Genomic DNA, 46,011 nt, shown 5'->3' with positions numbered 1-46,011 from the left:
AATTAAATCAAATATTCAACTACAAATTAGAGATATTTAACCCAAAAAAGAACACAGAAAAGATTAAAAAACTATTAAAAAGACTAAAAAACGAATTTTTAGAAAAAATAAACAATTGGGAAAAATATAAACCAATAAGGGGTAAAATAGAAGACTTCTTCAAATTATGCAAAGATGGACTCAACATGAGAGAATATACACAAATATACACATGATTCAGTAAAAAGAACCGTATATTTAAATGTATTTTTAGCAGGGCTCATCACATTACAAGGCTACACTACAAAAACAGCCCTACAAAAGCTTGCAGAAATGTAAAAAATCTAGGACCCTAAATTGTTTATGATTTAAAAAAAGTAAAAAATGTATAAAAAAAATAATTAAAAATAAAAATAGAAAAAAGTTTTATAAAGTTTTATAAAACTTATCTAAAACAAAGGATCTTTAACCATAGCAATACGGAATGAATTCAATATAACTACTAAAGTTAATCCTAAGTCACCTATACCAACTGCCATCATCAAAGTAATTAAGCCTAATACTGCAAGGATTACAAAGAAAAGCTTAATGAAAAGTGAAATTGAAATATTTTCTTTAATTATATTCATTGTCTTTTGGCTTAAACTAAATAGGTAAGGCAACTTACTGATATCATCTTGCATTAATGCTATATCAGCAGTTTCAATAGCTACATCTGAACCTGCTGCACCCATAGCAATACCTATATTAGCACGAGCTAATGCTGGTGCATCGTTAATACCATCACCAACCATAGCTACATCACCAAATTTATTCCTAATTGTATCTAAGATATTTAATTTATCTTCAGGTAAAAGGTTAGAGTAAACATAATCCAATCCTATTTCCTGTGCTACTTTATTTGCAGCTATTTTATTATCCCCAGTTAACATTATAGTTTTTACACCTTGCTTTTTTAAGTCAGCTACAACTTCTTGAGCATTATCACGTATTTTATCAACTACAGTTAAACTTGCAATAACAGAATCTTCATCACCAATGAATATTAAGGTTTTACCTTCTGCCGAATAATTATTAATTTCCTCTCTTGAGATATTGAATTCACTACCTTCAATTAAAGGCTCATTAGCAGCGTAATATTGTTTTCCATCAACAGTAGCAATGATTCCTTTTCCAGGAACATTTTTAAAGTCTTCAACTTCACCAAATCCAATATCATTAAGACTAGCATATCTAGTAATTGCCATTGCAATAGGATGAGATGAATTATTCTCTAAAGAATTAGCTATTTTAATTACTTCTTCTTCACTATAGTTCTCATTTAAAATATTTACATCACTTAATTCAAGTTTACCTTCAGTTAAAGTTCCTGTTTTATCAAAGATAACAGCTTTTATCTTACGCATTTCTTCAACATAAGAACTTCCTTTAATAAGTACACCTTTTCTTGTAGCTGATGTAATAGATGATACCATACCAATTGGAGTAGAGATTAAAAATGCACAAGGGCAACTAATTACCATAATTGAAAGTGCCTTATAAACCCAACTTAGTAAATCTTGACCAAATAAAAATGGAGGTATAACTGCTACACAAGATGCAATAACAATCATTATAGGAGTATAATATTTAGCAATACGTTCTACCAATGTTTCAGTTTTAGATCTATGTAATTGAGACATTTTAACTAAAGCTACAATTTTAGAAATTACAGTATCATTAGCTTTTTTAGTTACAAGAATTTCTAAATAACCATCTTCATTTACAGTTCCTGAAAATAATTCATCACCTAAAGCTTTTCTAACTGGAATACTTTCACCAGTAATGGAAGCTTGATTAACAGTTGAAACACCAGATTTGACATTTCCATCTAATGGAATTTTATCTCCAGGCCTTACTACAACAATTTCACCTATTTTAACATCATCAATTTTTCGAACTTCTTCATCATCTCCCACTTTAACTCTTGCAGTTTCAGGAGCAATTTCTACTAAGGATTTAATGGAATGTTTAGCTCTATGTTCAGCATAATCCTCTAAGAATTCAGCAATATAATATAGGAAAGCAACTGCTGCACCTTCTTCAGGATGACCAATAATAAATGAAGCTATAGAAGCTATTACCATAAGTAAGGCTGGACCAATTGTATGACGTTTAATAATGGATTTATAAGCAAGAATTGCGATTTCATGACCTGCTATAATAGCTGCAAGCATGAAAATTATATTTACAGTTGTTGGATTAAAGGATAAATATTCAAGAATATGTCCCATTATAAATAATATACCGCTACTTACCATGATTTGAATAGGTCTATTTGATAGAAGTGGTTTACCTTCTGCGATTAGTTCTTTTTCCTCATCCCCCTCATCATCATCTGCACAATCAGGACAGCCACAAATAGATATATTTACATCATCATCTTTCTCAACACAAACATCATGAACACTATCTAAAGTGCCACAAATAGATATATTTACATCATCATGCTCATGGTCATGACAATCATCCTCATCACAACCACAACTCTCATCATGATGCTCATGCTCATGCTCCTGATGATGCTCATGCTCATGCTCCTGATGATGCTCATGATTATGATCGTGATCATGGTCATCTGCACAATCTGGAGAGCCGCAAATTTTTATATCAACATCTTTACTATAATCAATTTCCTCTCTGTGATCATATACGCTTAAATCATTTTCCTCTTGAAATTTTCTTAATAAGTTTTTATCATAATGGTCTTGATTTAAACATTTAATATCGCTACAGTTAGGATTGAAACAGATATAATTATAATGTTCAGGATTGAAACAATTTTCATCATTACAATCTGGATTGTAACATTTATTTGTCATTTAAACACCTTATTAATGAAATTAATTAAATTTAGAAATTATAAAATAAATTATTCATTTATATGTTCTAAACCCATTTTATAAATCATTTCTACATGAAGGTCAGTTAATGAATATCTTGCTAATTTCCCTTCTTTTTCATATTTAACAATATTATGTACACGTAATATTCTTAATTGATTAGAGACTGCAGTTTGATTTAAACCTAATGATTCACAAATATCACAAACACATAAATCTTCAAAACTTAATAAAGAAATTATTTTAAGCCTTGTAGGATTACCAAATATCTTAAAGAACTCTGATAAATCAGCGTATTCTTCTTCAGCTAAAGTATGCTTTTTAGCTCTCTCTATGGAATCTTCATGAGGATGAAATACCTCACATACATCATCATTAAGATTATTATTTGAGTTTTCTTCTTGCATAATAAACACCTTCACATAATTATATTATGATATCTTAATATATTTAAATGTTTTCATATCATGATATTATGATATGTTTATAGAATAATGAAATTTATATAAAAATAAAATTGTTTAATTTATGAGGATTCTGTATATCCTCTTAGAATACCATTTCTGAATCATTAGGATTAAAGGAAAAAAGTGGAGTATTCTATTACCAAGGAAAAGATTCAAATACAGGCTAAAAATTAGAAAAAGAGTTAAAATAAAAAATAAAGTATTAATAAAAAATTAATAAAAAACTAATTTATACAAATAACGGTAAAACAAAGAATGGGCCAATAGCTGCAAGAAGGAAAAAGATTATGCCTAAAGCAGTTATATGTTTTTGTTCATCCATTATTCCATTGATGATTAATAAAATACTGAAAAACCCTATAATTAAAGGGAGAATATGAGAAAATACAATAATAAATCCACTAGCCATTTTATCACATTAAAATATTTTAAATATCTATTAAATTTATAGAATTATAAATTAAAATTAAACTTATAGAATTATAGGTTAAAATTATAATTTTTAAACCGAATTTTTTTAAAACTATACTAATTATAATTTTATATAACTTTATATTTAAATATTAACATAAAAAACTAAATTTAAAGTAAAATAAAAAAAGAAATAGAAGAATATTTAACGAATTAGTAGAAATAAAACTACTAATTTATCAAATAAATAAAGTAAATTCAAATGTTTAGTGTATAACATCCAAAAATCAATTCAATTAATTAAAATATAAGGATTTCAACAGAGCCATTTTTAATATATGCTTTTTAATATTGAATATAATAAGATTTCAACAAAGTGTAAAAAAAAATTAAAAAAATTAAAGAAAAATAAAGAAAATTAAAGAAAAATAAAGAAAATTAAAAATAACTAAAGAAAATTAAAGAAAAATGAAGATAATTGATTAGCTATACTTTTCAATATACTTTTTATTTTTCTTTTTCTCAGCCTTAGTCATTTTACGATAAGTAATCTTTGATTTATATGGTGTATAGCCTTTAATTTTCTTTTTATAAAGTAATCTATATTGGTATGTCTTTTTTGAATAAAGGGTTTTTGTAATTACTTTACCTTTTTTATTTTTAAAATAAATTTTAGCCTTTGTTAATCTATATGTATGTGGCCCATAATCTGCTCTATTTTTGCTGTAATATAGTGCATATACATAGGTTCCTTTTGGGTATTTAGCATCATTTTTTTGATAGAAAGTTCCAACATAATCGCCATGTCCAACATGTTTTGCCTTTTCCATTTTCACTGTAACTGTTTTAGCAGAAATTGCACCCATTGAAAAACCAATAACTGCAATAGATAAAACTATTAAAGCAATAATTTTCCTTTTGTCCATTTTTTTTACCTCCATTGTAAGGTAATAATTAATATATAACTAATAATAAATAAACATTCCTATAATTTTAAATTATAATTCGAATAATATTACTGATTAATAGAAAATTCTTTAATATACTATTAAATATATTATATAATATTGAATATTTAATATTATTTAATTATCATGTTAATAATTTGAAAATAATTTAATGGTGTGGATATTGGGGAAGCTATTGCTATTCTTTTTAAAATTAAAGAAGATTTATTAGAAAAAAGTGATGATTATTCTGATGATGGAATTAATGTTGCTAATAATAAAAAATTTGAATTAGAAGAAAAATTAGATAAAATATAAGAAAATATTAGAAAAAGAATAAGAAAATAATTAAAATACTTAAAAAAACTAATAAAAATATAAGAAATAAAAAAATTAGAAATTGTGTATCTTTATTTCACCTTTATGTAAAGCAGTCCCTACTAAAGCTTTCTTAATACCTAAATTAGATAATACTTCAATCTCATCTTTAGTAATACCACCACCTAAAATTATTTTATCCCTAAATTCTTCAAAACTTTCAAGTAGTTCTTTATTGTAACCACCTTCAGTTCCTACAGATGAAATATCAAGTAAAATAATTTCATTCGGATCTATTTTCCTTAAAACTTCTTTAAAATCTTCTAAGTTTAAATCCATATTTTTTGTATATAACTCATTGTTTTTAACATCTACACTAATGATAATTCTTTCTTTTGGATATTTATCAAAAATCTTTTCTAGTTCTTCAATTGAATCAAGTGTTTCAGTAGCTACAATGATTTTATATGCAAAATCCAATAAAAATTCAAAGGTTTCTAAATTATCTACACCAACATCTAAAATCACAGGTAAAATAGTATTAATTTCCTTAATTTTATAAATATTATGATTTCCATTTCTTTCAATTAAATCTAAATCAGCTATATATATTTCCTTTGCATTAGCTCTTTTTAATGAGGCTGCTATTTCTAAAGGATCTGGAGAATTTGCATAAATAGATTGAAGTGGAGCATAATTTTCTCTATCACCAGATTTCCCAAAAACAGCTACAGAATTCATTAAATCCATAACAGGAATTATTTCCAACATATAATCACCTATTAATACTGTTTTTAAAATATATTTTTAAAATATACCTTTAAAATATACTTTAAAATATAATTAAAAATATAATTTAAAATATACCTTTAAAATATACTTTTAAAATATACTTTAAAATATAATTTAAAATATAGTTAATTATAAATTTATTAATACATTACTATTAAAATTATTCATTTACTTTAATAAAAATTTCACTAGCTAATTCTTTATCTACAGCTAATTGAGTATTACCTAACTTAAAAACATAATTTGGGAATTTTTGAATTAAACAAATCTTAGAACCTGGAATAAGCCCTAAATTCATAATCTTTCTTAATTTACGAGCATCTTCTGTTTTGATATGAGATACTTCACCTGAATTGCCACTATGACAATTTATTAAAGGTATAGAATGTTCACTATCTAAGTCTTTAGAACGATTCCCTTCTGGAATAGGTTTATTATGAGGGCAATTTTCTGGATTTCCCAGGATTCTGCAAATATTATCTTCAACTTCTTCACTCATTACATGCTCAATTTGGTCAGCTAATTCTTCCATTTCATTCATATCAGCTAAAAATAAATCAGCAACGACCTTTTCAGCAATCCTATGTTTCCTAACTAAAGATCTTCCTAAAGCCTCTCCGGTTTCAGTTAAACTAATCAAATCATCATTTATATCAATATATTCTTTTTTAGATAAAATATCAATATCTTCAGAGTTAAAATCATTTACTAATAATTTTTCCTCTTTCTCATACTCTCTAACCCATATTTGACGTAAATAATCCTCAATATCTTTTTTATCCATTCTAATACTCCTTTTTAATAATTAAAAATATTATTTTTATTATAGAAACTATTATAATTTTTTTATTTTTTAATTTTATCTTAATAAACAGCTTTTAATTTAAATTTATTTAAATAATCTGCTTTTAATTTTTTTAAATTTATTTAAATAATCTGCTTTTAATTTTTTAAATTTATTTTCTAAGAAATTATAAGATTTAGATTCAGGTAATATTTCATATCCACAATTAGGACATTTAATAGTTTTACAATTAATTGGACATGAATCACAGCTTACTCCATCACATTTTTGAAATCTGAAACCACAGAATTCACATTTAATAATATTATCCTGTGGTTGCTTAGTATTTTCTAAATTTTCAATCATATTAACATCCTAATTTAATAATTTTTCTAATTAAGCCTAAGGTTTAATCTAAAATTTAATCTAAAGCTTAATCTAAAGTTTAATATATAGTTAAATATATAATCAATCTCAAAATTTTAAAGTACAACATTAAAAGCATGTAACAAAAGATTTACAATAAAACCCATAGTAAATGCAAGAACTATACTTAATATTGCAATGAAGGTAGCTAGTTTTAGACCTCTTTCCTTAATCATAATCATTAACTGAGCTACACATGGTAAAAACAATGTTAAAGTAATAGATGCAACAAGTAGTTGAACACCAGTTAATTGACTTTGAATTGTCATTAATCCTGCAGCACCAAAGTCTCTTCTAAAGAATCCAAGAACAAATGAAGAACTTGTTGAACTTGGAAGGCCAATAGCATTAACAAAAGGACTTATACAATATATAATCCATTGGAAAATACCACATAAATCAAGTGCCCAAATAATTACACTGATCAATACAAATATGGGAATTAATTCTTTAATATACATTACAAGACGTGTCCAAGTCTTTTTAGCAATATTTGATAATTTAGGCAATCGAAGAGGAGGTAACTCCATAAAAAAACTTGGTTGTGATCCTGGAACAAATCTTTTTGCAAGATAACCAATTAAAACAAAGTCAAATATAATTACAGCAAGCCAAATCCAAATAGACTTTGGACGGGCAGAAAGTAAAGCCATAATAACTCCAAGCTGTGCTGAACAAGGAATTGTTAAAGCCATAAGCATTGTAGCAATATTACGTTCTCTTTTTGTTTCTAATGTTCTTGTAACCATTGTTGCCATACTTCCACAACCAACAGCTAGAACAAATGGAATAACACTTCTTCCACTTAAACCAATCTTTTTAAATCCATTATCAACCAAAAGAGCTAGTCTTGGTAGGTATCCACTATCTTCAAGTATTGAAAATACAATAAAGAAGAGAGATACAATTGGCAAAATAATACCAAATCCATAGGTTAAACCAAGGGTTACAATACCGTATTCACCAACAAATAGGTTTTGAATTGGTACCCAAGGAATATATTGGAGAATTATATCAGTTAGTGCAGGGTTAATGTACTCTCCAAAGATAGTATTTTCTAAAAAGTCTACAAGTATACCTGCACCTAATACTCCAACGATTAAATAAAGACCGAAATATAATACACAAGCAAGTATAATTAGTCCGTAAACTGGATGAATCATAATTCTGCTTAATTTCTCAGCAAAACTATCAGAATCATGAGTATTTACACTATCAATCGTAGTGTAATTTGATTTGATATATTTAGCATAATCTGCTAATCTTAGCTTTGTTAAATATTTTAGAGGCTTATCAAATTTAGCCCTTTCATCATTAATTATTTGGGATAATTGTGTATAATCTTCAGTTTCTTTTACTAAATTTTCACTGTCTGCATCACCTTCAAGTAAAGAAACTGCTAAGTATCTTTTAGAAACAGGATATTTACCTTTAATATTATTTTTAATTTCAGAAATAGATCTTTCAATTGAGCTTCCGTAATCTACATCGAGTAAAGTATCAGAATTTTTTAATATATCATCTTCTATAGAATCATAATTAACTATAGTGTGCTTTAAATTATCCAATCCATTATTTTCTGCTGCAGAAGTTAAAACAATAGGAATTCCAAGTTCATGGGATAAAGCTTCTGCATCTATAGACGCTCCCATCTTTTCAAGCTCATCCATCATGTTTAAAACTAAAATAACTTCTTTTCCTGCATCAATTAATTGCAATGTAAGGTCAATTGATTTTTCTATATTTTTAGCATCTACAATATGAACCATCAGGTCAAATTCTTCATCTAAAACTAATAATTTAGCTACTCTTTCTTCTTCAGTTATTGTATTTAAATCATAAAGTCCAGGAGGGTCTGTTATATGAACTGTTTTATTGTTATATGTAAAATTCCCTTCATCAATATCTACTGTGGTTCCAGGATAATTAGAAACCATTGCAGTCATACCAGTTAATTTATTAAATGTTAAGCTTTTTCCAACATTAGGACTTCCTATTAAAAGAATATTCTTATAGTATGACTTATCTTTTTTATTGAGATTTTTAGTTTCTGAATTAATCTTAGAATTTATCTTAGTCATAATTATCTTCTCAAAAATTAAATAAAAAACACAATATTTCGAAATTTTTATTTACCTAAAAATTAATATTTAAATAAAATAATAAAATATATCAATCAAATTTTAATTTACTAATATATAAATGTATATCTATAAAAAATAATACTATATAAAACTTAATTAAACTATTAGGCAAGCCTAAATAATTATTGTTTTATAAATTATATAAACATTTCTATAAAAATCAGACTTTTAAAATAGGATAAATAAAAAAATAGTTATTTAAAAAGATTTTAAAAAAAGTAATGGCTTAAAAAATATTTAAAGAGAATCATATTAAAAAGATAATAAAAAATAATAAAAAATAGGGGAGGAAAGAAAAGAGAGTTCATCTCTTTTCTTATCCATATTGTGTTTAAAAATACTAGCTAAGATTAAAAATCAAGAGAATGAACCTTTAAACTTATTTTATATCTTATAGTATATAAAGTTTACTTGAAAAATTATAAATTTTAGTTGATTCAAATGAAAATTAAAAGAACAGACTAATTAAAAAAATTAAAAAATATTTTTAGGGACTTGAATTTTTCATTTTAAATTTAATTTGAAGCAGAGACATTACCTGATGATTCTCCAACTTTTACTTCTTTTAATGTTCCATTATATTCAACCCAAATCGTTCCATTTTCATCTGAATTATTGATAATATGGGATATGGAATCATTTATAACTATATCATTAGTTCCATCATTTGAAACCGTGCTATTAGTGCTAGGATTATCTGTATTTATATATACTCCTAAAGCGATTGAAATACAGATTATCACTAAAAATATTATTAATAGTTTTTTTATTATAGACATTTTTTCACCGAAAATTATTTTTAAATAGCTTATTGCGAAATTTTATTTTTTTAATAAAATACATTACAACATATTTTATGAGAAGTTATTTTTTTCATATAAAAATCATAAAATATTGTTTAGCTTATCATAATATGATTTTAAATAGCTTTCTAAACTTTAGTGCAAGGCGTGGAGATAATTTGAAAAATACTTTAACAAAATCACTTAAAGACATATTCTTTAAATCAAGCCCTATAAATGCATTAACAATTTGATTTAAGTCATTATCATCTAGCGAAAGATATACATCACGAGCAACTGCTAATTTAGGAATTGCTCCTTGAGTATATTCATCATATAAAACTTCATATTCTTTTAATCTGCTAGCAGAATAATCTTTATCTTTAATAGCTTTAGCAGCCACTTTACCTGCAGCCATTCCACCAAGCATTCCTAAAATTATCCCTCCGCCTGTAACTGGATCTACTTGACCTGCAGCATCTCCACAAACTAATAAATTATCATCATAAATTTGTCCAATTAATCCTCCAATCGGATTTCCTCCAACATTCAGTTCAACAGCTTTAGCATTGTTTAATGGAGGATATTTTTTAATAAATTCATCTAAGTATTCAATAGCTGGTTTTTTACTTGCTGAAGATACACCAATTCCTACATTAGCTATATCATCACCTTTAGGAAAAACCCAAGCATAACCTCCATCTGCAAAAGCACCTAAATGAAGCTCAATTAAATCCATTCGCTCACAATTTACTCCAACCATTTCATATTGAACTCCAGATATCATATCTTGTGGTTTAGTTGTAGAATTAATACCTAAGGCTTTAGCAATACGAGATTCAGGACCATCTGCAGCAATTATTATTTTTGTTTTAATATCAATTGATTCATCCATCTGTTGACAAGTTACACTAAAGAAATCCTCTCCTTTTTCTCTTTTAATTGTTTTTGCTAAAGTCTTTACCATAACTTCAGCACCAGCTCTTGCTGCATCCATAGCCATATATTTATCAAAGACCTTTCTTTCAATGATATATCCTTTTTCAGGTAAAACCCTTTCATCAAGAGTTAATCTTGTCATATCAGGTGCAATTATAGTTCCTCCATTAATTCTTTGAACGGCCCACTGAGGATTTGCTTCTATATTTAACCATTTAAGCCCATGATCATAAATACCTTCTGCACATCTTTTAGGAGTTCCTATTTCTGATTTTTTATCTATTAGTATAACATTTGCTCCTCCTAAAGCAGCATGTTTACTAGCAGCAGACCCTGCAGGACCAGCACCGATTACTAAAACATCAGTTTCTATCATATTATCATCTTAAATTATATAACTATATGTATATATTATATATTTCCTATAAAATGTCTATCCATATAGCTTAAAATAACTTAATCTACTTATGTTTAAAAAGTTTTAAATTATATAATAATTAAGAAACTATAATATTTAAAGTTTAAGAAATAAAATTGCTAAAACAATATAGTTTATTTAAAAATACTTCTTTTTCCCAGACATCAAAATCAGCTAAGTTTTTAAGTAAATCTGTACTTTCCATATAAACTACATAACTTTTAATACATTCTCTCAAATTAGGATTATCTTTATAATTTAGATCTAATATCTTTTTAATATCCCAACTACAAATTCAATAATTATATTATTTCTTCCATCCTATCCCTTTTTTACTTTTTATTACTTTTTAGTTTTCATGAACTTTTTAGTTTTCATGATATTATTTAATTTATTTTTTCCATCTCAAACTAGTAATGTTTTATATATGTATTATCAATATATTTATGTATGAATGAAAAGCTCTATGAATTATTTGATCTTGTCTTACAATCTAATTTTTCAATTAAAAAAGAAAATGATAAAAGAACAATTGAATTAGGTGATGATGGAGAACATGGAAAAATGGAAACTTATTCAATATTTCCTGGAATTATTCTTTCTTATATGGACTTAAATATTGAAACAATGGATGATGTTTTCATAGAAGAAAAAATAGACTCTCGCCTACTTGAAATTAATCATTGCCGTGATGGCAGATATGCATATACTATCAACGATGATAAAATAATATATTTTGGACAGGGAGATTTATGTATCAGTATTTATGAAATAACAAAAACACTTTCTGAATTTCCCCTAGAGTATTATAGGGGATTAGAGATTTTTATTGATGTTGATATAGCTAACGATTATGTTAAAAATTATATTCCTGATTTTGATTTAATTGAATTTTATGAAGATTTAAAAAGAAATAAAGGTTTTGTATTAATAAGGTCTAATGAAAAAATAGACCATGTTATTGGAGAGTTGTATAATGTTGATGAAAGGATAAAAAATCCATATCATAAATTAAAAACCTTAGAATTGTTGTTATTCTTTTCTATAACAAATTTTAATAGAAATAAATCTATTTCTCTTTCTAAAGAACAGGTGGAAATTATTGATAATGTTAAAAATGAGTTGCTTAATGATTTAGAAAGCAAAATTACTATTGATCAACTTGCAAATAAATATGATATAAGTAAAACCTCTTTAAAAAATTGTTTTAAAGAAATTTATGGAAAACCTATTTACAAATGGCGGAAAGAATATAAACTAGACTATGCCTGTAAACTACTTAATCAAGGAGATTATACAATTTCTGAAATATCAAAAATGGTAGGTTATACCTCACCTTCAAAGTTTACAGAAGCATTTAAGGACTATAAGGGTTGTACACCCTCTGAATACAAAAAAATAAAATTCAACATATAATTTAATACTATTTTTTATATTTAATCTTTTAATTTAATTTTTTATAGCTAATTTTTTAGTTTAATTTTTTATAGCTAATTTTTTAAGTTAATTTTTTATAGTTAATTTTTTAATTTAATTTTTTATAGCTAATTTTTTAAGTTAGTTTTTTATAGTTAGTTTTTTATACTTAGAAAATATAAAAATATATTTACCTAAATAATAATATAAATAAAAAAATAATTTTGTCTTTTTGGTATAGTTTATGACTTTTTAGTTCAAAAATATTTATATACTAATTTAAAACATATTTGATATTGAAAATAGGTTTATTTTAATTTTTTTTAAAAAAATAATTTAAATTAGCTCTTTTTTTGTTTATTAAGATATTTTTAAAGTATTGTCTTTTTTGACTAATTTAAATTTTTAGGTAAACCTAAATTCAATTATAAGGAGTTAAATATGTCAAATAATAAAAATAAAAACAAATTTATACGATTGCTTAATTATTCTGGAAATTACAAATATTTAACCATTATCGGTTGTGTTTTTTCAGCTTTAAGTACTATTTGTCTACTAGTTCCATTTATTTACATATGGAATGTTGTTAATGCTCTATTAATGGTTGCTCCAGATTTTGCAAAAGCACAAAATATAGAAACATATGCATTTAATGCATTTTTATTTGCTGCATTAGCTATTCTCTTAAACTTCATTGGATTGATGGGTACTCACCTATCAGCATTTAAAAATGAAAAAAATATGAAAGATGCCGCTATAAAACATTTATTAAAGCTACCACAAGGATATTTTTCAAATCATACAAGTGGTGGTCTTAGAAAGATAATTGATTTCAGTACAGGAAGAACTGAAGGATTCTTAGCACATCAAATCTTTGATTTAACAGGAGCTATTGTAACTCCAATTGCATTTCTAATAATATTATTTAGCTTTGATTACTTACTTGGTTTAATCTGTCTTATTCCAATAATATTATGTTTTGTATTTATGTATCCGATGTTTTCTAAAGAATCACAAAATATTATGGAACAATACCAAATATATTTAGAAAGAATGAATGCAGAAGCTGTAGAATATGTAAGAGGAATTCCTGTTACAAAAGCATTCCAACAAAGTGTTTTTTCATTTAAAAACTTTATGATAGCTATTAAAAACTATGGAAAATTCTCTGCTAATTACTCCCTATCAACCCAGCTTCCAATGACTGCATTTACAGTATCAATAAATGGATTTTTCGCACTATTAATTCCAGCAGGAATATTACTTGCAGGATCTCTTGTAGATATTAAATTCCTATCTAATTTCATTTTCTATGTGATTTTCACACCAATCTGTGCTGTAATGATGAACAGAGTTATGATGGTTTCACAAGATTGGATGATGGCAAGTCATGCTTTAGATAGTATTGAAGCAATATTAAATGAAAAACCATTAGTTGAAGCAAGTAATCCTCAAAAACCTAAAAATCATTCAATCGAATTTGAAGGAGTATACTTTGACTATGAAACTACTGATTCAAATAAGGCAAATAATGAAAGTGCCGATTCAGATGAATATATATTAAATGATATTAATTTAAAAATCAATGAAAATGAATCTGTTGCACTTGTTGGCCCATCAGGAAGTGGAAAAACTACAATAGCTTCTTTGATTCCAAGATTTTGGGATGTGAAGAAAGGTAGTATCAAAGTAGGAGATGTTGATGTGAGAGATATTTCAACAAAGGAATTGATGGATAATGTTTCATTCGTACTCCAAAATACTACTTTATTTAAAGATTCAATTTATAAAAATGTAGCTATTGGTCGCAAAGGTGCCTCAAGAGAAGAAGTGCAAAAAGCACTCAGTCTTGCTCAATGTGATGATATCATCGATGAATTACCAGATGGAATTGATACAGTTATTGGTAGTGAAGGTACATATCTTTCAGGAGGTCAACAGCAAAGAATATCTCTTGCAAGAGCAATCCTTAAAGATGCACCAATTATTATATTAGATGAAGCTACAGCATTAGCAGACCCTGAAAATGAATATATGATCCAAAAAGCAATTTCAGAAATTACAAAAGAAAAAACAGTCATTATGATTGCCCATAGATTATCTACTGTTAAAAATGTTGATAAGATTTATGTTATCGATAATGGAAGAATTGTAGAAGAAGGAAATCATGATTCATTAGTTGAAAGTGAAGGACCTTATTCAAAAATGTGGATTGAGTTTAATCAAGCAATTCAATGGAAAGTCAAAAGTGGGGGAAAATAATGATATTTGAATATTTTGCTAAAAGTGAGGAGATATTATGATATTCGAGTATTTTGCTAAAAGTGAGGAGATATTATGATATCTGAATATTTTGTCGAAAGATTTGGACTTACAAAAGATGGTGCAGATAATTTAATTAAAGGAATTTTATATACAGCACTTCAAAACATCTCTTTTATTTTTCCAGTTGGTTTATATACACTTTTACTCTATATTTGGCTTGAGCCATTAATGGGTGGAGAAATAATTGATCCAAATTTAGCTATGTTTATTGTATTAATATTAATTGTTTTAGGGATTATCTTTGCATTTTCATGGAAACAATATCATTTTTTATATAATACCACATATGTTGAAAGTGAAAATAGGAGAATTAACTTAGGTGAAAATTTAAGAAAATTACCATTATCGTTTTTCGAAAATAGAGATCTAGCAGACTTAACATCAACAATTATGAATGACTGTACTGATTTAGAGCATCTTTTCTCCCATGCAGTTCCACAATTACTTGGTTCAATTCTTTCATTAATAATTATAGCTGTTGGAATGATAATCTTTGATTGGAGATTAGGAATTGCTCTTTTATGGGTTGTTCCAGTAGCATTTATTATCTTATACATTACAAAAATTTACATTCGCAAAGGCAGTAAACTGGTAATGAATGATTTACTTAGATGTGGAGATTCAATGCAAGAATGTATAGAATCTATTCGTGAATTAAAATCATACCATTATGAAGATGAATATTTCTCCAAATTAAGTGGATTAACTTCAACAATTGAAAAATCAAGAATTAAAGCAGAATTGATGGCATCAGCAGGAGTAATTGTGGGTAAATTATTTTTAAATCTTGGAATGGTTTCTGTAATATTATTAGGTTCCTATTTAATTATAAATGGAGAAATAAGCATATTTACATTTTTAATATTCTTAATAGCTTCAGCTACAATTTATAATCCAATTGAAAATGGATTGATGTTTTTAGCTGAAATACTGATGATGGATATAAAAATCGATAGAGCAAAAGAAATTGAAAGTTTAGTAATTGAAGGTGGTTTAACTGACTATTCATTAGATGGCTATGATATAGAATTTAAAGATGTTAATTTCAACTATGATGATTTAAAAGATGTTCTAACTGATATTAATTTTCTTGCAAAACAGGGTGAAGTTACTGCACTTGTTGGACCATCAGGTGGAGGTAAAAGTACTGTTTCAAAACTTGCTGCAAGATTTTGGGATCCTGTAGATGGACAGGTAAGTCTTGGTGGAGAAAATCTTGCAGAACTCGACTGCGAAAAACTTCTTGAAAACTTCTCAATAGTATTCCAAGATGTTATTTTATTTAATAATTCTATTTTAGAAAATATTCGTGTTGGAAGAAAAGGTGCAAGTGATGAAGAAGTTATTGAAGCAGCACGTCTTGCAGAATGTGAAGAATTTGTAGAGAAGCTTCCAAATGGTTATGATACAATTATTGGTGAAAATGGTGAGCTATTATCTGGTGGCCAAAGACAAAGGATTTCAATTGCAAGAGCACTTCTTAAAAATGCAAATGTCATTCTTTTAGATGAAGCTACTTCATTTCTAGATGTTGAAAATGAATCTAAAATTCAAAAAGCTCTATCTGCCTTAATCAAAAAGAAAACAGTGATTATTATTGCTCATAGAATGCGTACAATAGCAAATGCAGACAAAATTGTTGTTTTAAATGAAGGAAGAATAGCAGAACAAGGTTCACCTGAAGAGTTAATTGAAAAAGATGGATTATTCAAAAAGATGGTTGATTTGCAAAATTTAAGTGGTGAATGGAAAATTTAATATAAAAATAGCTAAGAGAATTTAGCTAAAAAAAGCTAAGAGACTTAATTAAAAAAAGCTAAGAAAATTTAGCTAAAAAAAAGCTAAGAAAATTAATTAAAAAAAACTAAGAAAATTTAGCTAAAAAAAAGCTAAGAAAATTAATTAAAAAAAACTAAGAAAATTTAGCTAAAAAAAAGCTAAGAAAGTTAATTAAAAAACTAAGAAAATTTAGTTAAAAAATATTGGGAAATATTATCCCAATATTTATTCTCATTATTTTCAATAAATAAGGAGGTAAATATAATGAGTGAAATATTAAATGTAAAAGATTTAATCACCGTTGGCATATTCTCAGTGATTATAATAGTCTTAATATTCATATTTGGAATGTTAGGTTATATACCAATTTTAATGATAGCACTTCCTATCCTTGGAGCATTGATATGTGGAATCCCATATATGCTATTTTTAACCAGAGTTAGTAAATTTGGAATGGTAACTTTAATGGGTTTAATTTTAGGAATTATAATGTTTTTATCAGGTCACACTTGGGTACCTATATTAGTATTTACCCTATGTGCATTTATAGCAGATTGTATATTAAGAATGGGAGGTTACTCTTCATTAAAAAATTCAATAATTAGTTATGGAATTTTTATATTAGGTATAATGGGTAATATGATACCATTTTTTATTCTAAGAGATTATTATATTAGTAATATACGTGCTTCAATGGGAAATGATTATGTGAATGTTATTGCTCCATTTATTAATAATGAAATTTTAATAATTATAATTATTTTAACTTTCATCACTGGTTTAATAAGTGCATATATCGGAAGAATTGTATTAAAAAAACATTTTGAAAGAGCAGGAATTGCTTAGGTGGTTTAATGGAATTAAAACTTGATAATCAAAATAGATTTAATATCGATCCAAGAACAAAAATAATCATCTTGATTATTTTAAGTTTCATGGTTTTTAATGATGCACCACTATATATCAGTGGCATTTTAGTTTTAATTCCATTTTTTTGTTTATTTTTTTCAAAGCATGAAAAATCAGCTTTAATTTATATCATCATCTATTTAATTGCCAAATACCTTCAAATTTATTTACTTCCAAGCTCTAAAGGTATTAGTTCAATATTGATAGTGAGTTTTACTTATAGTGCAACAAGAATGTTACCTATTCTTATGATGGGTTACTATACTATATCTACAACAAAGGTAAGTGAATTTATAGCATCAATGGAGAAAAGCAATATTCCAAAAGATATTAATATACCTATTTCTGTTATTTTTAGATATATTCCATCTGTTTGTGAAGAAATTAAATCCATAACCAATGCTATGAAAATGAGAGGATTTGGTTTAACTTTTAAATCACTGCAAAATCCTTTAAAATTAATTGAATTTTATATGATTCCTATTTTAATCAGTGCAGTTAAGACAAGCGATGAATTATCTGCAGCTTCTTTAACTAGAGGACTTAGTAATCCTAAAAAAAGAACTCATTTAGTTTCTGTTAAATTCAATAAACTTGATTATTTATTAATAGCAATTACAGTTATTGGATTTATAGTTTACATATTTTATTTTATAGGAGGCCATTAATTTGATAAACATCAATAATATCTCATTTTCATACAATGATAATATGAACCTTGAAAATATTAACTTAAATATTAAAGAGGGTGAAGTTATTTTATTGTGTGGGGAATCCGGCTGTGGAAAAACAACATTAACTCGTTTTTTAAATGGCCTTATCCCAAACTTCTTTGATGGAAAAAGAAAGGGAGAAGTTTATTTAAATGATGATTCAGTTATCCAAATGCCTATATATGAAATATCTGAACAAATTGGCTCTGTTTTTCAAAACCCGAAAACCCAATTTTTTAATGTTGATACTACAAGTGAAATAGTCTTTGGGTGTGAAAATTTAGGAATCGCTGAAGATGAAATTAAAAGAAGGCTAAAGGAAGTAGTTAATGATTTCAATTTAAAAAATTTACTTGATAAAAATATTTTTAAACTATCAGGTGGTGAAAAGCAAAAAATAGCATGTGCTTCCATATCAGCAGTACATCCTAAAATATTAGTGCTAGATGAACCATCATCTAATTTAGATTCAATCTCAAGTTGGCATTTGGAAGAAATAATAAAAAAATGGAAATCACAGGGAAAAACTGTTATCATTGCAGAGCATAAATTATTCTATTTAGAAAATGTCTTAGATAGAGTTATATTCATAAAAAATGGAAAGATAAATGAAGAATGGTCTATTTCAGACTTTAAAAATATTGATTTAAGGGATTTAGGTTTAAGACAGTTAAATTTAGATAATTTAAATGCAAAACACAAAGAATACTATTCAAATGGCCAAAAATTACTTGAACTTAAAAATTTCAAATTCAAATATGATAAAACACCAGTTTTAGATATTGATAGGGTTAAAATACCTAAAAATGAAATTATTGCAATTATAGGCAAAAATGGAGCTGGAAAATCTACATTTGCCAATTGTTTATGTGGTCTTAAAAGGTCATGTAAAGGTGAGTTAATTTTCGATGAAAAAGCCTTAAAAAGAAAAGATAGGCTGAAAAAAACTTATATGGTAATGCAGGATGTCAATCATCAATTATTTACTGAAAGTGTCCTTGATGAGATATTATTAAGTATGGATGAAGGGGATATAGAGCTTGCAGAGGATATTTTAACAAATCTAAATTTAATTCATTTAAAAGATTCACATCCAATGGCATTATCTGGTGGAGAAAAACAAAGAGTAGCTATAGCATCAGCTATTGCATCTAAAAAAGAAATTTTAATCTTTGATGAGCCAACAAGCGGACTTGATTTGAAAAATATGATGAAAGTAAGTGAAAACCTAAGATATCTTCAAAATTTAGGTATTACATCATTTATTATAACTCATGACTTTGAATTAATTATGGAAACTTGTTCCCATATTTTACATTTTGAGGATGGAAAAATCATAGATAATTATAAAATAGATGAAGAAAAATTAAAGGATTTCTTTTTAAATAGTTAATAAATTAAAGGATTTCTTTTTAAATAGTTAATTAAATTCTTTTAAAAATAAATTACTTTAAAAGTAATTTGAATAAAATGTGATTATTAAAGACTTTTTACCATATTATTTAACACATTTTACCCTTAGCTAGTTACAAAATCTTTAAAAATAATTATAAAAAAATATATGATTAGGTGATATTATGGTTGAAGTTACAGGAGAAACAAAATACATGGATTTATTAAATGAATATCCCTTACTAAAAACAGACCTTGTTCGTTTAAACCCTAAATTTACATTCTTAGTAACTCAAATGGGAAAAATATCTTTATGGGAAGCTAATCTTAAGGAAGTAAGTGAAAAAGCTAAAATGAATGTTGATGATACTGTTAATTTATTTAAAGACTTAATAGACTCATATTAAGCTCTAAGTATAATTAAAAAAGCATCAAACAAAAACCAAACAAACACTAATCATCATTTAAAAAAAAAAAAAGTATCAAACAAAAACCAAACAAGCTCTAAGCATCATTAAAAAAGCATAAAATAAAAATAAAAAAATAAAAATAAAAAAATAAAAAAAAATAAAAATAAAAAGATTGAATCTAGAAATAGAATTCAGGCTCTTTTCTTTCTGCATTTGCACTTTCAAATGCAGGTTTTTTAGCCTTAAATGCTTCCCCAGTAAAAGCTCTTGCATTCTCCGGACATATATTAATACATGAAGTACATCTTGAACATAAATCCAGGTCTACATCTGCAGGATCATCATCTGGAATAGCTTTCTCAGGACAGACAGAAACACATTCAAGGCAGAATACACATTTATTAACATCACAACTTACAATAAATGGAAGTTGTTTATAATCTATGTAAGGCCTATTTCCTGGAATGGAAGATTCTAAAGAACCTCCATTTTCTATTTTTTCGATTGCATTTTGTGCAAACTCATTTATTTTTGCAATATCTTCATCATCTGGTCTTCCAATAGCTACACCATCAAAGATAGAGTGATGGCTTATAGTAGAGGCTGCAGCAATTACATCAAAATTATTTTCTTGAAGAATATCAACAAGTTCAACTAATGCATCAGCTACTTGAGCATTTCCATAATTTACAACTGCTATTGCTTTTGTATTGTTTCCTTTTAATTTAGATAATCTTTCTCTTGCAGTTTCTGGAATTCTTCCTGCAAAAACAGGCATTCCAACAATAACAATATTATCTGATGTAAATTCTTTTTCATTATTAAAATATAATAAATCACAAATTTCATTTTCTTCTTTAAAATTTTCAGCAATTAAATTAACTACTTTCTTTGTAGTTTCAGATGGGCTAAAAAACACTTTAATTATCTTATTCATATCCTCACCACATAAAACAATGTTATAAAACAATATTATAAATTATTATTTAAATTTTCTAACAGTCAAAAATTTAAAAACAGAATTTAAAAATAATAATGAACTTATTCTCTGAAATTTTCGTTAATGTATTCATCAAGTTCCAAATAAGACTCATCGATTACTTCTTCAATTTTTTCATTTGATAACTTAGACAGTTCATCTAGATCAATATCAATACTTGCATCTACATCAAGTTCCCCTTTTTCATCAGGATAGAGGACATTAATACTAATATCCATTGATAAAATTTCTTTTTGAGACTTTAGTGAAGATGAAATTTTTCTCTCAATAGTATCTGATAAAAAATTTGAAATATCCTCAATATCATCTTCAGATAATTTTTTAAGTTTTGCTTCCATACTAACACCTAACGATTATAAAAAAAATAGAAAAATAATTTCATACAATACGAATTAAAATTTAAAAATAAAAAAAAGAAAAATAGATTAAAAATCTATTTACCCTTGTAATCCACCCATAGCTTGTTGGATGCTTGCTTGCATTTCTTCAAGCTTTTTCATAACTCTTTCTTCCTGACGAGTCATAGTTTGTTGTCTTAGTTTAAGAGTTTCAACTTTATCTTCAAGATCTTCTAAGGTTTCATTACGTTCAACTTTAATAAGTAAGTTTCCAGCAGTTTTAAATACTTCAGCATCTTCTGAAGTTTTTTTAAGTTCTTCAAGAGCAGTTTCAGCTTCTTTTAATTGAATATCTACATTTTGCTTTTGAACAGTAACAGCTTGAGCTTGTTGTTGTAACTGTTGGAATTGGTTTAATTGATGTTGTACATTTTCTGGAATTTCCATATTTTCACCTTAAATCTTTTTTTAAATAAAATCATTAATTTTTAATTAGTAATAAATTTAATTAGTAATAAATTTGATAATTGAAAAATTTTAAATTTTCAAATTTAAAATATATATTTTTATCTTATTTAATAGCTAATAAATCATTATTATAATATATCATTAGTTAAATATTTAAAGCTATTGATTATTCATTAATTTTCAGCTAATTCAATAAGCTCAACAGAAAAATTATTCATTAATTTTCAGCTAATTCATTAATTTCAACAGATAATTTAATCCATTTAATAGCTGAATTAATAGATGCTCTAAAAGATGTGGCATCTTCTGCATCAATTGTAATTATAATGGTATTTTTATCTAATTTTAAATCCATAGAAGATCTATAATCTGGAGAAGTTTTAAATTCAAGGAAAATAGATTCATAAACAATTTTAGCTTGTTTTTCTGAGTCAAAATCAATTACAATATCACTATTAATTGATTTTAAAATATCACTTTCACTAATAAAAATTCCTCCAAAAAAATTAAAATTTAAATAATTCAAAATCATTTACAATAAAATTAAAAATATTGAATTTAATTTTCAACTATTTTTTTAACATTTATTTGAAAATCTATTTGTTCTCCTTTCTTATTTACAAAATAGATTATTGCAAAATTTTTATCATCATCATAATCTGCATAAGATATTCTAATATAATTAGAATCTTGTGGCTGCTTAGTAATTTCAATAGCTAAGACTTCAGCTAAAATATCTAATTCCTTTACACTTGATCTAATCTTTAAATCCTCTGGTTTTATATGAAGACGTTCATTAGTTGTATTAACAGAAACAAGTAATGCTAATTTCTCATTAGCTTCTAAATCATAAAAAGTTAATTTACTTGGATTTCCTTTAATTTGATAAACTAAAACAAGGCTATCATGACCTAATTGAGTAGCTTTAATAAGTAAATCCCTTAAGCTACTTTTTCCTCTATTAGTATAATCAAAACCAAAAGCATGTGAAAAATTCTTACAGAAAGTTCTTGTTTTCTGAGATGGTTTTCTTGATGTAGAAATAAGCATAATAATCCCCTTTTTTATCTTTTTATTAAAATAAGAATTAGAAATAGTAATAATGTATAAAAATTAGTAAAGATAAAAGATCTTAATTTTAATTAATAAAATTAGAAATAGCTAAAATAACTAAATAGCTAATAAAAATAGAAAATGATAAGCTTTAATAAATCCAAAGCTAAAAAGCTAAATAGTTATTAAAAGATAATTATGAAAAATAATTAGTAAAAAATTATTAATAATAAACTAATAATTAAAATAACTATCTTGCTTTTACGATTTTTCTGACTTCTGGAACTTTTTTAAATAAAATCCTATATCTGCATTTAGGACATTTATTTTCCATGTAACCTTTGTGGTCAACTTCAGTTCCACATTCAGGACATTTGTACAATTAGTTTCCTCCAACTAGTCTTTTAATGTTACGACTTGCAGCTTTTACCATAGGAGTTTCAGGTACATATGCTCCACCAGTAAAGACTGTACCACATTTTTTACATTCCCATATTCCAGCACTAACTCTTTTTACATAAGGTCTGTCACATTTAGGGCAAACATGTTTCTTTTTCATGTTTTCTTCGATTTTTTTAACTTGTCTTTTTGCTTTTCTTCCGTATCTAGCACCGAATCTACCAGTAATACCAACTTTTTTTGTTCTTGCCATTTAAAATATCTCCAGTAAAATTGAATTAATTAAATAAGTTATTAAGCTTAAACACCTACAAAGCTTAATCAAACAATATTATTTAATCCTTAATGATCGATAAACAATAAATATGATAGTTAATAAGACATACTCTTGTCTTAAATTATAAGATTAAATAAAAAAATCTGCTTTACTAATTATAAAAGGTTAAAAATATAATTAAAATAAAGACAATCCTCGTTAAAATTATAAATCATTACAACAATTAGACTATAAATTTAACTAATAATATAAATATAGTAATTAAAAGTATATAAAGTTAATGGTTTTCAGCATATTCTAATTAATAAAAATAGCTAGTTTTTATTATAGATTTAAAAAAATCCCTAATTTTTTAATTAAAATATAAAATTAAACTGTTTCTTACCATAAGTATTTATATTAAAGCAATTTTTATAAAAAGATTAAAAAAATAATTAAAAAACATTAAAGAGTAATTACTCCAAACAAATAAAAAAAATTTTGGTCAAGGTTTTTTGGCCGTAGGCCAAAAAAGCTTGGGTTTAAAAACTTAATCTAAATAAGAAAGTAAATCCTCTTTAGTGGTAAATGCCATATGTACAGCATCAAGGATTTCATCCCTAGTTAAAGTTGCTTCTCCACCTTTTTGCATAGAACAAATGTTATTAGCATCACCTGTAACACCGACAGTTATTCTAGCCTCTAAGATTTCTTCCTCTTCTAAACTAGGATCTAAAATTAAGCCATTTCCAATTTTTACAAAAGTGGATAATGCTAATTTATCCCTTACAGGTAAATCCATAGTTTCATCTTCAGATAAAACAACTTCATCATCAAGATATTCTGCAATAGGTAATTTAGTGTTCATTAAAGCAGCCATTACAGCAAGATTAGATGCATCAAAAAGATTTCCATCATAATCAATAACATGTAAATCAATGAACAACATCCATACTTTTTTACCTTCTTCAATACAAAGTTTTTCTAAATCTACTAATTCACTTTCACGAATTCCACGGTCTACTACACGTGCAAGTTCAATAGATTCAGGGCTAGGTGGACCTGATTCAAATCCAGGAGCAGCCATCGGTAAAAGTTCACAATTAGTCATTAATACACCTAAATTAGGAGTATCTGCAAATGGTTCACCGATTGTTGGTTTTACACCTACAATAACTTGGGTGTCACCTAATTTAACTCTCGCAGAGCCTTCTGATTTATCAATTACATTATGTTCAATGAAAATATCCCTTCTTTCATCAAAAGCTCTCCCATCAGCTCTTTTACCATCATTTATAAGTCTAGTAACACTTCTTCTAGTAATTTCTGGTACAATATTCATATTTTCACAACCTAGTCTGAACTATACTTATTCTTTAAAGCTTCATGCTGAATTTCGCTGATTTTTCTACATCCTTCCATAGCTAAATCTAAAGCTTCTTCAAATTCATCTTCACTTAAGTTACCATCTGCTTGAAGTAAAGTAATTTCACCGGTTCTCGGCATGATTGCAATAGGAACATCAGCTTGTCCATCTTTATCTTCTTTTTCAGATAAATCTAATACAATTTGGTCATTTACTTTACCTGCAGCACAACCTACTACAATATCTTTCATTGGAATACCTGCATCAGCTAATGCTACTGCAGCAGCAGTAATTCCAGCACAACGGGTTCCTCCTTCTGCTTCAATTACTTCAATTGAAACGTCTACCATAGATCTTGGGAAAGATTCTAACATTAAAGCAGGTCTAAGTGCATCAGCAGCTATCTTAGAAATTTCAGTTGATCTTCTATCTGGACCTGGCCTTTTACGGTCATCTACTGAAAATGGAGCCATATTATATCTTACTCTAATAACACCAGTATTAGGTTTTAATAAACGTCTAATATAAGATTCTCTTGGACCATATACAGATGCTAAAATTTTATTTCCACCAACTTCTAAATAAGCAGAACCATCTGCTCTTTTCAAGACCCCAGCTTCTATTTTTATTGGACGGAGCTCATCAAAAGCTCTTCCGTCATCTCTTAATTCTTTGTCATTTGAGATAATAAAAAACACCTCTTCAAAATCACATTCAACTAATTATCAAAAGTAATAATAATTCTTTAGTAAAATTAATATAAAAATAATCCTTTTTAAATAATACCTTTTTAATTATACCTTTTTAAATTAATTATTTTAATTAATACCTTTTTAAATTAATTATTTTAATTCAACAACTAAATACCTCTTCTTTGTGAAATGTTTAAAGTAGGAGATTTAGAATTATCTGCACGACTTAAGTCAAAAGAAGATTTATTTTTCTTTTTTTGCTCATTAATATATTCAAAAGTATCTAAAAATTTAGGCTTTTTAGACTTTTCTTCTTTATCTTCTTCATCATCAGAATCTTCATCATCAGAATCTTTGTCAGAATCTTCATCATCAGAATTTTCTTCTACATTTTCTTCAGAATCTTCTTTAGGTTCCTCATCATCAAGAATATCTTCTTCAGAATCTTCATCTTCAGAAATAGCTTCATTAATTACATTTTCAAGCTCATCATCAAAATCTTCAGAATCATCAAATCTTTCTTCTTCAAAATCTTCAGAAACCTCATCTTCAGAATCAGCATCAAAATTGTCTTCCCCAATATCATCAAAGTCATCAGATTCAATATTTTCTAATTCTTCTTCAGATAACTCTTCAGCTAATTCTTTTTCAAGTTCTTCTCTGAAATCCTGAAGTTCAGGTTTTTTCAAGCCTTCTTCAAATAGATCTTCCCTATATTCTTGTTCTACTTGTCCTACTTGTTCTACTTCTTCCTCTTCTTGAGGCAATTCTCCATCAATAAGTAAACAAAGTTTGTTTTTAACTCTATCAGTTAAACCAGAGGTATGAGCTTCTCTTTCGATTAATTTGATGATATTTTTAACAATTTGTTCCATGTCTTCATTACCTTTTATCCAAACAAGACCATTTTGACCAACTATAATTTTACAGCCAGTTTTATCTTTAATCATGTTAATCATAGAACCTTTTTTACCAATTAAACGAGGTACTTTAGTCGGAGCAATATCTATAATGACCCCACCTTTAAATTTGCCCATTCCACGACCTTTTAATCCTAATTTAACCTTTTTCACTTCATCAACATCAACAATTCTTAAGAAAAGAACATCCCCAATATTAAATACTCTACTTAATTCCTTTTTCTCTCTTCCAAATACTTCAGATGCAGGTAAAATACCAGAGTATGGTGAGTTAATATCTACTCCCCACATTGAAAATCTAACATCATCGATTTTACCAATAACTACATCTCCTTTTTTAGGAAGATATTTACTTTTTAAAGGAATTACACTTATTTTCTTATTTCTTAAAGAAATTAAACCTAAGAGTTTGGAGCATATTTTTCCATCATCTTCAAAGGTTCCTCTTCCTGAATAATAATCATCCTCTGCTAATAATTCTCCAGGAACAACTAAATCTTTTTCATTCACATATATCATACATATACTTCCCATAAGAGTATATTAAATTCAACAACACACTAATTAAATACACAATAATATTAATCTAATTAGCAACTTAATTGATAACTAGTCTTTAATTATTATAGGACTATCTAAACCCGATAGATTATTATAGAACTATCTAAACTCGATAGTAAACTAATAATATTTTAATAATCGATAGATTATTATAGAACTATCTAAACTCGATAGTAAACTAATAATATTTTAATAATATTATAGAGTTATTTAATTAATTTAGTTTCAGCTTCTCCTCCTGAGATAGAAGCCATTTTATGATTAAAATCATCTTGAAGACCACCTGCCATTTCTACAATTGCAATCCAAGAGCCATCTTGCTGCCATTCTTCATTTAATATTTTTCCAAATGGATGAATTGCAGAATAAGCACTACCTGCAGCAGTGCTTGGTAATCTAACAGCTATTTTTACTTTTTCAAATTTGATTGGAATTAAAACTTTAATTGCTTTTAAAGCTATTTGAACCTGTTCATCTACAGATTTAAATGCATCAATCTTAACTTTAGCTTCATTTATTGCATTTTCAATTCTGACAGCAGGATGCGGAAGACCATTTTGAGGATTAATACCTTCTCTAGCTATTGTAGCAATAACTTGTTTTCTTTTATCTTCTTGCATTTGTCTTCTTTGCTCAGCAGTTAATTGAACAACACCTTTATGAAGAATTTGACTAGCTACTTCTAAAACATCAGTAGTTTCGAATACTTTGTTCATAGAATCTTCAGAAGCTTTATCTCCTTTTTTAGAATCTTTAAATATTTCTTCAACAGCTAAAATATCTTCAATATCAATTTCTTTTTCATTATCAGGATTTCTAAAGTCTGCAGCTAAATCAGGATCAACTAAAATTTCAAATTTTTCTCCAAAAGATTCTAATCTTGCAATAATAGCATCATCTATATTTACCATGCTTACTCACCTAGTCCAATACAATTTGATAAAATACACATATTTAAAAAAAAAAAAAAATATAAAAATAAAAAGAGAATTCAATGAATTCTCAAATGAAATAAAAAATTTAGAAAGTTGTTAAAATGTTATTTAAATCTATCTAACAATTCTTCCTAAATGTTTATGATTTTTTAAGAATTTCTCTGTAAGAATTAACTTTATTCCAAACTTAGCAGTTTTTCTTAAAGTTTTACTCATCAGAACTTTCTTCAGAATCATTTTCATCTAATTCTTCTTCCTCTTTTTCAGAATCAGAATTTTCTCCTACATCTTCTTCATCATCAGATTCTTCTTCCTCTTTTTCAGCATTTCTCTCAAGAAGAGCCTCAACATATTTAGATACTTCATCATCAGAAAGTTTTTTATAACTTTGAGTATCTATTTCAATTACAGCTATTTCAACACTTTGAGAAGTGGTTTTACCTTCAGTAGCTTCATAAAGTGCATCTAAACCTAAATTAATTGCATCTTCTAAACTTAAGTCATCTTCATATCTTTCTTCAAAGACATCCATAGCTGCTTGTACACCAGATCCAATAGCTGTTGCTTTATATTCAATTAAGGCTCCGCTTGGATCTGTTTCAAATAACTTAGCATCACCACCATTTACTCCACCAATGATCAATGCAGAACCGAAAGGTCTTACACCACCATTTTGAGTATACATTTGTTTCATGTCACAGATCTTCTTAGCAAGTCCACCAACAAGAATTGGTTCATTATAAGTTATTTTATTAATTTGAGATTCAATACGTGCTCGCTCTACTAAAGCTCTTGCATCAGCAACAAGACCAGAAGTAGCAACACCAATATGATTATCAATTTGGAATATTTTTTCAATAGATTTTGCTTCAACTAATCTACTAACTGTTCTTTTATCTACAATAAGAACTACACCATCTTTTGATTTAAGACCTAAAGAGGTAGTTCCTCTTTTTACAGCTTCTCTTGCATATTCTACTTGGAAAAGTCTTCCATCAGGGCTAAATACAGTAATTGCTCTGTCATAGCCAGCATTTTGTTGTTGTAAAGGTTGCATTTAATATCACCTATTTAATTTAAAATTTATCCATTTGTTACTAAATAAATTACACATTCCATTTTAAAATCAGTTAAAATTTATCTAAAAGCATTATTAAAGTTTAAATTCTTAAATTTTAATAGTTTTATTCATACATTCATTATTTTATTTTTTTAAAAGAATCAAACAATAAATATATTTTTTCATTATAAAAATACTAAATCATTATTCATTAAATACTATTTAACTTATTTATCATCTTTATATTATAAATTACAATTATATGAAAAGAATAAATTAAATTTTAACTATAATTTACCTTTAAACAAATTTGAACTAATTTTTAAAAATAAACCAAACATTCTGTTATTTGGTAATATGTATTTTATTGATATTTCTGTCAATAATATATTGTTATAAAGTTATTTATAAATCTTTTTAAAATATTTTATTCATTAAAGCATTATAAACTAAAAATTTAAGAAATTTCTATATCAAACCATTTAAAAAAAATAATTATTAAAGGATCAAAAATTTCAAAAAATGATTTATTAACTAAAATAAGTAAAGATTGACTTATATTTTAAAAAATACTTAAAAATTAAGCTATTTAATAATTTATATTTAAATAATATGAAAAATAAAAGTTATATTATAAATATTGAACAAACATATTAATCTTAAAATATTTTATATTCTAAGGTTTTTAAAAATTATAAGTTTTTATAATTAAATTCTTAAATTTATTAATTCAATTAATAAGTTTCTTAATTGTTTAAATTTATAAAAATGGAGGAAAAATCATTTTAAAAAATAAAAAATTAATTTTAGTAATTAGTTTATTATTTATAACCTTTTTAAGTCTTAATGCTATTTCAGCTAGTCAAATAGAAACTAATCAAATGGAAAATAGCAATTTAGATAAGAGTTATTTAAACCCAGAAGATAATAATCCTAAAGAAATTACAAATAATGAAGAGGTAGCTACATCTCATAGTGATAATGGTGATTTAAAAGAAATCAATAAGGATAATACTTATAGTGATAATGGTGATTTAAAAGAGATTAATGAGGATAATAGCGAAATATCTAATAATATTCTAAAATCTAATGGTGATACTAATAGTTCTAATGAAACTACAACTAATCCATCGAATACAACTACTGGAAAAGATAATACAAAGATCACTGTAAAATCTACATCAGTTGTTAAAGAAAGAAATCTAATCATACACTTATTAAACTCAGAAAATAAAGCACTTGCAAATAAAAAAATTACTATAAGTTTTGCTAAAAAAACCTATACGAAAACTACTGATAAAAACGGTAAAGTAAGTTTAAAAATTAGTTTAGATACTGGTAAATACACTGTTAAGCTTAAATTTGCAGGTGATGAAAATTACACCAAATCTAATAAAACATTTAATATGAGAGTTTATAAGCTTAAAACTAGTTTTATAATACCAAGTACTTCAATCATTAGGGGAAAATATTTTTATGCTTATTTAAAGGATAAAAATGGTTTTGCACTTGTTTCAAAGTCTGTAACTATAAAATATAATAAAAAGACTTATTTTAAAAAGACTAATAAAAATGGTAGAATCAGATTAAAGATTAATTCAAAAGTGGGAAAATATAAAATTAAACTGAACTATAAAGGTTCAAAAACTTACACAAAAGCTAGAAAAGAACTCAGCATAAAATCATATAATGCCAAAACAAGAATTGCTTTTGATAAAAAAAGTGTAGTTAGAAGCAAATACTTAGCTATTAGCATCAAATACAATAAAAATAAGACTTTATCTAATAAAAGGCTAATAATTAATTTTGCAAATAAAAATTACAAAAGAACTACCAATAAACATGGAAAAGCTTACTTTAAATTAACTAAACCTGTTGGAACATACAAAATAAAAGTTAAATTTGATGGTGCTAAAGGTTTCTTAAAATCAAGCATATCAACAAAAGTAAAAGTACTTCCTAATTACACTGCAAAATTTAGTGCTAAAAATAAAACTTCAAATCTTAATTCTGAAAATACTGTTAAATACTATATAAGATTAACAGATCAAAATGGAAATCCACTAGCTGGGGAAAATATTACAATTAAAGTTAAATGTAATAACTTCACATATGGAAGTGGAATTAAAATTACTAAAAAAACAATCGTCTTAAGCTCAGATAATATTGATTCTAAATCCAAAGATAAACAAAGGTTAACAGATATGGCTAAATTACTTAAAGCTAAAGGGTATAAAGTAATTATCTCTGGTATTGGTCCTAATTATCATGTAAGTGATGTTAAGAAGTATAAAAATGCATGTGTCTTTAGTTTAGTTGGGGGTATAGATAGTGGCATGTTTGTAGACATGGCATCTAATTACTATCAAAACTACTTAAAGAAAAACAATAACCAGTTTGTATTAGGTTGTGTAAAATCTCCAAGCGGTATTAATTTAGCTAATAGAACTTGGCTTAAAAGAGCACACGATGATAACTACAGCTTCGAAAGCTTTAAAGGATTGTATTTCCCTGGAAAATACTTAAATAAAAAGGCACGGATCGATTATGTCTATGGACCTAGTCCTGAAGATTTAGTTAATAATTTCTTAAAATATGCTAAAAAGGGAAAAAGCATTGGAATGAATAAAACTCTTCCAGGTCGTTATACAACATATACACTAACTACAAATGAAAATGGATATATACATCTTGATTTACCTATAGGAAATCATACAATAATATCTTCCTTTATTAATAAAAATAAAGGATATGCTGCCGATACTATTACAACTTGGGTAAATGTTATAAAATAAGTAAAAAAACTAAAAAATTAGCACAAGTTAGATAACTGTTCTAAAATAAGTAAAAAACTAAAAAATCAGCTTATTTATTACAAGCAGATGGCCATTGTAAAATAAGTAAAAAACTAAAAAATCAGCTTATTTAATAAATTTAATTGTCTTATATAAATTATTATATAAGATGATTACTTATTTTTTTTTAAAAAAAAGTTTAAGTTTATAAGAATTTTTCTTTTTTTAATCATCTTCTTTAATGAATTTATTTATTCCAGATTTAATAGTTCCTGAGATACCAATTGTATTAATAGCAATTCTATTTTTATTTTTTCTTGTTAAAGTAGAAAGTGCAACTCTCACATCATCTTCATAAGATCTTCTGCATCTTAAAACTGTTTTATAATTAAAAATAGCTTCATTATTTTGGCTAGTTTTACATATAAAATAATGTCTCATAATCCATAAATTAAAGTTACTTGAATGGTTCTCTCCCCAGTACCTAATACATGCATCCCATAGATATGGAAGCATCTCCTCTTTAGATATTTCTACTTCAGACTTGACATCAAGGATTAAATAATGATGATTCTTTCTAATGGTTGGAGGTAAAACTTTTAATTTCATAGTTCATCCTCCCTAAGATCATTTTCCTCATTTATATCATTATACCCATCAATAAATCCATCAAAACCATCATCAAAATCATCAAATTCTTCTAAATCACTATCTAAACTATCATAAGTGTCAGTAAAATCAGCACCATCAATGACTTTAACTCCTTGAACAATCATATTCTTCCTATCTTTATTAAAATCAATAATCTTTTTAGGATAATAATAAAATCCATTATAAATCTCCCTATCACTAAAACCAATTGATTTAAAGAAACTTGAAATATCTCTTGTAGACCTAATATCATAAATTGATTTAGAATCAGTTGTTAGAATAAGAGGGAACTTAAATTTACGATGGAACATTAATATTTCCTTAAAGCTGCTAATTACATTGGTTCTGTATCTAAGGTAGTTATTTAAAATATCTCCAAAAGATAATTCAATAGCTACATTATGCCTTGCAGCTTCTTTTGCTAAAACATGATTCATTCCAGAATCTCTTCTTTTATAGTAAGGTCTTGATAAAACATCAATTTTATAATTCTCACATACACTACGATTGATCTTTAAATCTCCACCTAAACAGCTAATATAGTTAGTTTTATCACGGTATTTATTAGTGATTTTTCTAATTTGATTAGAATTGCCATTTAAAATATTAATCCCCATAGAAAGATTTGCATGTTTAAAATTAGTTTTTTTATTCCTATAGGTTTGATTAAAGTCAATATCTGACAATTGATTAATTAAATCATCTTTATATTGAATAGCCTTATCAAAATTTGAATAAGAATAATTTAAATTAAGATAATCCCATCCAAACTTATTAGCTTCTTTAACTAAAGCTAAATCATTTTCATAATCTTGCCCTCTTAAATTTAAGTCATAAAATTTCATTCGATTACCCTAATTTAGTTTTTAAAAATATTATAAAATTTAATTTTAATTACCCTAATTTAGTTTTAAAAAATATTATAAAATTTAATTTTAATTAGCCTAATTTAGTTTTTAAAATATTAATTAAAAATCTAACATAAAATTATAATTATATAATAATTTATAAAAAGTATTTTAAATAGTTTTAATATTCAAACTATCCTTAAGCATTTTTAATATCTTTTGGAAATATTTCAGAAATCTTATTTATTGCTATTTCTTTTTTAGCAGGATATGCAGCTATTTTAATTTTTAAATGAATGCTATCTCCACCATCTAAGATTTCCCACTCTCCACCAATAGCTTTTTCTTTAGATAGTCTTAAAAATAAATTACCTTTTTCATCCATTTTCCTGTCTAAATCATTAAATAATCTAATTAACTGATCTTTTTCAATTGAATCAATGAGAGTGTTTAAGAATTCTTTTGTCTCTCTTTTTTTAGAAATAGTTCCAGATAAAATAAGCATTCTTTCTTCTAAAAGTCCTTCTACCTCTTCTACTTCTACTTCTGCAGTTGGCAAAATATTTAAAAGAGCTTCTAAAATTTCATCCTTGTCTTCATTTTCATAAATAAAAACACGGTATCTAATATTATGAATCATGATTTAACCTTTAAAAATTAATAAAATAAATAAAAAAGTAGTAAAATAAGTAATAGGTATAAAAATAGTTAAAAAATAAAAAATAAAAAGAAAAGAAAAATTAAAAAAAGATTATTTTAATCTTTTTTCGCTACCTTTTCCTCTATTTCTGCGGCCACGGCCTTTTTTACCAGCACTAGTTAAACCTCTGAGAGCTCTATTTTTGTGCTGTTTTTCACAAATCCAGTTAATTTTAGGGTCGTTTTTAATAGAAGGACTTTGTGGGTCTACTAAGATTACTTCAAAGTATTTGTATTTTCCGTCAGCCCATACCCAGTAAGAGTTTAACACTTCCATGTTAGGGTATTTTTTAGCTACACGTTCTTCACCAATTCTTTGAATAGATTTAGCCATGGTAATTTTGTTTACACCCATTCTTTTTGGTCTACGACCATGTTTGAAACGGATTTTTCTACGCCCACCACGTCTAACTTTTACTCTTACAACTACAAAACCTTTTTTAGCTCTGTAACCAAGTGATCTTGCACGATCAATTCTGGTTGGTCTGTCGATTCTAGTAATTGCAGGCTGTTTTCTCCATACAGGAACTCTTTGCCACATAAGTTCTCTTACATAAGACTCATCTGGATTTTTCCATGCATCTCTAATATATTTATACATCATTTATATAACCTCTTGTTCAGCTTTTCGCCACATCCAAAGGACAATATTTAAAACATTTTTTGATTAATTATATTCGTTTAAATAAACAATGATAATATTTTAATTGATTATTTAATTATTAAGCAAATTCTAAATATTATAGTCCATAAGAGTTTTAATTTAAAAATACACGTTAAAAATTGTTTTAATGTTGAAACATTATAAAAAAGATAGTAAAATTTTTAACGTAATTATATATTTACGACTAATCATTTAAAAAGTTTTTGTATGAATTTAAAGTTTTTAAAGCAAAAAATAGTTTTTTAAAATTATCAAAAAGAAAAAATTAAATTTAAAAGAATGATTAGTATCTAAGTTATTAATATACTATTATTTCAAAATAAACGAACAAATATTCTCTCTATAAAAAAAGTGGAGTAAAACTCCACTAGCAGGATTCAATTTTAAATAATTAAAATTGAAAATTCCAAAACACTTTATATTACAATTGTAAATAATAATATTTAAATTTATCTTTTAAATGAAAATTTATAAAATATAGGCAACTTAAAAACCAATAATTTAAATTAGAAATTTAAAAAAATTTTATTCATAATAAAATTAAATAAATGCTAATATGAATAGATCCCAATAAAATAAAGAAAATACTCAATTTTAAAAGAAAATCCACCATAGATATCACCTCCCAACAACAGTCAGGAAAAAATGTTTTGGAAATTCCTGCTAATAAAGTTCTGATATCTAGATAAATTATTCAATTAATAAATTGCCTAAAAATAGTTTAACAATACTTATAAATAAAATTAACTATTTTAAATAGATATTTTTACAAAATAACATCAATTTAATCGAAAAAAAACAATTTAACGATAAAATGAAATTTTTTAAAATAAATGAAATATTATAACCAATCAATTTAAAAAAAAAGAATCAGTAAAAATATAATTTAAAAAAGCTAAATTTAAAAAATATTTGTAAAAAAAGAAATAAAAATAAAAAAATAGAAAAAATAAAAAGAAAAATTAAAAAGATCTAGATATAGCTAGTGTCTTTTTTTCTAAAGTGTGCTTGTGGGTGATCGCATAATGGGCAAACTTCAGGAGCTTCTTTTCCATAATGGATGTATCCGCAGTTATTACATTTCCATGTAATTTCTTCATCTTTTTTAAAGACTTTATCTGCTTTAATTTTATCGGACAATGCATTATATCTGTCTTCATGTGCTTTTTCAGTAGCACCAGCTGCATCAAATAAGTCTGCAATATCATCAAATCCTTCTTCACGTGCAACTTCAGCAAATCCTTTATACATAGAAGTCCATTCTTCATGTTCGCCAGCAGCTGCATCTGCAAGGTTATTTAAAGTATGTGGAACACTTCCACCATTTAAAAGCTTGAACCATACCTTTGCATGTTCTTTTTCATTATCAGATGATTCTTGGAAAATTTCTTTAATTTCAACATAACCATCTTTTTTAGCTTGAGATGCATAAAACTCATATTTTACACGTGCTTTAGATTCACCTGCAAGTGCTGCTTTTAAATTTTCTTCAGTTTTACTTCCTTTTAAATCTGCCATAATAATCTCTCCAAATAAAAAATTAAGAAACTTTTTAAACTAATCCTAATTTAAATAAACATATAAAAAGAATAATGGATATTATTTTTAATATTTAGATTTTAGTATTAGTTATTAATAGTTTAGTTTTAGAATATAAAAAATTTTTGAAATGTGACAATGATTTAAAAATAGCTTTTCTTACTAGCATGATCTATTTTTAAGCAGGATATATTCCATCATTATCATACTTTATTTCTAACCAAGTTTTAAGCATATCATCAGATAAGACATATTCCTTATTAAATTTATACTCTATAACACCTTTATTCATAAGTGAATCAATATATTTTGTAATTGTTGATTTAGCATAGCTGAGATTATTATTCAATAAAGACCAAGTAACATTGCCATTCTCAACCATAAAAATAATTATCTCCTTTTCAACTGAACTTAATGTTCCCCAAACATATAGCCACATAATGACAATTTGATCAACATTTAACAAAAGTGTTTCTTTAATTAGTCCTTCATCACATTCAACATCTGTAGGTAAAATTGATGATAAACTATTAATGTATGCAGGAATACCTCGAGTACATGCGTAAAATCTTTCAAAACCTTCTTTGCTAAATTTTAAACTAGGTAAACGTTCGTTTAAATATTCTTTAGTTTCTTCTTTACTAAATGGATCTATGTTAAACTGCAACATGCGCCCTCCAAAAGCCCCATTTTGACCATTAATCATATTAATTATTTCACCAGTTTGAGAAACAGAACCTGTGAAAATATAGCTTACATTAAATTGTTCTTGAGTGTAAGTTCTAATTAGCCAAAAGAAAGCTTCTGGATTTTTTAAAGATTTCAGTAATTGAAATTCATCGATTACAATAATAAAACCACTAATATTATCAGATGAATCAACTATTCTTTGAGGAAGTTCCATTACAAATTTACTTAATTTTAAATAGTTATCTTTTATTTCTGGTAATTGAATATCTGATAAGTTAATGTTGCTGATATCATAATCCTTCAGCTCCAATTGTTTAAAAAAATTAGAAATATTCCCTTTAACTTTAGTTAAAATATTTTCATTTTTAATAATTGCCTCATTAATTTTATTTAAAAGTTCTTTCATTAGTTCTTCTTCAGTTAGCTCCCCTTTTTGACCACCATAAGTTTTTGATAAGTCAAGGTATATAGTCAAGTATTTTTCTGGTTGGTCATTTAAAATCTTTTTAAGTAGAAATGTTTTTCCAACTCCACGATAACCAGTTATCAAGATCTGATTTGCAATATCCATTTCTAATAAAGATAAGTTAGCATTGATTTTTTTGATTTCTTTTTTTCTGTTAAAAAAATATTTATTAATGTCTTTTGGTATTGATATAGGAAGAGAGCTCATATGATTACCTCATTTTATATAATATCATATATTAATTTAATACTTATTAAGTTTTTTCATTTAGGACTGTATAAAATAATGCGAACTTATCCAAATTTTACGAACAAAAACTTTAGTTCATAAGAAATAACTAAGTCCAGATAATACTAACTTATCTAAACTTCATGAACTAAAACTCGAGTTCGCCAAAAACGAACCAGTCCAAATCATACAAACCAAAAGGATTCATAAAAAAGCAATGCAAAAAAGAATTAAATATTGAGTTATAATAAAAAATACTAAATAAATTCTAATAGATAATTAAAGATAAAAATAATTATACTAAAAATAATAGAATAAATAATAAAATGAAAAGATAGATAAAATGAAAAAAGAAGAAATTAAAAAGAAAACATTGCTTGCTGTAATAATCATACTATTTTTAGGAATATACGGTTTTTTATTTGGAATAGAAAACCTTCCACTTGGCTTAATGATACTATTTATAGCAGTGCTCACTTTAGACAAAGATCTTTCTTTTAAACCTAAAACCTCTTTTTTAAAGATTTTATTTGCATTATGGGCACTTACACTTATTGCTTTTTATAATTCCTATCAAACAACAGCCATAGGAATAATACTTAATTTTTTAGCTGTTTTTAGCATAACATTTAGTTCCTATTATTTATTTAGTAAAAATTCATATATGGGATATTTAATTGCTTATTTTATAATGTTATCTAAGCCTATAACTATTGATTTACTTACAATGAGGCTTTTTTCACTTTTATTTGGTGCAGCATTTATAGTTTTATTAAATATTATCATAAATCACACAAAAGAATATAAAAGCTCAAAAAGAACTATAGATAAGCTATTAAATGAAATTGATAATGCAATTGATTTAAAACTAAAAGATAAAGCTGTTGATAATATAAGCTTCAATGTGCAGAAAAGCTTTTATCTTAGCATATTTGATAATCTAAGCTATAAATTAATTGCAACAAAAAAACAAGAACAAGTTTTAAACATAGTGAAATCACTTCAATATATAGGTATTTTAATTGCTAAAGGTGATTTTAATAAAAATGAATTAAATTATATGAAAAACATTTTAGAAAAATTAAAAAACAAAGAAGAGATTGAATTAAATTACAATGATATAAAAACAAAAGAGATGTATTTAGTTCTATTAAACTTTAAAGTGATTAATAATGAACTAAACAAGAAAATAAAAGAAAATAAAGGTATAGAATTAGATAAAAATTATATTAGTCAAAGAGTAAAAAATTTTTTAAAATTTTCATTTTCAAAACATTCTATTAAATTTAGTTTTGCCTTAAAGATGGCCTTTATAACAATTTTATGGCAAATACTGGGATTTGTATTTGACCTTGTATATATTAAGTGGTTATATTTTACATCTGTTGTAACTCTTTTACCATATACAAATGACATGATAAGAAACTATAAGATTAAGTTAAAAACTACCTTTTTAGCAATCATTCTTTTCATTATTATGATAGTTTCAGTACAGTTGATGAATTTCCTAGTGTCTGATATATTAATTATAATAGCTTTAATTATTCTATTTTATTTATTAATCTTAAAAATTGATGATTTATTTTATAGAAGCACATTGACAGCAATTTTATCTCTAACTGTATCATTAAAATATATTCCACTAGCTTTAGCTCTTCCATTAAAGATTATTTGGACTTCACTTGCAATTCTTGTATCTTTAGTACTTAGTTTAATTATAATGCCTTATTCACTAGAAAAAGAATCTCAAATCAATATGAAACTATACCAAAAAGCAAATAATAAGCTTATATATCTAATTAAGGAAAAATGCTTAGGGACTGGTGTTGATGAAAAATATTCTCTAATTGTTATAGCTAATCTTTTAAGTGAGAACATTGAGGAAAATGAAATCCATAAAAAACAGAAAGAAATAAATGAATTAGCTAATGCAATGCTAAATTATTTAGAAATAATTGAATTAAATGAAGGTATGAAAGAGAATATAGTTAAAATAATTAATAAAGAAGATATTGATATTGAAAAAATAGAAGATATTAAAGAAAAAATGCTTTTAAATACAATAGCATATATTATTAAAGAGAATCATTTGACTAATTACAACTAAAATATAATCATTTCTTTTCTATAAGATTCAAGATTAATAAGTCCAGCACCAGTTAAATATTATAGAAATAATACTGATAAAAAAGTAAAAAAGCTAAAGGGTTTTTTAAAAAAATAATACTAATAAAAAATTAAAAAAAATGAGATTGTAAAAAAGTTTAGGCTTAAAAATAAAAATTTATTATTTATTTATAAATAAAATAATTAAAAATAAATTTAAGCCTATAAAATTTTATAGCCTCAAAAAAATAAAAAATTAAATTAATTTATAAAGTTAATTTGTGCTTCATCAATAAAAGGATAAACAATCAAATTATCCCCATCAAGATTTTCCTTATTTAAATCAACTGCAGTTATTTGATGATTATAATATGTTTTATAATATAAGATACATTCATCTGTATTATAGCAAGATGTATAAATAGTATATTCATATACATCTGGATCATCAATAAATGTTAAACCTTTTTGTTGTTCAACTGATGATAAAATATGGAAAAATTGAGAAACACTTTCTGATTCACCAGTCTCAGAAGTTGAATTTTCACGAGTAAATGCTGCTTTTACAAACCTTGATAGAGAAGACAAATCACCAGGAAGTCCAATAGCACCCATACCTCTACTATAAGCATCTAATTCTAAATTTTTAGAAAAGGTATTTTCTGGTGTTTTAATAGATAAATTCCTATAATTATTTAAATTAAATAATTGTATATCAAAGGTTGGATTATTAGTTAAAACTCCAACAGGGTTATCATAAACTTTCAATCCATCTTCCAATGGTTCCACAATAATAGAAGAGTTCTTGTCTGATATCATCCAATGAAGTGGAGATAAAGGTAAACTTTCTGAAAAATTAATATTTACTAAATTAAGATTTTCAAGTAAGTTTTTTACATCTTCTATAGAATCTGCTTGAGATAATAAATAAGGAATAAATTCAAATGGAGTTACATTTACCATATCCTCATCTATTTCTCTATAAACAGCATTGCCTGCAAAGTTAAGCCCTGCAATAGCTACTCCTTTTTCATTACAAGCATCATAATATAAAGGATATTCATCAATACCTGCAGCTATTCCTATAATTGCATAATGAGATTCCATATCTTCTATTTTTCTGAATTTAAACTCATAATTTCTTGGAGTTATACAAACTCTTTCATTGTATGAGATTTCATAGTCAAAATTTCTACCAAAATAATGATTTTCTGTAAAATATTCACTTGCAGTACACATAAATAATTCTCCAAATTAAAAAATAATAAACTTTTCTAAAAGTTTAAAAGAATAATAAACTTTTCTAAAAGCTTAAAAGAATAATAAACTTTTCTAAAAGCTTAAAAGAATAATAAACCTTTTAAAAGCTTAAAAAAATAATAAACCTTTTAAAAGCTTAAAAAAATAATAAACCTTTTAAAAGTTTAAAAGAATAAAAAACTTTCTAAAAGCTTAAAAAAATAATAAACCTTTTAAAAGTTTAAAAAAAAATAAATCCAAGTTTTTAACTTATTATTAGTTATAAAAATTTTAATCAAGTTTTTTTGGCCGAAGGCCAAAAAAGCTTGAGTGTTATTCTTTGAAAGGCTGCGGTAATGCACAAGCATCGTTTCCTTTAGCTAAGTAAGTGTATACTAAAGCTGCAAGGATACCGCCAACAATAGGTCCAACTAAATAAATAGGATAGTAAGCCCAGAAGTTAGTTCCACCAAGTAAAACATCCATTAAGTAAGGACCAAAGGTACGTGCTGGATTAATAGAAGCGCCAGTAAATGCACCGAGTACAACGATTACAGCAGTTACAGTCATACCGATAGAAATACCTGCAAATCCAGGTTCTGCTTTCTCATCAACTGCAACACCCATAACAACAAGTACTAAGAAGAAAGTACCAATACATTCAGCAATCATAGCTGGAATATAACCTACATTTAAACCAGGAGCAGTAGCACCTAATCCTCCAACAGTTACAGCAGGAGAACCTAAACATAGATATAATAATAAGCTACCTAAACATGCACCAATAACTTGAGCTAAAATGTAGTAAACACTATCTTTTAAAGAAATATTTTTACTTACAAGTAAGCCAATAGTTACTGCAGGGTTTAAATGTGCACCAGATATTTTTCCAAATAAATAAATACAAGCCATTACAGTTAAACCAAATGCTAATGCAATAGCTATCCAGTCTCCAAGACCACCTAGTAATCCAATACCTGCAGTTCCAGGACTTACACTATCAGAAATAAGTAAAGTTACAACAGCAGCACCTGTACCAAAGAATACAAGGAAAAGCGTTCCTAAAAGTTCTGCTAAGAATTTCTTTTCAATATTACAAGAAGCCATATTTTCCCTCCATAATTAATTTTAAATAGTTTATTAAATCTAAAAGCTTTAATTAAGATAAGAATTAAATTAATTAAACATTAAAAGAAATAAAAAATAATTAATCATAGGACTAATTAAATTCTATTTAAAAAAATAATTAATCATAGGACTAATTAAATTCTATTTAAAAAAATAAAAAATAATTAAGATAAAAGTTTAATTAAATTTAAATTTATAAATTTCTCTTTTTGAGATGTCTATAAAGATTCTATTTTTGAAAAACAATTAAAACCTCTACAAATCATATTTTGAAAAACAATTAAAAGCTATACAGATTCTCTCCATTGACAGTATTCATGTTTAGCATCAACTAAGGTTGAAGATGCACAGTTTTTACAGCCTCTTACAGGAGAGCCAGGTACATCTTTATTAAGTGCAATTACGTTTGTCATCATAGTTGCAGTTACAGGTTCTGAAGTAAGTAAACATGGATAATCTGCAAGTCTCATAAGTGAGGAGAACCTTACTGTAATACCACATGCAGGATAGGTGTATCTTTGTGGGTTCATAAGAACTTCATTATGTTTAATTGCACCTAAATCAACAGCAAATCCATTGATTATAGGAATGAGTTCAAGGTTTTCACTGCTTCTTGCTTTTCTAGCTCCACTGATAGCATTGAAACCTCTATAAATCATGTCCATAAAGTCACAGTTGTGTAATTCTGCAGCTGCTCCTCTAGTAGGGTATTGTTGTACATAGTTGTGGAATCTTTTATTTAATAAATCTACAACCATAGGAGCGTTAAATCCATCTAATTCAAGGATATATTCAGTTGCACATGCAGTTGCACCAGTAGCTAAGTTCAATACTTGAGATGGGTGTAAGAAATTGTCAACATTATCTCTTAAAGTAGATTCCATAACTTTTGCAGTTGCTTGTATAACCGCTAAGATTACATCATCTTTACACATATTATAGCTTGCTTGACCAATGTGGTGACCAATATCACCTACACAGTAAGCTGGAACAGTTACAATGTTACCATAATGTACACCATCATCCATTGCTGCTTTAACAACATCTCTCATTTCTTTTTTGTAATCTAACATGAACTTTCTTACATCAAAGGAGGAATGGCCTGCATCATCCATTAAAGTACCTTGAGCTTCTATAGGTTCTCTATAGATCATTTGTAAAGCTTCAATTTCTTTTGCAGTTGCTTCAGCTGCAGTTGCACCAGCTTCAAGAGCATTAGTAAATGCATCACCAATACCATAAGAAGTGTTCATACCCCAAGATTTAGCAGATAAAATTGCTTGTTTATGGGGAGTTGGTATATTAACAGTTTTTAAGATTTGGTTTACTACATTAGAGGTACTACCAGGCATTAAAGCAAAGTCCACTACACAAGTAGGACCATAGAATCCACCATAACGACGAATAGATTCTTTTGCAACTAATGCTTCATTATCAGCAATAGATTTAATAAATACATCTAAACTGTCTGCAAAGTCACCGTCTTCCTCACATAAAATTTCAAGGACTGGAGGAGTTTGAAAATGTTCAATAAAAGGATCATCTTCAGGTATTATTGTATCAGCAATAGAACTTAATACTTTGTAATGGCTTGCTACAGATTTTTTGTGTAAGTTAATTACAGATTCCGCTTGATTATCAAGACAAGTCATTTCAGCTACTGCATCTGCATAAGGTTTTGCATCAGTGATTTTAAAGTCATCATATCTGTTTTCAGAAATTACTTCAATATCTGCTTTTAAAGCAGCCATTGATTCATTAATCATTTTTTCATATAATTCTTTCATCATAACACCACATTATATAAAAAATTCGACCACTACTGTTTATTTTATTTAAAAGGCTAAATTAAATTAATTTATTTTAAAAAATTAAATTAAATTAAATTAACTAATCTAAAATATTAAATTAAATTAATTCATTTAAAAAATTAAATTAAATTAAATTAACTAATCTAAAATATTAAATTAAATTAATTCATTTAAAAATTTAAATTAAAATAAACAATCAAAGATTAAGATTATATTAAAAAAATAGATTAAAAATATTTAAATTAAATAAAAATAAAAATTTATCTTTATTTTTATGAAATATTGAATAAAAATCTAATTAATAATAATCTTTTCATATATAATAATTATTTAAATAAATATATAAATTTATTGAAATAATTCTAAATTAAGATTAATATAAGTTATTTTTATATAAAAAATAGGTCAATGAAATTATTTAAAAAAAATTATTAAAAATAATTATAATCGAAATGGGAAAAGTAAAATAAATACTAAAAAAAGAAGTATTAAAATTTATCCAAAACTTTAATTTAAAAACCAAACAAGTAAAAAAAAGTAAAAATTAAGCCTAGATACTCATAAAATTAATAAAATTTTAACTAAGGTTCTAAAGACAAAGCTTTAAAAAGTTTAGGTTGTTATTTTGTACCATATATCCTATCTCCAGCATCTCCAAGACCTGGAACGATATATTTATTTTCATTTAATCCTTTATCTACTGTTGCACAGTAAATTTTAACATCAGGGTGATTTGCTTCAATAACTTTAATTCCCTCAGGTGCAGCAACAATAGATAAAAGTTTAATTGCTTTAACACCGTCTTCTTTTAATCTATCAATAGTTGCTGAGGCACTTCCGCCAGTTGCAAGCATAGGATCTATAATCATAGCTATTCTATCAGCAATGCCATCAGGCATTTTATAATAATATTCAACAGGCTGGAATGTTTCTTCACTGCGATAAAGACCAATATGACCTACTTTAGCATTAGGAATTACATTAATAATTCCTTCAACCATACCCATACCTGCTCTTAAGATAGGTACAACTGCATAATTATCTTCATTTAGTTTAGCTGTTTGCATCTTCTCTAAAGGAGTTTCAATTTCTGTCGCTTCAAGTTCAGCATCTTTAGTTGCTTCATAACATAAAAGAGTGGATATCTCTGTAACAAGTTCTCTAAACTCTTTAGTACCTGTATTTATATCTCTTAAAATAGCTAATTTATGTGTAATTAAAGGATGATTTAAAACAATTTCATTCATATTTTATCTCCATGAATTTAAAATAAATAAATAAATTTTAATTATTTATATTTATGAAAAAAATAAAATAAATAGATTATTATTTTTAAATTTGAAAAAGATAAACTTAATAGTTAAAATCATATCAATAAAATTTAATTAAAAAAATAATAATAAACTTTCTAAAAATTATTATAATATTCTATAAAAAAAATTTAAATTTAATATAAGCTTATATAAACAGTTTAAGGGTGTCCGCCAAAAATATATTTTTTTAAATTTCTTGAGACTGTAAAATTTTATAGGCTTTTTTTATTTTTTTATTTTTTTCTTCGTTAAATAAAAATAGGTTATTTTTTTCTTTAATTTTGAAATAAAGGATTTAAAAATAGTAAATTATTTAAATAAGTGAGGACAAATAATATTTTATGACTAAACAAAACAAATTTGTCCTCAATACTAATATAAACTTCATACAACTTAAACTTTTTGATTTTAAAAATGAAAAAATAAATCCCAATGAAATTATTGAGAAAAGGCTCAATAAAAGACCAAAAATTAAAAATAATAATCAAAAACTATTTTTAGATGAAAATAACACATTTTCATATGTCAATCCAGTTTGTCCAGTATGTGGATC

At 25.9% G+C, this 46,011-nt stretch carries 42 protein-coding genes and 3 pseudogenes; 12 read left to right on the top strand and 33 right to left on the bottom strand.

Annotated elements, in window-relative coordinates; genetic code table 11:
- Positions 1–318, top strand: a pseudogene (locus BM020_RS09825) (IS5/IS1182 family transposase); the annotation flags it as partial.
- Between the two features lie 110 nt (positions 319–428).
- Here the strand turns inward: BM020_RS09825 and BM020_RS05225 are convergent.
- The 4 genes from BM020_RS05225 to BM020_RS05210 all read right to left on the bottom strand — a co-directional run bounded on the left by BM020_RS05225 (position 429) and on the right by BM020_RS05210 (position 4,665).
- Positions 429–2,840, bottom strand: coding sequence for a heavy metal translocating P-type ATPase (locus BM020_RS05225; protein WP_083405375.1), 2,412 nt, complete (start codon positions 2,838–2,840; stop codon positions 429–431).
- 50 nt (positions 2,841–2,890) lie between these two features.
- Complete coding sequence (locus BM020_RS05220; protein WP_067146570.1) at positions 2,891–3,268, bottom strand: ArsR/SmtB family transcription factor; 378 nt, start codon at positions 3,266–3,268, stop codon at positions 2,891–2,893.
- 289 nt (positions 3,269–3,557) lie between these two features.
- A complete protein-coding gene (locus BM020_RS05215) occupies positions 3,558–3,737 on the bottom strand; it encodes a hypothetical protein (RefSeq protein WP_067146572.1) in 180 nt (59 codons plus the stop codon).
- Between the two features lie 484 nt (positions 3,738–4,221).
- On the bottom strand, positions 4,222–4,665 hold the full coding sequence (locus tag BM020_RS05210; protein WP_067146574.1) for a hypothetical protein: 444 nt from the start codon (positions 4,663–4,665) through the stop codon (positions 4,222–4,224).
- Positions 4,666–4,863: 198 nt separating this feature from the next.
- On the opposite strand from BM020_RS05210, the gene BM020_RS09590 reads away from it, so the two are divergent.
- Positions 4,864–5,004, top strand: coding sequence for a hypothetical protein (locus BM020_RS09590; protein WP_159428549.1), 141 nt, complete (start codon positions 4,864–4,866; stop codon positions 5,002–5,004).
- A 75-nt stretch (positions 5,005–5,079) separates the two neighbouring features.
- On the opposite strand, the gene BM020_RS05205 is transcribed toward BM020_RS09590, so the two are convergent.
- The 7 genes from BM020_RS05205 to BM020_RS09890 all read right to left on the bottom strand — a co-directional run bounded on the left by BM020_RS05205 (position 5,080) and on the right by BM020_RS09890 (position 11,584).
- Positions 5,080–5,775: a HisA/HisF family protein gene (locus tag BM020_RS05205; protein ID WP_074798491.1), complete on the bottom strand. Its 696-nt coding sequence runs from the start codon at positions 5,773–5,775 to the stop codon at positions 5,080–5,082.
- Between the two features lie 181 nt (positions 5,776–5,956).
- On the bottom strand, positions 5,957–6,580 hold the full coding sequence (locus tag BM020_RS05200) for a metal-dependent transcriptional regulator (RefSeq protein ID WP_074798489.1): 624 nt from the start codon (positions 6,578–6,580) through the stop codon (positions 5,957–5,959).
- A 105-nt stretch (positions 6,581–6,685) separates the two neighbouring features.
- Positions 6,686–6,946 carry a hypothetical protein gene (locus tag BM020_RS05195; protein ID WP_074798487.1) on the bottom strand — a complete coding sequence of 87 codons (261 nt, stop codon included), beginning with the start codon at positions 6,944–6,946 and terminating at the stop codon, positions 6,686–6,688.
- 116 nt (positions 6,947–7,062) lie between these two features.
- The gene (feoB, locus tag BM020_RS05190; RefSeq protein WP_074798485.1) at positions 7,063–9,087 is read right to left on the bottom strand and encodes a ferrous iron transport protein B; all 2,025 of its coding nucleotides are present in this window, start codon (positions 9,085–9,087) and stop codon (positions 7,063–7,065) included.
- Positions 9,088–9,665: 578 nt separating this feature from the next.
- A complete protein-coding gene (locus tag BM020_RS05185) occupies positions 9,666–9,929 on the bottom strand; it encodes a hypothetical protein (RefSeq protein ID WP_067146582.1) in 264 nt (87 codons plus the stop codon).
- Positions 9,930–10,056: 127 nt separating this feature from the next.
- A complete protein-coding gene (locus BM020_RS05180) occupies positions 10,057–11,247 on the bottom strand; it encodes a geranylgeranyl reductase family protein (RefSeq protein ID WP_067146584.1) in 1,191 nt (396 codons plus the stop codon).
- Between the two features lie 145 nt (positions 11,248–11,392).
- The gene (locus BM020_RS09890; protein ID WP_143743956.1) at positions 11,393–11,584 is read right to left on the bottom strand and encodes a DNA polymerase beta superfamily protein; all 192 of its coding nucleotides are present in this window, start codon (positions 11,582–11,584) and stop codon (positions 11,393–11,395) included.
- 155 nt (positions 11,585–11,739) lie between these two features.
- On the opposite strand from BM020_RS09890, the gene BM020_RS05170 reads away from it, so the two are divergent.
- From BM020_RS05170 to BM020_RS05140, 7 genes are all read left to right on the top strand, one after another.
- Positions 11,740–12,705, top strand: a complete 966-nt coding sequence (locus BM020_RS05170) for a helix-turn-helix domain-containing protein (protein ID WP_067146587.1) — start codon at positions 11,740–11,742, stop codon at positions 12,703–12,705.
- Between the two features lie 441 nt (positions 12,706–13,146).
- Positions 13,147–14,967: an ABC transporter ATP-binding protein gene (locus tag BM020_RS05165; RefSeq protein WP_067146589.1), complete on the top strand. Its 1,821-nt coding sequence runs from the start codon at positions 13,147–13,149 to the stop codon at positions 14,965–14,967.
- A 75-nt stretch (positions 14,968–15,042) separates the two neighbouring features.
- Positions 15,043–16,788, top strand: a complete 1,746-nt coding sequence (locus BM020_RS05160; protein WP_074798483.1) for an ABC transporter ATP-binding protein — start codon at positions 15,043–15,045, stop codon at positions 16,786–16,788.
- Between the two features lie 285 nt (positions 16,789–17,073).
- Entirely contained in the window at positions 17,074–17,655 is a 582-nt protein-coding gene (locus BM020_RS05155; protein ID WP_074798481.1) for an MptD family putative ECF transporter S component, read from the top strand.
- An 8-nt stretch (positions 17,656–17,663) separates the two neighbouring features.
- Positions 17,664–18,386 carry an energy-coupling factor transporter transmembrane component T gene (locus BM020_RS05150; RefSeq protein ID WP_067146595.1) on the top strand — a complete coding sequence of 241 codons (723 nt, stop codon included), beginning with the start codon at positions 17,664–17,666 and terminating at the stop codon, positions 18,384–18,386.
- 43 nt (positions 18,387–18,429) lie between these two features.
- Complete coding sequence (locus BM020_RS05145; protein ID WP_394328902.1) at positions 18,430–19,824, top strand: ABC transporter ATP-binding protein; 1,395 nt, start codon at positions 18,430–18,432, stop codon at positions 19,822–19,824.
- Positions 19,825–20,008: 184 nt separating this feature from the next.
- Positions 20,009–20,230: a hypothetical protein gene (locus tag BM020_RS05140; RefSeq protein WP_074798477.1), complete on the top strand. Its 222-nt coding sequence runs from the start codon at positions 20,009–20,011 to the stop codon at positions 20,228–20,230.
- Between the two features lie 181 nt (positions 20,231–20,411).
- Here the strand turns inward: BM020_RS05140 and BM020_RS05135 are convergent, their stop codons facing one another.
- From BM020_RS05135 to psmA, 12 genes and pseudogenes are all read right to left on the bottom strand, one after another.
- The gene (locus tag BM020_RS05135) at positions 20,412–21,170 is read right to left on the bottom strand and encodes a 4Fe-4S binding protein (RefSeq protein ID WP_074798475.1); all 759 of its coding nucleotides are present in this window, start codon (positions 21,168–21,170) and stop codon (positions 20,412–20,414) included.
- A 104-nt stretch (positions 21,171–21,274) separates the two neighbouring features.
- On the bottom strand, positions 21,275–21,571 hold the full coding sequence (locus BM020_RS05130; protein WP_067146605.1) for a DUF3194 domain-containing protein: 297 nt from the start codon (positions 21,569–21,571) through the stop codon (positions 21,275–21,277).
- Between the two features lie 99 nt (positions 21,572–21,670).
- Complete coding sequence (locus BM020_RS05125) at positions 21,671–22,018, bottom strand: prefoldin subunit beta (protein WP_067146607.1); 348 nt, start codon at positions 22,016–22,018, stop codon at positions 21,671–21,673.
- Positions 22,019–22,256: 238 nt separating this feature from the next.
- Positions 22,257–22,565 carry a KEOPS complex subunit Pcc1 gene (locus tag BM020_RS05120; RefSeq protein ID WP_234970520.1) on the bottom strand — a complete coding sequence of 103 codons (309 nt, stop codon included), beginning with the start codon at positions 22,563–22,565 and terminating at the stop codon, positions 22,257–22,259.
- Between the two features lie 32 nt (positions 22,566–22,597).
- Positions 22,598–23,089, bottom strand: a complete 492-nt coding sequence (locus BM020_RS05115) for a Brix domain-containing protein (protein WP_067146609.1) — start codon at positions 23,087–23,089, stop codon at positions 22,598–22,600.
- Between the two features lie 253 nt (positions 23,090–23,342).
- Positions 23,343–23,474, bottom strand: coding sequence for a DNA-directed RNA polymerase subunit P (locus tag BM020_RS05110; protein WP_067146611.1), 132 nt, complete (start codon positions 23,472–23,474; stop codon positions 23,343–23,345).
- Positions 23,475–23,744 carry a 50S ribosomal protein L37Ae gene (rpl37A, locus tag BM020_RS05105; RefSeq protein WP_067146613.1) on the bottom strand — a complete coding sequence of 90 codons (270 nt, stop codon included), beginning with the start codon at positions 23,742–23,744 and terminating at the stop codon, positions 23,475–23,477.
- A 553-nt stretch (positions 23,745–24,297) separates the two neighbouring features.
- The gene (rrp42, locus tag BM020_RS05100; RefSeq protein ID WP_067146615.1) at positions 24,298–25,089 is read right to left on the bottom strand and encodes an exosome complex protein Rrp42; all 792 of its coding nucleotides are present in this window, start codon (positions 25,087–25,089) and stop codon (positions 24,298–24,300) included.
- A gap of 11 nt (positions 25,090–25,100) precedes the next feature.
- Complete coding sequence (gene rrp41 / locus BM020_RS05095) at positions 25,101–25,811, bottom strand: exosome complex exonuclease Rrp41 (protein WP_067146617.1); 711 nt, start codon at positions 25,809–25,811, stop codon at positions 25,101–25,103.
- Between the two features lie 563 nt (positions 25,812–26,374).
- Positions 26,375–27,244: pseudogene (gene rrp4, locus BM020_RS09885) on the bottom strand (exosome complex RNA-binding protein Rrp4); the annotation flags it as partial.
- Positions 27,245–27,492: 248 nt separating this feature from the next.
- Positions 27,493–28,197 (bottom strand): ribosome assembly factor SBDS, encoded by a 705-nt coding sequence (locus BM020_RS05085; protein ID WP_074798471.1) that lies wholly within the window; start codon positions 28,195–28,197, stop codon positions 27,493–27,495.
- A gap of 232 nt (positions 28,198–28,429) precedes the next feature.
- Positions 28,430–29,278 carry an archaeal proteasome endopeptidase complex subunit alpha gene (gene psmA / locus BM020_RS05080; RefSeq protein WP_074798469.1) on the bottom strand — a complete coding sequence of 283 codons (849 nt, stop codon included), beginning with the start codon at positions 29,276–29,278 and terminating at the stop codon, positions 28,430–28,432.
- A gap of 884 nt (positions 29,279–30,162) precedes the next feature.
- Here psmA and BM020_RS05075 point away from each other — a divergent pair.
- Positions 30,163–32,076 (top strand): hypothetical protein, encoded by a 1,914-nt coding sequence (locus BM020_RS05075; protein ID WP_074798468.1) that lies wholly within the window; start codon positions 30,163–30,165, stop codon positions 32,074–32,076.
- A gap of 225 nt (positions 32,077–32,301) precedes the next feature.
- On the opposite strand, the gene BM020_RS05070 is transcribed toward BM020_RS05075, so the two are convergent.
- From BM020_RS05070 to BM020_RS05045, 6 genes are all read right to left on the bottom strand, one after another.
- Complete coding sequence (locus BM020_RS05070) at positions 32,302–32,685, bottom strand: Rpp14/Pop5 family protein (RefSeq protein ID WP_074798466.1); 384 nt, start codon at positions 32,683–32,685, stop codon at positions 32,302–32,304.
- On the bottom strand, positions 32,682–33,572 hold the full coding sequence (gene rnp3 / locus BM020_RS05065) for a ribonuclease P protein component 3 (protein WP_067146627.1): 891 nt from the start codon (positions 33,570–33,572) through the stop codon (positions 32,682–32,684). The genes BM020_RS05070 and rnp3 overlap by 4 nt, the downstream gene beginning before the upstream one ends.
- A 202-nt stretch (positions 33,573–33,774) precedes the next feature.
- Entirely contained in the window at positions 33,775–34,215 is a 441-nt protein-coding gene (locus tag BM020_RS05060; RefSeq protein ID WP_067146629.1) for an RNA-binding protein, read from the bottom strand.
- A 111-nt stretch (positions 34,216–34,326) separates the two neighbouring features.
- Entirely contained in the window at positions 34,327–34,875 is a 549-nt protein-coding gene (locus tag BM020_RS05055) for a 50S ribosomal protein L15e (RefSeq protein ID WP_067149014.1), read from the bottom strand.
- A 1,035-nt stretch (positions 34,876–35,910) separates the two neighbouring features.
- Positions 35,911–36,456, bottom strand: coding sequence for a rubrerythrin (rbr, locus tag BM020_RS05050; protein ID WP_067146631.1), 546 nt, complete (start codon positions 36,454–36,456; stop codon positions 35,911–35,913).
- Positions 36,457–36,655: 199 nt separating this feature from the next.
- Positions 36,656–37,840: an AAA family ATPase gene (locus tag BM020_RS05045; protein WP_067146633.1), complete on the bottom strand. Its 1,185-nt coding sequence runs from the start codon at positions 37,838–37,840 to the stop codon at positions 36,656–36,658.
- Positions 37,841–38,204: 364 nt separating this feature from the next.
- Here BM020_RS05045 and BM020_RS05040 point away from each other — a divergent pair, with 364 nt between their 5' ends.
- Complete coding sequence (locus BM020_RS05040) at positions 38,205–39,968, top strand: hypothetical protein (RefSeq protein ID WP_067146635.1); 1,764 nt, start codon at positions 38,205–38,207, stop codon at positions 39,966–39,968.
- A gap of 260 nt (positions 39,969–40,228) precedes the next feature.
- Here BM020_RS05040 and bsh read toward each other — a convergent pair whose 3' ends face one another.
- From bsh to upp, 4 genes are all read right to left on the bottom strand, one after another.
- Positions 40,229–41,206, bottom strand: a complete 978-nt coding sequence (gene bsh / locus BM020_RS05035) for a choloylglycine hydrolase (RefSeq protein WP_067146637.1) — start codon at positions 41,204–41,206, stop codon at positions 40,229–40,231.
- 333 nt (positions 41,207–41,539) lie between these two features.
- Positions 41,540–42,313, bottom strand: a complete 774-nt coding sequence (locus BM020_RS05030; protein ID WP_074798464.1) for an MIP/aquaporin family protein — start codon at positions 42,311–42,313, stop codon at positions 41,540–41,542.
- 308 nt (positions 42,314–42,621) lie between these two features.
- Positions 42,622–44,121, bottom strand: coding sequence for a DUF2193 domain-containing protein (locus BM020_RS05025; protein WP_074798462.1), 1,500 nt, complete (start codon positions 44,119–44,121; stop codon positions 42,622–42,624).
- A 644-nt stretch (positions 44,122–44,765) separates the two neighbouring features.
- Positions 44,766–45,392, bottom strand: coding sequence for a uracil phosphoribosyltransferase (gene upp, locus BM020_RS05020; RefSeq protein WP_074798460.1), 627 nt, complete (start codon positions 45,390–45,392; stop codon positions 44,766–44,768).
- A 407-nt stretch (positions 45,393–45,799) separates the two neighbouring features.
- On the opposite strand from upp, the pseudogene BM020_RS05015 reads away from it, so the two are divergent.
- Positions 45,800–46,011 (top strand): annotated as a pseudogene (locus BM020_RS05015) (ISNCY-like element ISM1 family transposase); the annotation flags it as partial.

The organism is Methanobrevibacter olleyae (genome assembly GCF_900114585.1).
In the GTDB taxonomy this organism is placed as follows: domain Archaea; phylum Methanobacteriota; class Methanobacteria; order Methanobacteriales; family Methanobacteriaceae; genus Methanobrevibacter; species Methanobrevibacter olleyae.
Note: the sequence above shows the minus strand (reverse complement) of the source record. Positions and strands in the feature narration are given on the sequence as shown.

What these genes read in the sequence shown, in the direction of transcription:
- BM020_RS05225 (WP_083405375.1), bottom strand. Translation starts at nt 2,840, where the DNA reads ATGACAAATAAATGTTACAATCCAGATTGTAATGATGAAAATTGTTTC.
- BM020_RS05220 (WP_067146570.1), bottom strand. Translation starts at nt 3,268, where the DNA reads ATGCAAGAAGAAAACTCAAATAATAATCTTAATGATGATGTATGTGAG.
- BM020_RS05215 (WP_067146572.1), bottom strand. Translation starts at nt 3,737, where the DNA reads ATGGCTAGTGGATTTATTATTGTATTTTCTCATATTCTCCCTTTAATT.
- BM020_RS05210 (WP_067146574.1), bottom strand. Translation starts at nt 4,665, where the DNA reads ATGGACAAAAGGAAAATTATTGCTTTAATAGTTTTATCTATTGCAGTT.
- BM020_RS05205 (WP_074798491.1), bottom strand. Translation starts at nt 5,775, where the DNA reads ATGTTGGAAATAATTCCTGTTATGGATTTAATGAATTCTGTAGCTGTT.
- BM020_RS05200 (WP_074798489.1), bottom strand. Translation starts at nt 6,580, where the DNA reads ATGGATAAAAAAGATATTGAGGATTATTTACGTCAAATATGGGTTAGA.
- BM020_RS05195 (WP_074798487.1), bottom strand. Translation starts at nt 6,946, where the DNA reads ATGATTGAAAATTTAGAAAATACTAAGCAACCACAGGATAATATTATT.
- feoB (WP_074798485.1), bottom strand. Translation starts at nt 9,087, where the DNA reads ATGACTAAGATAAATTCTAAGATTAATTCAGAAACTAAAAATCTCAAT.
- BM020_RS05185 (WP_067146582.1), bottom strand. Translation starts at nt 9,929, where the DNA reads ATGTCTATAATAAAAAAACTATTAATAATATTTTTAGTGATAATCTGT.
- BM020_RS05180 (WP_067146584.1), bottom strand. Translation starts at nt 11,247, where the DNA reads ATGATAGAAACTGATGTTTTAGTAATCGGTGCTGGTCCTGCAGGGTCT.
- BM020_RS05170 (WP_067146587.1), top strand. Translation starts at nt 11,740, where the DNA reads ATGAATGAAAAGCTCTATGAATTATTTGATCTTGTCTTACAATCTAAT.
- BM020_RS05165 (WP_067146589.1), top strand. Translation starts at nt 13,147, where the DNA reads ATGTCAAATAATAAAAATAAAAACAAATTTATACGATTGCTTAATTAT.
- BM020_RS05160 (WP_074798483.1), top strand. Translation starts at nt 15,043, where the DNA reads ATGATATCTGAATATTTTGTCGAAAGATTTGGACTTACAAAAGATGGT.
- BM020_RS05155 (WP_074798481.1), top strand. Translation starts at nt 17,074, where the DNA reads ATGAGTGAAATATTAAATGTAAAAGATTTAATCACCGTTGGCATATTC.
- BM020_RS05150 (WP_067146595.1), top strand. Translation starts at nt 17,664, where the DNA reads ATGGAATTAAAACTTGATAATCAAAATAGATTTAATATCGATCCAAGA.
- BM020_RS05145 (WP_394328902.1), top strand. Translation starts at nt 18,430, where the DNA reads ATGAACCTTGAAAATATTAACTTAAATATTAAAGAGGGTGAAGTTATT.
- BM020_RS05140 (WP_074798477.1), top strand. Translation starts at nt 20,009, where the DNA reads ATGGTTGAAGTTACAGGAGAAACAAAATACATGGATTTATTAAATGAA.
- BM020_RS05135 (WP_074798475.1), bottom strand. Translation starts at nt 21,170, where the DNA reads ATGAATAAGATAATTAAAGTGTTTTTTAGCCCATCTGAAACTACAAAG.
- BM020_RS05130 (WP_067146605.1), bottom strand. Translation starts at nt 21,571, where the DNA reads ATGGAAGCAAAACTTAAAAAATTATCTGAAGATGATATTGAGGATATT.
- BM020_RS05125 (WP_067146607.1), bottom strand. Translation starts at nt 22,018, where the DNA reads ATGGAAATTCCAGAAAATGTACAACATCAATTAAACCAATTCCAACAG.
- BM020_RS05115 (WP_067146609.1), bottom strand. Translation starts at nt 23,089, where the DNA reads ATGCTTATTTCTACATCAAGAAAACCATCTCAGAAAACAAGAACTTTC.
- rpl37A (WP_067146613.1), bottom strand. Translation starts at nt 23,744, where the DNA reads ATGGCAAGAACAAAAAAAGTTGGTATTACTGGTAGATTCGGTGCTAGA.
- rrp42 (WP_067146615.1), bottom strand. Translation starts at nt 25,089, where the DNA reads ATGAATATTGTACCAGAAATTACTAGAAGAAGTGTTACTAGACTTATA.
- BM020_RS05085 (WP_074798471.1), bottom strand. Translation starts at nt 28,197, where the DNA reads ATGGTAAATATAGATGATGCTATTATTGCAAGATTAGAATCTTTTGGA.
- psmA (WP_074798469.1), bottom strand. Translation starts at nt 29,278, where the DNA reads ATGCAACCTTTACAACAACAAAATGCTGGCTATGACAGAGCAATTACT.
- BM020_RS05075 (WP_074798468.1), top strand. Translation starts at nt 30,163, where the DNA reads ATGGAAAATAGCAATTTAGATAAGAGTTATTTAAACCCAGAAGATAAT.
- BM020_RS05070 (WP_074798466.1), bottom strand. Translation starts at nt 32,685, where the DNA reads ATGAAATTAAAAGTTTTACCTCCAACCATTAGAAAGAATCATCATTAT.
- rnp3 (WP_067146627.1), bottom strand. Translation starts at nt 33,572, where the DNA reads ATGAAATTTTATGACTTAAATTTAAGAGGGCAAGATTATGAAAATGAT.
- BM020_RS05060 (WP_067146629.1), bottom strand. Translation starts at nt 34,215, where the DNA reads ATGATTCATAATATTAGATACCGTGTTTTTATTTATGAAAATGAAGAC.
- BM020_RS05055 (WP_067149014.1), bottom strand. Translation starts at nt 34,875, where the DNA reads ATGTATAAATATATTAGAGATGCATGGAAAAATCCAGATGAGTCTTAT.
- rbr (WP_067146631.1), bottom strand. Translation starts at nt 36,456, where the DNA reads ATGGCAGATTTAAAAGGAAGTAAAACTGAAGAAAATTTAAAAGCAGCA.
- BM020_RS05045 (WP_067146633.1), bottom strand. Translation starts at nt 37,840, where the DNA reads ATGAGCTCTCTTCCTATATCAATACCAAAAGACATTAATAAATATTTT.
- BM020_RS05040 (WP_067146635.1), top strand. Translation starts at nt 38,205, where the DNA reads ATGAAAAAAGAAGAAATTAAAAAGAAAACATTGCTTGCTGTAATAATC.
- bsh (WP_067146637.1), bottom strand. Translation starts at nt 41,206, where the DNA reads ATGTGTACTGCAAGTGAATATTTTACAGAAAATCATTATTTTGGTAGA.
- BM020_RS05030 (WP_074798464.1), bottom strand. Translation starts at nt 42,313, where the DNA reads ATGGCTTCTTGTAATATTGAAAAGAAATTCTTAGCAGAACTTTTAGGA.
- BM020_RS05025 (WP_074798462.1), bottom strand. Translation starts at nt 44,121, where the DNA reads ATGAAAGAATTATATGAAAAAATGATTAATGAATCAATGGCTGCTTTA.
- upp (WP_074798460.1), bottom strand. Translation starts at nt 45,392, where the DNA reads ATGAATGAAATTGTTTTAAATCATCCTTTAATTACACATAAATTAGCT.